62 protein-coding genes and 9 pseudogenes (1 of these 71 cut by a window edge) are annotated in these 57,118 nt (G+C 45.3%); 53 read left to right on the top strand and 18 right to left on the bottom strand.

The genetic code is table 11. The annotated features are described in order from the left end of the window. Positions 1–286, bottom strand: the beginning of a protein-coding gene (locus tag HH682_RS04215; protein WP_214236374.1) for a glycosyltransferase family 4 protein. Its footprint begins 860 nt before the window's first position; 286 of the gene's 1,146 nt are visible here — the first part of the coding sequence; its start codon is at positions 284–286; its stop codon lies beyond the left edge, outside the window. 355 nt (positions 287–641) lie between these two features. Between HH682_RS04215 and waaA the strand changes: the two genes are divergently transcribed. Continuing rightward, positions 642–1,919, top strand: coding sequence for a lipid IV(A) 3-deoxy-D-manno-octulosonic acid transferase (gene waaA, locus HH682_RS04210; RefSeq protein ID WP_214236373.1), 1,278 nt, complete (start codon positions 642–644; stop codon positions 1,917–1,919). A gap of 8 nt (positions 1,920–1,927) precedes the next feature. Then, on the top strand, positions 1,928–2,413 hold the full coding sequence (coaD, locus tag HH682_RS04205) for a pantetheine-phosphate adenylyltransferase (RefSeq protein ID WP_214236372.1): 486 nt from the start codon (positions 1,928–1,930) through the stop codon (positions 2,411–2,413). Here coaD and mutM read toward each other — a convergent pair. The 4 genes from mutM to radC all read right to left on the bottom strand — a co-directional run bounded on the left by mutM (position 2,410) and on the right by radC (position 4,615). Further along, positions 2,410–3,219, bottom strand: a complete 810-nt coding sequence (mutM, locus tag HH682_RS04200) for a bifunctional DNA-formamidopyrimidine glycosylase/DNA-(apurinic or apyrimidinic site) lyase (RefSeq protein WP_214236371.1) — start codon at positions 3,217–3,219, stop codon at positions 2,410–2,412. The genes coaD and mutM overlap by 4 nt on opposite strands. A gap of 66 nt (positions 3,220–3,285) precedes the next feature. Beyond that, entirely contained in the window at positions 3,286–3,453 is a 168-nt protein-coding gene (rpmG, locus tag HH682_RS04195) for a 50S ribosomal protein L33 (RefSeq protein WP_048913020.1), read from the bottom strand. A gap of 11 nt (positions 3,454–3,464) precedes the next feature. Next, positions 3,465–3,701 (bottom strand): 50S ribosomal protein L28, encoded by a 237-nt coding sequence (gene rpmB, locus HH682_RS04190; protein ID WP_071433085.1) that lies wholly within the window; start codon positions 3,699–3,701, stop codon positions 3,465–3,467. A gap of 260 nt (positions 3,702–3,961) precedes the next feature. Continuing rightward, the gene (gene radC, locus HH682_RS04185) at positions 3,962–4,615 is read right to left on the bottom strand and encodes a RadC family protein (RefSeq protein ID WP_214236370.1); all 654 of its coding nucleotides are present in this window, start codon (positions 4,613–4,615) and stop codon (positions 3,962–3,964) included. Between the two features lie 233 nt (positions 4,616–4,848). On the opposite strand from radC, the gene coaBC reads away from it, so the two are divergent. From coaBC to slmA, 3 genes are all read left to right on the top strand, one after another. Further along, positions 4,849–6,066, top strand: a complete 1,218-nt coding sequence (coaBC, locus tag HH682_RS04180) for a bifunctional phosphopantothenoylcysteine decarboxylase/phosphopantothenate--cysteine ligase CoaBC (RefSeq protein WP_214236369.1) — start codon at positions 4,849–4,851, stop codon at positions 6,064–6,066. Beyond that, positions 6,047–6,502, top strand: coding sequence for a dUTP diphosphatase (gene dut / locus HH682_RS04175; RefSeq protein ID WP_214236368.1), 456 nt, complete (start codon positions 6,047–6,049; stop codon positions 6,500–6,502). The genes coaBC and dut overlap by 20 nt, the downstream gene beginning before the upstream one ends. Positions 6,503–6,583: 81 nt before the next feature. Further along, positions 6,584–7,180 (top strand): nucleoid occlusion factor SlmA, encoded by a 597-nt coding sequence (slmA, locus tag HH682_RS04170; RefSeq protein WP_214236367.1) that lies wholly within the window; start codon positions 6,584–6,586, stop codon positions 7,178–7,180. Between the two features lie 40 nt (positions 7,181–7,220). Here the strand turns inward: slmA and pyrE are convergent, their stop codons facing one another. Together pyrE and rph are read right to left on the bottom strand one after the other, a co-directional pair. After that, on the bottom strand, positions 7,221–7,862 hold the full coding sequence (pyrE, locus tag HH682_RS04165) for an orotate phosphoribosyltransferase (protein ID WP_214236366.1): 642 nt from the start codon (positions 7,860–7,862) through the stop codon (positions 7,221–7,223). A 47-nt stretch (positions 7,863–7,909) separates the two neighbouring features. Next, on the bottom strand, positions 7,910–8,626 hold the full coding sequence (rph, locus tag HH682_RS04160) for a ribonuclease PH (protein ID WP_214236365.1): 717 nt from the start codon (positions 8,624–8,626) through the stop codon (positions 7,910–7,912). A gap of 149 nt (positions 8,627–8,775) precedes the next feature. Between rph and HH682_RS04155 the strand changes: the two genes are divergently transcribed. Then, a complete protein-coding gene (locus HH682_RS04155) occupies positions 8,776–9,960 on the top strand; it encodes a NupC/NupG family nucleoside CNT transporter (protein WP_214236364.1) in 1,185 nt (394 codons plus the stop codon). A gap of 33 nt (positions 9,961–9,993) precedes the next feature. Here the strand turns inward: HH682_RS04155 and HH682_RS04150 are convergent, their stop codons facing one another. Next, positions 9,994–10,422 carry a DUF3574 domain-containing protein gene (locus HH682_RS04150; RefSeq protein WP_214236363.1) on the bottom strand — a complete coding sequence of 143 codons (429 nt, stop codon included), beginning with the start codon at positions 10,420–10,422 and terminating at the stop codon, positions 9,994–9,996. A gap of 137 nt (positions 10,423–10,559) precedes the next feature. On the opposite strand from HH682_RS04150, the gene HH682_RS04145 reads away from it, so the two are divergent. From HH682_RS04145 to HH682_RS04080, 15 genes and pseudogenes are all read left to right on the top strand, one after another. Next, complete coding sequence (locus HH682_RS04145; protein WP_214236362.1) at positions 10,560–11,423, top strand: YicC/YloC family endoribonuclease; 864 nt, start codon at positions 10,560–10,562, stop codon at positions 11,421–11,423. A 190-nt stretch (positions 11,424–11,613) separates the two neighbouring features. After that, complete coding sequence (locus HH682_RS04140) at positions 11,614–12,873, top strand: tyrosine-type recombinase/integrase (protein ID WP_214236361.1); 1,260 nt, start codon at positions 11,614–11,616, stop codon at positions 12,871–12,873. A gap of 94 nt (positions 12,874–12,967) precedes the next feature. Next, on the top strand, positions 12,968–13,813 hold the full coding sequence (locus HH682_RS04135) for a hypothetical protein (RefSeq protein WP_214236360.1): 846 nt from the start codon (positions 12,968–12,970) through the stop codon (positions 13,811–13,813). Positions 13,814–13,906: 93 nt separating this feature from the next. Further along, positions 13,907–14,122, top strand: a complete 216-nt coding sequence (locus tag HH682_RS04130; protein WP_214236359.1) for a helix-turn-helix transcriptional regulator — start codon at positions 13,907–13,909, stop codon at positions 14,120–14,122. Next, entirely contained in the window at positions 14,122–14,592 is a 471-nt protein-coding gene (locus HH682_RS04125) for a hypothetical protein (RefSeq protein ID WP_214236358.1), read from the top strand. The genes HH682_RS04130 and HH682_RS04125 overlap by 1 nt, the downstream gene beginning before the upstream one ends. Before the next feature lie 15 nt (positions 14,593–14,607). Further along, positions 14,608–14,958 (top strand): annotated as a pseudogene (locus tag HH682_RS16010) (antA/AntB antirepressor family protein); the annotation flags it as partial. A 27-nt stretch (positions 14,959–14,985) separates the two neighbouring features. Continuing rightward, a pseudogene (locus HH682_RS15725) lies at positions 14,986–15,816 on the top strand (DUF927 domain-containing protein); the annotation flags it as partial. 312 nt (positions 15,817–16,128) lie between these two features. Next, positions 16,129–16,548 carry a single-stranded DNA-binding protein gene (locus HH682_RS04110; protein ID WP_214236357.1) on the top strand — a complete coding sequence of 140 codons (420 nt, stop codon included), beginning with the start codon at positions 16,129–16,131 and terminating at the stop codon, positions 16,546–16,548. A 475-nt stretch (positions 16,549–17,023) separates the two neighbouring features. Beyond that, positions 17,024–17,392, top strand: a complete 369-nt coding sequence (locus HH682_RS04105; protein ID WP_214236356.1) for a tlde1 domain-containing protein — start codon at positions 17,024–17,026, stop codon at positions 17,390–17,392. Then, complete coding sequence (locus tag HH682_RS04100; RefSeq protein ID WP_214236355.1) at positions 17,389–17,742, top strand: hypothetical protein; 354 nt, start codon at positions 17,389–17,391, stop codon at positions 17,740–17,742. Before HH682_RS04105 ends, HH682_RS04100 begins: the two co-directional genes overlap by 4 nt. Positions 17,743–18,151: 409 nt before the next feature. Further along, positions 18,152–19,012 carry a baseplate hub protein gene (locus HH682_RS04095; RefSeq protein WP_214236354.1) on the top strand — a complete coding sequence of 287 codons (861 nt, stop codon included), beginning with the start codon at positions 18,152–18,154 and terminating at the stop codon, positions 19,010–19,012. A gap of 7 nt (positions 19,013–19,019) precedes the next feature. Beyond that, a complete protein-coding gene (locus HH682_RS04090) occupies positions 19,020–19,280 on the top strand; it encodes a hypothetical protein (protein WP_214236353.1) in 261 nt (86 codons plus the stop codon). A 513-nt stretch (positions 19,281–19,793) separates the two neighbouring features. Continuing rightward, positions 19,794–20,021, top strand: a complete 228-nt coding sequence (locus HH682_RS15720) for a hypothetical protein (protein ID WP_250318547.1) — start codon at positions 19,794–19,796, stop codon at positions 20,019–20,021. Further along, entirely contained in the window at positions 20,018–20,842 is an 825-nt protein-coding gene (locus HH682_RS04085) for a hypothetical protein (protein WP_250318546.1), read from the top strand. The genes HH682_RS15720 and HH682_RS04085 overlap by 4 nt, the downstream gene beginning before the upstream one ends. Continuing rightward, positions 20,839–21,354 carry a hypothetical protein gene (locus HH682_RS04080; RefSeq protein ID WP_214236352.1) on the top strand — a complete coding sequence of 172 codons (516 nt, stop codon included), beginning with the start codon at positions 20,839–20,841 and terminating at the stop codon, positions 21,352–21,354. Before HH682_RS04085 ends, HH682_RS04080 begins: the two co-directional genes overlap by 4 nt. Here the strand turns inward: HH682_RS04080 and HH682_RS04075 are convergent. The 3 genes from HH682_RS04075 to HH682_RS04065 form a co-directional block, all read right to left on the bottom strand. After that, the gene (locus HH682_RS04075; RefSeq protein ID WP_214236485.1) at positions 21,351–21,767 is read right to left on the bottom strand and encodes a hypothetical protein; all 417 of its coding nucleotides are present in this window, start codon (positions 21,765–21,767) and stop codon (positions 21,351–21,353) included. The two genes, HH682_RS04080 and HH682_RS04075, sit on opposite strands and share 4 nt — an antisense overlap. Before the next feature lie 607 nt (positions 21,768–22,374). Next, the gene (locus HH682_RS04070) at positions 22,375–22,608 is read right to left on the bottom strand and encodes a hypothetical protein (RefSeq protein ID WP_092675423.1); all 234 of its coding nucleotides are present in this window, start codon (positions 22,606–22,608) and stop codon (positions 22,375–22,377) included. Beyond that, positions 22,608–23,090: a DUF2778 domain-containing protein gene (locus tag HH682_RS04065; RefSeq protein WP_092675426.1), complete on the bottom strand. Its 483-nt coding sequence runs from the start codon at positions 23,088–23,090 to the stop codon at positions 22,608–22,610. The genes HH682_RS04070 and HH682_RS04065 overlap by 1 nt, the downstream gene beginning before the upstream one ends. Positions 23,091–23,170: 80 nt before the next feature. Between HH682_RS04065 and HH682_RS04060 the strand changes: the two are divergent. The 12 genes and pseudogenes from HH682_RS04060 to HH682_RS04010 form a co-directional block, all read left to right on the top strand. After that, a pseudogene (locus HH682_RS04060) lies at positions 23,171–23,749 on the top strand (YPO3983 family protein); the annotation flags it as partial. Then, a pseudogene (locus tag HH682_RS04055) lies at positions 23,746–24,209 on the top strand (DUF943 family protein). The pseudogenes HH682_RS04060 and HH682_RS04055, both read left to right, overlap by 4 nt. A gap of 200 nt (positions 24,210–24,409) precedes the next feature. Then, positions 24,410–25,258 (top strand): YPO3983 family protein, encoded by an 849-nt coding sequence (locus HH682_RS04050; protein ID WP_214236351.1) that lies wholly within the window; start codon positions 24,410–24,412, stop codon positions 25,256–25,258. Further along, positions 25,242–25,721: a DUF943 family protein gene (locus HH682_RS04045; protein ID WP_214236350.1), complete on the top strand. Its 480-nt coding sequence runs from the start codon at positions 25,242–25,244 to the stop codon at positions 25,719–25,721. Before HH682_RS04050 ends, HH682_RS04045 begins: the two co-directional genes overlap by 17 nt. Before the next feature lie 286 nt (positions 25,722–26,007). Continuing rightward, entirely contained in the window at positions 26,008–26,850 is an 843-nt protein-coding gene (locus tag HH682_RS04040) for a YPO3983 family protein (protein ID WP_214236349.1), read from the top strand. After that, entirely contained in the window at positions 26,840–27,307 is a 468-nt protein-coding gene (locus HH682_RS04035; protein WP_214236348.1) for a DUF943 family protein, read from the top strand. The genes HH682_RS04040 and HH682_RS04035 overlap by 11 nt, the downstream gene beginning before the upstream one ends. Next, a pseudogene (locus tag HH682_RS15715) lies at positions 27,291–27,539 on the top strand (hypothetical protein); the annotation flags it as partial. The gene HH682_RS04035 and the pseudogene HH682_RS15715, both read left to right, overlap by 17 nt. A gap of 59 nt (positions 27,540–27,598) precedes the next feature. Further along, positions 27,599–28,087 (top strand): annotated as a pseudogene (locus HH682_RS04030) (YPO3983 family protein); the annotation flags it as partial. Then, a complete protein-coding gene (locus HH682_RS04025; protein ID WP_214236346.1) occupies positions 28,077–28,532 on the top strand; it encodes a DUF943 family protein in 456 nt (151 codons plus the stop codon). The pseudogene HH682_RS04030 and the gene HH682_RS04025, both read left to right, overlap by 11 nt. Before the next feature lie 12 nt (positions 28,533–28,544). After that, entirely contained in the window at positions 28,545–28,787 is a 243-nt protein-coding gene (locus tag HH682_RS04020) for a hypothetical protein (protein WP_214236345.1), read from the top strand. A 137-nt stretch (positions 28,788–28,924) separates the two neighbouring features. Next, positions 28,925–29,767 (top strand): YPO3983 family protein, encoded by an 843-nt coding sequence (locus HH682_RS04015; RefSeq protein WP_214236344.1) that lies wholly within the window; start codon positions 28,925–28,927, stop codon positions 29,765–29,767. Next, positions 29,757–30,221, top strand: a complete 465-nt coding sequence (locus HH682_RS04010) for a DUF943 family protein (RefSeq protein WP_214236343.1) — start codon at positions 29,757–29,759, stop codon at positions 30,219–30,221. Before HH682_RS04015 ends, HH682_RS04010 begins: the two co-directional genes overlap by 11 nt. Positions 30,222–30,303: 82 nt before the next feature. Here the strand turns inward: HH682_RS04010 and HH682_RS04005 are convergent. Beyond that, positions 30,304–30,432, bottom strand: a pseudogene (locus HH682_RS04005) (IS3 family transposase); the annotation flags it as partial. Positions 30,433–30,610: 178 nt separating this feature from the next. Between HH682_RS04005 and HH682_RS04000 the strand changes: the two are divergent. The 8 genes and pseudogenes from HH682_RS04000 (at position 30,611) to HH682_RS03965 (ending at position 38,018) form a co-directional block, all read left to right on the top strand. Then, positions 30,611–30,880 (top strand): type II toxin-antitoxin system Phd/YefM family antitoxin, encoded by a 270-nt coding sequence (locus tag HH682_RS04000; protein ID WP_214236342.1) that lies wholly within the window; start codon positions 30,611–30,613, stop codon positions 30,878–30,880. 2 nt (positions 30,881–30,882) lie between these two features. Beyond that, complete coding sequence (locus tag HH682_RS03995; RefSeq protein WP_214236341.1) at positions 30,883–31,176, top strand: type II toxin-antitoxin system RelE/ParE family toxin; 294 nt, start codon at positions 30,883–30,885, stop codon at positions 31,174–31,176. A gap of 35 nt (positions 31,177–31,211) precedes the next feature. Further along, positions 31,212–31,628, top strand: a complete 417-nt coding sequence (locus tag HH682_RS03990) for an EVE domain-containing protein (RefSeq protein ID WP_214236340.1) — start codon at positions 31,212–31,214, stop codon at positions 31,626–31,628. A 529-nt stretch (positions 31,629–32,157) separates the two neighbouring features. Next, on the top strand, positions 32,158–32,973 hold the full coding sequence (locus HH682_RS03985) for a DUF3289 family protein (RefSeq protein WP_214236339.1): 816 nt from the start codon (positions 32,158–32,160) through the stop codon (positions 32,971–32,973). Next, positions 32,970–33,449, top strand: a complete 480-nt coding sequence (locus tag HH682_RS03980; RefSeq protein ID WP_214236338.1) for a DUF943 family protein — start codon at positions 32,970–32,972, stop codon at positions 33,447–33,449. Before HH682_RS03985 ends, HH682_RS03980 begins: the two co-directional genes overlap by 4 nt. 139 nt (positions 33,450–33,588) lie before the next feature. Continuing rightward, a pseudogene (locus HH682_RS03975) lies at positions 33,589–33,836 on the top strand (DUF3289 family protein); the annotation flags it as partial. Positions 33,837–33,845: 9 nt separating this feature from the next. Further along, a pseudogene (locus HH682_RS15710) lies at positions 33,846–34,316 on the top strand (DUF943 family protein). Positions 34,317–34,709: 393 nt separating this feature from the next. After that, positions 34,710–38,018 (top strand): autotransporter outer membrane beta-barrel domain-containing protein, encoded by a 3,309-nt coding sequence (locus HH682_RS03965; protein WP_214236337.1) that lies wholly within the window; start codon positions 34,710–34,712, stop codon positions 38,016–38,018. A 172-nt stretch (positions 38,019–38,190) separates the two neighbouring features. Here HH682_RS03965 and HH682_RS03960 read toward each other — a convergent pair whose 3' ends face one another. Then, entirely contained in the window at positions 38,191–38,949 is a 759-nt protein-coding gene (locus HH682_RS03960) for an alpha/beta fold hydrolase (RefSeq protein ID WP_214236336.1), read from the bottom strand. A gap of 262 nt (positions 38,950–39,211) precedes the next feature. Here HH682_RS03960 and HH682_RS03955 point away from each other — a divergent pair, with 262 nt between their 5' ends. The 5 genes from HH682_RS03955 to tauD all read left to right on the top strand — a co-directional run bounded on the left by HH682_RS03955 (position 39,212) and on the right by tauD (position 43,111). Then, positions 39,212–39,586: an RcnB family protein gene (locus HH682_RS03955; protein WP_214236335.1), complete on the top strand. Its 375-nt coding sequence runs from the start codon at positions 39,212–39,214 to the stop codon at positions 39,584–39,586. Between the two features lie 121 nt (positions 39,587–39,707). Then, entirely contained in the window at positions 39,708–40,697 is a 990-nt protein-coding gene (gene tauA, locus HH682_RS03950; RefSeq protein ID WP_420826180.1) for a taurine ABC transporter substrate-binding protein, read from the top strand. Then, complete coding sequence (locus HH682_RS03945) at positions 40,694–41,467, top strand: ATP-binding cassette domain-containing protein (protein WP_214236333.1); 774 nt, start codon at positions 40,694–40,696, stop codon at positions 41,465–41,467. The genes tauA and HH682_RS03945 overlap by 4 nt, the downstream gene beginning before the upstream one ends. Next, positions 41,464–42,282: an ABC transporter permease subunit gene (locus HH682_RS03940; protein WP_214236332.1), complete on the top strand. Its 819-nt coding sequence runs from the start codon at positions 41,464–41,466 to the stop codon at positions 42,280–42,282. Before HH682_RS03945 ends, HH682_RS03940 begins: the two co-directional genes overlap by 4 nt. Further along, positions 42,272–43,111: a taurine dioxygenase gene (tauD, locus tag HH682_RS03935; RefSeq protein ID WP_214236331.1), complete on the top strand. Its 840-nt coding sequence runs from the start codon at positions 42,272–42,274 to the stop codon at positions 43,109–43,111. Before HH682_RS03940 ends, tauD begins: the two co-directional genes overlap by 11 nt. Positions 43,112–43,148: 37 nt before the next feature. Here the strand turns inward: tauD and HH682_RS03930 are convergent, their stop codons facing one another. After that, positions 43,149–44,288 carry a porin gene (locus tag HH682_RS03930; protein WP_214236330.1) on the bottom strand — a complete coding sequence of 380 codons (1,140 nt, stop codon included), beginning with the start codon at positions 44,286–44,288 and terminating at the stop codon, positions 43,149–43,151. A gap of 291 nt (positions 44,289–44,579) precedes the next feature. Between HH682_RS03930 and HH682_RS03925 the strand changes: the two genes are divergently transcribed. The 6 genes from HH682_RS03925 (at position 44,580) to HH682_RS03900 (ending at position 50,653) form a co-directional block, all read left to right on the top strand. Beyond that, positions 44,580–45,926, top strand: a complete 1,347-nt coding sequence (locus HH682_RS03925) for a nucleobase:cation symporter-2 family protein (protein WP_214236329.1) — start codon at positions 44,580–44,582, stop codon at positions 45,924–45,926. Continuing rightward, positions 45,919–47,271: an 8-oxoguanine deaminase gene (locus HH682_RS03920; protein ID WP_214236328.1), complete on the top strand. Its 1,353-nt coding sequence runs from the start codon at positions 45,919–45,921 to the stop codon at positions 47,269–47,271. The genes HH682_RS03925 and HH682_RS03920 overlap by 8 nt, the downstream gene beginning before the upstream one ends. Before the next feature lie 28 nt (positions 47,272–47,299). Beyond that, positions 47,300–48,565, top strand: coding sequence for a TonB-dependent receptor (locus HH682_RS03915; protein WP_214236327.1), 1,266 nt, complete (start codon positions 47,300–47,302; stop codon positions 48,563–48,565). Positions 48,566–48,722: 157 nt separating this feature from the next. Beyond that, positions 48,723–49,307: a YceI family protein gene (locus HH682_RS03910; protein WP_214236326.1), complete on the top strand. Its 585-nt coding sequence runs from the start codon at positions 48,723–48,725 to the stop codon at positions 49,305–49,307. Positions 49,308–49,427: 120 nt separating this feature from the next. After that, positions 49,428–50,081, top strand: coding sequence for a DUF421 domain-containing protein (locus tag HH682_RS03905; RefSeq protein ID WP_214236325.1), 654 nt, complete (start codon positions 49,428–49,430; stop codon positions 50,079–50,081). 38 nt (positions 50,082–50,119) lie between these two features. Then, positions 50,120–50,653, top strand: a complete 534-nt coding sequence (locus HH682_RS03900) for a lipocalin family protein (RefSeq protein WP_214236324.1) — start codon at positions 50,120–50,122, stop codon at positions 50,651–50,653. On the opposite strand, the gene HH682_RS03895 is transcribed toward HH682_RS03900, so the two are convergent. The 4 genes from HH682_RS03895 to HH682_RS03880 all read right to left on the bottom strand — a co-directional run bounded on the left by HH682_RS03895 (position 50,644) and on the right by HH682_RS03880 (position 56,379). Continuing rightward, positions 50,644–51,615, bottom strand: coding sequence for a D-cysteine desulfhydrase (locus HH682_RS03895; RefSeq protein ID WP_250318544.1), 972 nt, complete (start codon positions 51,613–51,615; stop codon positions 50,644–50,646). The two genes, HH682_RS03900 and HH682_RS03895, sit on opposite strands and share 10 nt — an antisense overlap. Before the next feature lie 14 nt (positions 51,616–51,629). After that, positions 51,630–54,407, bottom strand: coding sequence for a DNA polymerase I (gene polA, locus HH682_RS03890; protein WP_214236323.1), 2,778 nt, complete (start codon positions 54,405–54,407; stop codon positions 51,630–51,632). Positions 54,408–54,740: 333 nt separating this feature from the next. Beyond that, positions 54,741–55,367 (bottom strand): thiol:disulfide interchange protein DsbA, encoded by a 627-nt coding sequence (gene dsbA / locus HH682_RS03885; protein ID WP_214236322.1) that lies wholly within the window; start codon positions 55,365–55,367, stop codon positions 54,741–54,743. A gap of 25 nt (positions 55,368–55,392) precedes the next feature. Next, complete coding sequence (locus HH682_RS03880) at positions 55,393–56,379, bottom strand: serine/threonine protein kinase (RefSeq protein ID WP_214236321.1); 987 nt, start codon at positions 56,377–56,379, stop codon at positions 55,393–55,395. A gap of 95 nt (positions 56,380–56,474) precedes the next feature. Between HH682_RS03880 and mobA the strand changes: the two genes are divergently transcribed. Continuing rightward, positions 56,475–57,032, top strand: a complete 558-nt coding sequence (gene mobA, locus HH682_RS03875) for a molybdenum cofactor guanylyltransferase MobA (RefSeq protein WP_214236320.1) — start codon at positions 56,475–56,477, stop codon at positions 57,030–57,032. Positions 57,033–57,118 lie beyond the last annotated feature (86 nt).

Below are 57,118 nucleotides of genomic sequence, written 5' to 3'. Positions count from 1 at the left end.
AGAGATCCAAGCCAGGCATTTTATTAAATCCTACTAATAAGTCGTCCGGGTGTTTTGTCCGATAATCAGCGATCCAACGGCTAAAAAATTGGTTGCGGGCGTGGTTGGAGGCTCCCTGTTTCGGAACGATAACCACCTCAAATCCCGGACACCTTTCTCCTTGCCACTCAAACGTATACACAGTGACCTGATGCCCACGCTGCTGGCAAGCTAATGCAATACGCTTAAAGTCTCGTTGCTGCCCACCGTAAGGGAAATATTTATGTAAGCAGAAGGCTATTTTCACGTAAATGTCCTCACAAAGGGGCTTTGATATGTCTTAGTTTGAAGCGCTGCCCCCAATCATTATTTGGGGACTAAGAGGCGATCATGTTCCTTCTCACCCCGCTTTCACTTATCCAAAAGACCATTGAAAAAGATCATCAGTTGATAAGAAAGCTCAGTCAATGTAGCCGAGTTTACACTAATTAGTACAATGAGTGGGGCTATTCGAGCGGTGGTACAGACCTCGCACCGAGATAATGATAGATAGACCCGAGCAGTAAACAGATAAGTCTGAGGTTCTGGGTATAATGTGAGAACCCTTTTTTTCTGGTAATATCGACGCCTTTATTTCTTCTTTCAGGCCAACCGATAATACAATGCTGACTGCCGTTTATACCCTTTTACTTTATCTCATCCAACCGTTGATTTGGATAAGACTTTGGCACCGCGGTAAAAAACTGCCAGGATACCGCTTACGCTGGAAAGAGCGTTATGGCTACTGCAAAGGTAAAGTCGTGCCTGAAGGTATTGTTTTACACTCTGTATCGGTAGGAGAAACCCTTGCGGCTATCCCGCTAGTGAGAGCTCTGCAATATCAATACCCCACCATTCCGATTACCGTCACCACCATGACCCCTACTGGTTCAGAGCGAGCACAATCGGCTTTTGGTAAGAACGTGTCGCACGTTTATCTTCCTTACGACCTTCCAACCGCTATTAATCGCTTCTTAGATACAGCAGCTCCGCGTTTAGTTATTATTATGGAGACGGAGCTCTGGCCAAATATTATCCATACGTTACATCGTCGCCAAATTCCACTGATCATTGCCAATGCACGTTTATCCGAGCGTTCAGCCAAACGTTACCAAAAATTAGGGCGTGAGCTCGCGGAGCTTTTACAAAAAATTAGCTGTATCGCGGCACAAAACAGCGAAGATGGTGAGCGATTTATTGCGTTAGGGGCAAAACCGGAACAAGTCTCTGTGACGGGAAGTTTGAAGTTCGATATTTCAGTCACGCCTGAACTGGCAGCAAGGGCGGTAGCATTACGCCGACAATGGGCGCCTCATCGTCCGGTATGGATTGCCGCAAGTACTCATGAAGGCGAAGAGCGTATTATGTTAGAGACGCATCGTCAGTTACTCAGTCATTTCCCTAATCTGTTATTGATTTTAGTCCCTCGCCATCCAGAACGCTTTCAACCAGTGAAAGAGCTTGCACAAAAATTGGGCTTTGCACCCCTGATGCGCAGTGAAAATCAGGTCCCTAGCACCACAACGCAAGTACTGATTGGCGATACTATGGGTGAACTAATGTTACTTTACGGTATTGCCGATGTGGCATTTGTCGGTGGAAGCTTGGTGGAACGTGGTGGCCACAATCCCCTAGAACCTTCAGCCCACGCCATTCCGGTGATTATGGGACCACATATCTGGAATTTTAACGATATTTGCGGGCGACTAGAACAGGCACAAGGGTTGATCACTGTGGCGGACCAAGCTGCATTGATTCAAGAAATGACTCAGCTACTCGCAGACAGTGACTTACGTAAATATTATGGATTGCATGCGGTGGATGTCTTGCATCAAAACCAAGGTGCTCTTCAACAATTACTGCATATTGTCGAACCCTATCTTAACGCGCAATCTCATTAGGAGTGTGTATGTCAGTTGTGGCGATTTATCCGGGAACCTTCGACCCAATTACTCTTGGGCATTTGGATATCATTAAGCGCAGTGCAGCGCTTTTTGAGCAACTAATTGTTGCCGTGGCATTGAATCCAAGTAAAAAGCCGTTATTCAGTCTAGAGGAGCGTGTGACGCTCGCAGAACACGCAACGGCTTCCTTAGCCAATGTGAAGGTTATCGGTTTTAATAGCCTTCTGGCGCAGCTGGCAGAACAACACCATGCCACCGTCTTAATTAGAGGCGTTCGCTCAGTCTCCGATTTTGACTACGAGCGCCAGCTGGCACAGGCTAACCAACAGCTTAACCCACAACTCGAAACCATTTTCATGACCCCGAATGAACAGTATGCTTTCCTTTCTTCCACTATCGTTAAAGAGGTGGCTCGTCACCAAGGAAATATTAAAACCTTTGTTACAGCAGAGATCCATCAAGCGGTACTGAATAAATTCCTCGCCGACTAATGCTGGCAAGTCGGGCACCAATAGGTGCTACGTTGGGCATGTCGGCTAGACATAATTGGAGTACCACATTGTAAACACGGCTCGCCCGCACGCCCATAGACATTGAGCTGTTGAGCAAAATATCCAGGTTTACCATCACTCTGCAAAAAGTCGCGCAAGGTGGTTCCACCTTGTTCTATTGACCGTTGTAATACCGCCTTTATCGATGCGACTAACCGCTCGCTCTCGAGTTGGCTCAACCCGTTTGCAGGACGATCAGGGTGAATACCGGCTTGAAATAACGATTCACTGGCATAGATGTTCCCTACCCCAACAACCAATTTGTTATCCATCAGCCAAGGTTTGATGGCGATTTTCTTGGTGGCCGACTTTTGCATTAACCAACCCGTATTGAACGCTTCGCTGAGCGGTTCTGGCCCGAGATGGCTCAATACACGGCTCTGCGTGAGGTCGGTTTCCCACAACCATGCGCCAAAACGACGTGGGTCGGTGTAACGTAAGGTTTTGCCATTACTGAAGACCAGATCAACATGGTCGTGTTTCTCTGGCGGCGTTTCTTCGCTAAGAATACGCAAGCGACCTGACATACCAAGATGGATAATAATCCAGCCGTGCTTAAGCCCAAGTAATAGATACTTTGCTCGCCGCTCTAAGCTTAGGACCGTCTCATCACTCAACTGATAAATTTCTTCAGATACCGGCCAACGCAGCTGTGGGTGTCTCACGATAGCATACAGCAGTGTCTCACCGACGATATGCGGTGCAATTCCACGTCGGCTCGTTTCGACTTCAGGTAATTCAGGCATCGAGTACTCCCCTCTTAAAAACAAAAAACCCGACCATAGGGCCGGGTTTTTATAAGAATACTAAAATTATTTAATTTTAGCTTCTTTATACAGCACGTGCTCGCGAACAACTGGATCAAACTTCTTAAGTTCCAGTTTTTCTGGCTTAGTGCGCTTGTTCTTCGTAGTGGTATAGAAGTGACCTGTACCAGCAGAGGAAACTAGCTTGATCTTCTCACGAATACCTTTAGCCATGATTCAGTTCCTTAGTACTTCTCACCGCGGGTACGCATGTCTGCTAACACAGCATCAATACCCTTCTTATCGATTACACGCATACCTTTAGCAGATACGCGCAAAGTAACAAAACGCTTCTCACTCTCAACCCAGAAACGGTGTGAGTGTAAGTTCGGAAGAAAACGGCGTTTCGTCGCGTTCATTGCGTGGGAACGGTTGTTACCCGCTACCGGACGCTTGCCAGTTACTTGGCAGACTCGTGACATGTCATATCTCCAAAAATCAAAATCAGCTCGAGCTTTTCACTTAGGTTTTGGCCGCCTCGTCAGGCTTTTAACCTATCCAGGCGAGTTCAATGTGAACCCGCTGAGCAGGCCTAAACGCCAAACCCGAGATTCTCAAAGGTGGCGTAGTATACGCCCTGTCGGCCAAGTGCTCAAGACCCGAACAGATAAAGATCTCCTAGGATCGATGAAAAAGTATACTTTTTCGGTTAATTGTCTTTTTTTTAACCGATTTTTCAACGTTATAGCCAACCATGTTGAGCAAATGAAAAAAATTCACCACGTCCAATGACAAAATGGTCGAGGACTGAAATATTAAACAAACGACACGCTTTTTGAATTTGCTGAGTAATTTTTTTGTCGGCTTCACTCGGTTTCGACACCCCTGAGGGATGATTATGAGCCAAGATTATTGCGGCCGCATTTTGACGCAACGCCTCTTTTACCACTTCTCGAGGATGAACCTCAACGCTATTAATGGTTCCTTGGAACATTGTCTGTGCCTGCAAAACTCGATGGCGATTATCCAAAAAAACCACTTGAAACACTTCACGCTCTAAATGGGCTAGTTGGCTCACCAAATAGTAATAGGCCTCACTCGGGTCTGAAATACTTTCTTGGCAGAGCAGTTGCTCCTGGTAAAAACGTTTACCAAGTTCTGCGATGGCATATATCTGACATAACTTCGACTGCCCTATCCCTTTTATCGAGGCGTATTGTGCTTGGCTGGCACTCATTACCGCCTGTAAGCTTCCAAAATGCGACAGTAGGTAATGAGCAAAATCCAGTACAGGCATCCCTGGCCCCCCGGTACGTAAGAAAATAGCCAATAGCTCGCTATTCGTTAAGGTTGAAGCGCCACTCTCTAAGAGTTTTTCCCGTGGTTTCTCACTCATGATTAGTCCTCCACTCACCCAGTAGTCGATAAGTTAGACAATCACTGGTCATACGCCCAGTGAGAAAGACTCGATTTTCGAGTCTTATCCCAGTTTTTAATAGTGACTGATATTCTTAACAAAAAAACATTATAATCAATGAGATAGGCTAAACCCTTGGGATAATCTTGCTTTGTGATACCATACAAACCCTTTCTCCATTGACCGTTTGACCTTATACGATGGGACACCCTATGAGTAACCTGACTAATAAACGTATCCTTCTTGGTGTAAGTGGAGGGATTGCCGCCTACAAAACACCGGACTTAGTACGTCGGTTACGCGAACAAGGTGCTGAGGTGCGGGTCATGATGACCCACGCTGCCGAAGCATTCATCACAGCGTTGAGCCTACAAGCGGTAAGTGGTTATCCCGTATCGAATGATTTACTCGATCCTAACGCTGAAGCCGCAATGGGGCATATTGAGCTGGCGAAATGGGCAGATTTAGTCATCATCGCCCCAGCATCAGCGGATCTTATCGCCCGTATTGCGCAAGGAATGGCGAACGATATCGTGACCACCACTTGTTTAGCCACAGCAGCCCCCATCGCCATCGTTCCCGCAATGAATCAGCAGATGTATCGCTCAACGTTGACGGCCAGTAATTTAGCCAAACTTCGGGAACACCACTTTATGGTATGGGGCCCCGACCATGGTCATCAAGCCTGTGGCGATGTCGGCCCAGGCCGAATGTTAGATCCCTTAGTAATAGTCGAAAAAGCGATCGCGTGGCACACCGCCCAACATGATCTTGCACATCTACATATCATGATTACTGCAGGACCCACTCGTGAAGCCTTGGATCCCGTTCGATATATCAGCAATAAAAGCTCGGGAAAAATGGGATTTGCTATCGCCCGTGCCGCCGCCGCACGTGGAGCCAGAGTCACCCTAATCAGTGGACCAGTTGAATTAACTACCCCTCCGGGTACTGTTCGTAGAGACGTCGTCTCCGCCGAGGAGATGCAAAATGCAGTGATGGCAGAGATAGCCGAGCAACATATCTTTATCGGATGTGCCGCCGTAGCCGATTATCGTGCGGTAAATATTGCAGCGGAAAAAATAAAAAAAACCACAGATACAGATGAAATCACTCTGCAACTTGTTAAAAACCCTGACATTGTTGCAGGGGTTGCCGGCCTACCAGCCCCCAAACCTTTTGTGGTTGGATTTGCGGCAGAAACCCAGAATGTGGAAGAATATGCCCGACAAAAAAGAGAACGTAAAAACCTCGACTTGATTTGCGCCAATAATGTCTCGGGGACAACTCAAGGTTTCGATAGTGATAATAATGCCCTTCACCTTTTCTGGCAGGAGGGAGAAAAACAGTTACCACTGTGTAACAAGCAACTCCTTGGCCAGCAATTATTAGACGAGATAGTCAACCTCTATGAAAAAGATCGATATTAAGATTCTTGACCCACGTGTAGGAAAAGAATTCCCTTTACCTACCTACGCGACCCCTGGCTCAGCGGGCCTCGACTTACGCGCCTGTACTGATGGATCAGTGACGCTTGACGCTGGCAGTACCACGCTTATCCCGACCGGTCTCGCCATACACGTTGCCGACCCACAGCTAGCAGCCGTCATTCTGCCTCGCTCCGGTTTAGGGCATAAGCACGGTATCGTTTTAGGGAATCTTGTCGGCTTGATCGATTCTGATTACCAAGGTCAATTGATGGTGTCCGTGTGGAACCGCAGTGAACAGCCTTTTGTCATTGAAGCCGGTGATCGTATTGCACAATTAGTTTTTGTGCCGGTGGTTCAAGCAGAATTTACTCTTGTTGAAGAGTTCACGCAGACAGAACGCGGTGAAGGCGGATTCGGGCACTCTGGTCGTCAGTAATATTGCCCCTTTAGGTAAATTATCTCTGAAATAGCCCCAAGTTCGGGGTTATTCATTAGGATTTTTAGGACGGTTAAAGGCATGGCAGAGAAAAAAAACACGCGGGGCAACCGACGTGAAGAAATCTTACAAGCATTGGCTCATATGTTGGAATCCAGTGATGGCAGTCAACGCATCACTACCGCGAAATTAGCCGCGAATGTAGGGGTATCAGAAGCTGCACTTTATCGACACTTTCCTAGTAAAACAAAGATGTTCGATAGTTTGATCGAGTTTATTGAAGATAGCCTTATTACCCGAATCAACCTGATTCTTAACGATGAAAAAGAGACTTTGCTTCGACTCAAACTTATCGTTCAGCTTATTTTGGGATTTGGGGAAAGAAATCCTGGCCTGACCCGTATCATGACCGGTCATGCATTAATGTTCGAAAAGGACCGTTTGCAAGACAGAATAAATCAGCTATTTGAACGTATTGAAGTCCAATTACGCCAAGTGATGAAAGAGAAGAAAATACGCGATGGTGAAGGTTTTCACGTTGATGAAACACTGTTAGCCAGCCAACTGATTGCCTTTTGTGAAGGACTGCTGTCACGTTATGTACGCTCTGGGTTTCGCTTTAAACCGACAGCGAACTTTGAACTGCGTTGGCCGTTAGTCGCCGCACAGCTTTACTAGTGCAATGAGGATAGCGGGGAGCATAGCCCCGCTATCACTATCAAATACCGTACTGCTCGCGATACGCTTTTACCGCCTCTAAGGCTTCAGCCATTGCGGGTTTTTCTTCAAGATAGCTAATGAGATCTTTCAATGTAACGATTGAAATAACTTGGCACTGGTAATCGCGCTCCACTTCTTGAATCGCCGAAATCTCTTCACGCCCTCTCTCTTGACGATCTAAGGAGATTAAGACGCCCGCCAGCGTCGCATGATGCGCAGTAATGATTTCCATCGACTCACGAATAGCCGTGCCTGCCGTGATCACATCATCCACTAACATTACTCGACCTTCGAGTGGGCTCCCAACCAGTAACCCTCCCTCTCCATGATCTTTGGCTTCCTTGCGATTGAAACAATAAGGGAGGTCGCGTTGGTGATGGTCAGCCAGTGCCACCGCCGTGGTCGTGGCAATCGGTATACCTTTATAGGCCGGTCCAAACAGTAAGTCGAAATTTATTCCTGAATCGACTAATGCTTGTGCATAGAAACGTCCAAGCTGCGCTAAATCACGCCCCGTATTAAATAGGCCAGCATTAAAAAAGTAAGGGCTTTTACGGCCTGATTTTAAAGTAAATTCGCCGAATTTCAGTACTTGCTTACTGATGGCAAATTCGATGAACTCACGCTGCCACGCTTTCATTATCTTTTCCCCATAAAAAAGCGACCTTATGGGTCGCTTGATTTATATTATTGATTCAATGCGGCTTTCTGCGCAGTGATTAACTCGTTAATCCCTTCTTTGGCCAGCGCCAACAAGGCAAGAAGTTCTTCGTGGCTAAAGGGTTCCCCCTCAGCCGTGCCCTGAACTTCAATCATTCGGCCGTCTTCAAGCATCACGACATTCATATCGGTATCTGCTGCGGAATCCTCAACATACTCAAGGTCACAGCGCGCTTCACCATCTACGACACCAACAGAAATGGCCGCGACCATCCCTTTCATTGGGTTTTTAGCCAGTTTACCTTTGGCCACTAAGGCATTTAAGGCATCCGCTAAGGCCACACAGGCACCCGTGATAGAAGCGGTACGGGTACCGCCATCCGCTTGGATGACATCACAATCGAGGGTAATGGTATATTCGCCTAACGCTTTTAAATCCACGGCCGCACGTAATGATCGCGCGATTAGACGTTGGATTTCTAAAGTACGCCCACCTTGTTTACCTTTGGCAGCTTCACGTGGCATACGGCTATGGGTAGAGCGCGGTAACATTCCGTACTCTGCTGTCACCCACCCTTGGCCTTGTCCCTTTAAGAAACGAGGTACGCCTTCTTCAACAGTAGCGTTGCAGAGAACTTTTGTTTCCCCAAACTCGACTAATACCGACCCTTCCGCATGTTTAGTATAATGACGCGTGATGGTAACGGGACGGACTTGCTGTGCACTACGGCCTGCTGGACGCATAAATTCTCTCCGACTACGGTGAATGACGCTGCACAGTATACGGATTTCGCCAATCAGTGTCTTGTTAGCGCGAAAAATTGCCGAGATTACAGGTGAAATAATTTACTCACTATGGCTAAATATTACTCTTTCGCGAATGAAACCTTGATATGTCGACCTTATTACATTTTATCCTCGCCCTTGTCGTGATTGGGCTACTGGCGTTGCTTGTCAGCCATGATCGCCAACAAATTCGATTACGCTTTATATTACAACTCCTGGTTATTGAAGGTACGATTGGCTGGTTTTGCTTACATTCATCGGCCGGATTAGCGTTGGTCAGTACCGTCAGTGGATTTTTTGAAGCCTTACTGGGCTTTGCCGCTCAGGGGACTGATTTTGTGTTTGGGGGCCTACATCAACAAGGCTTGGCATTCGTTTTTCTTGGCGTACTCTGCCCGATTATTTTCATTTCTGCCTTGATTGGTATTTTGCAGCACTGGAAAATTTTACCGCTATTGATCCGTGTAGTGGGTACCTTGCTGTCTAAAGTCAATGGTATGGGGAAACTCGAATCTTTTAATGCCGTGAGTACCCTGATCTTAGGACAGTCCGAGAACTTCATTGCCTATAAAGGTATCCTTGCTGATATCCCGCCGAAACGGCTGTACACCATGGCGGCCACCGCGATGTCGACGGTATCGTTATCCATTGTCGGCGCCTATATGTCGATGATCGATGCGCGTTATGTCGTCACGGCATTGCTACTGAATATGTTCAGTACCTTTATTATTTTATCCATTATCAATCCGACACCTCACCATGAAGACACACCGATTTCACTGGATAAGCTTCATGAAAAACAGAGCTTTTTCGAGATGTTAGGAGAATATATCCTTGCCGGGTTCAAAGTAGCCATGATTATACTGGCGATGCTTATCGGGTTTATCGCCTTAATGAGTGCAATCAATGCATTGTTCTCAGTACTGTTTGGCTACAGTTTCCAGCAGCTGCTCGGTTACTTATTTTCCCCCCTTGCTTGGTTAGTCGGTATTCCCACACAAGATGCCTTAAAAGCGGGAAGCATAATGGCGACCAAGCTGGTATCGAATGAATTTGTCGCGATGATTGATTTGCAGAAGACGGCGGGGCAATTTACTACAAAGGGGCTCGGCATTTTATCTATCTTCTTGGTCTCCTTTGCTAACTTTGCCTCAATCGGTATTGTTGCGGGGGCCGTGAAAGGGCTCAATGAAAAGCAGGGTAATATCGTTTCACGCTATGGTTGGAAACTGGTGTATGGTTCCACCTTGGTGAGTTTACTCTCGGCAGCCTTCGCAAGCCTATTTCTCTAGGCGTTATTCAGGCGCAGAGGTTGCGCCTGAACACTAAAATGCCACACAGACCGGCTGGTCAATACGCATTACCGATTCCTGAGCAAAAAGCTGCCGATAACGGGTGCGGATGAGGTCAATAGCTTGCGACTTCTGTTTGCTTGCCGGATAAATTAATAATAAACCACGACTATTTTCGCTGACAAGCGCACCATTATTCCCCAACCACTGCCCTTTTGCTTCTGTTACCGACAACCCTTGTGGAAAGGCCGGCGTAACAACTTGGTCGACGAAGTGTTGCCACTGTTGTGTCGAAATAGATTGGCCATTAGGTCGAGTCAGCCCAAACCAGAGCTGAGTTTGCTGCATTAGGGTTCCCACCTGACAAGAGTGCGCTATGGGCATCACTTCAGGCTGCCGCTGCTGGCATCCACCCATCATCAAACCGCTGAGCAGTAATAACGGATAAACTAACGTTTTCATCTTTAACCTTTATCCTTTAAGAAAGCCCATATCTTAAGGGGGAATGGGTAATATATCTATCGACCAACATACTGCTCTGTTTTCAAGGCGGCTCGAAGGCTATACTCATCGTAAATTGACCAAAATGAGTAATCACTATGATCCGCAGTATGACCGCTTTTGCACGCCACGATATGAAAGGAGAATGGGGTAATGCCAGCTGGGAGCTACGCTCTGTCAATCAGCGTTACCTCGAAACCTATATTCGTCTCCCTGAACAATTTCGTAGTTTAGAACCGGTAATCCGCGATCGTATCCGTCAGCGTTTAACCCGTGGTAAGGTCGAATGCCAACTTCGTTTCGAACCGAACCCAGGTGCTCAAGGCGAATTATCGCTGAACAAGACGTTAGCGCAGCAAGTGATTAACGCCGCAAACTGGGTGAAGTGTCAAACCGATGAGGGATCGATTGACCCTGTCGATATTCTACGCTGGCCAGGTGTGATGAGCGCTGGTGAACAGGATTTAGATACCATCAACCAGCAGCTGTTGGTCGGGCTAGATCAAGCATTGAATGCGTTTGTTGAAGCACGTGAAACGGAAGGCGCTGCGCTTAAGCAACTGATCGAGCAACGCCTCTCAGCAGTAAGCCACGAAGTCGCCGCCGTCAGAACAGAGATGCCTGCTGTACTCGTCTGGCAGCGTGAGCGCCTCGTCAGTAAACTCGACGATGCCGCTATTCAGGTCGATAACCAGAGACTTGAACAAGAATTGATTATGCTTACACAACGTATCGATGTAGCCGAAGAGCTTGACCGGCTTGATGCTCATATTAAGGAAACCTACAATATTCTGAAGAAAAAAGAAGCCGTCGGCCGTCGCCTAGATTTTATGATGCAAGAGTTCAATCGTGAATCCAATACTCTTGCTTCCAAGTCTATCAATGCCACCATCACTACCTCGGCGATAGAGTTAAAAGTGCTGATCGAACAGATGCGCGAGCAGATTCAGAACATCGAGTAAGCTATCACAAAGAATCACCCACCCGCACCAAATCCTCATAAGCCGCGCATTGTCGCGGTTTTTTATTATCAACAGCTATCATAAAGACGCAACAAAGCGCACGTTTTCCGTGTACATAGAGGTGTGCATAATGGTATTTATGTACATCGATTTATGTACACACTCCTATTCAATGTTCAGGTATTCGCAAATGCCAAAATTAACAGATATGCAGATCCGCGCATGGATTAAGGCTGGAGAGCGTTTCGAGGGGAAAGCGGACGGTAACGGCTTATATCTCTGCTTCCCCAAAAACTACACCGCACCATTCTGGCGGTTCCGCTATAAATTCAGCGGCAAATCACGCTCAATGATGATTGCGTCTTATAGCGAGCTTTCACTATCGAAAGCCCGTGATATGGCGAAAGAATTATCTGCACGGGTATCTTTGGGCTATGACGTTGCCGGAGAGAAGCAGGAGAGGAAGGCCGATGCTATCAAAAAGATGGAAGCCGAGAAGAACGCCAAGAAGTTTCACCAACTCGCAGCCGAGTATTTTGAGAGCCAAATACTAGGGCGTTGGAAGCATCCCGATATTCTCAGACGCAGAATCGACAAAGATATAAACCCGAATATCGGCAGTATGAAGGTAGAAGACGTTAAACCCCGCCATATTGATGACATGCTAAAAGGTATTGTGAAGCGTGGTGCGCCTACCATAGCAACGGATGTTCTACGCTGGACGCGCAGAATCTTTGATTACGGGATTAAGCGCGAGTATCTAGAAGTAAACCCATGTTCAGCGTTTGAGGTGTCTGATGCTGGCGGAAAAGAGGTTAGCCGTGATAGATGGCTGAACCGTGATGAACTAATCCGCTTATTCCAAGGGATGCGAACTGCCAAAGGCTTTAGCCGCCAGAATGAACTCACCTTTAAGCTATTACTGGCCTTATGTGTCCGTAAAATGGAGTTATGCGCGGCAAGGTGGGAAGAATTCGACTTAGATAACGCAGTCTGGCACTTACCAGAGGAGCGTAGCAAGAACGGTGACGCAATAGACATTCCACTAGCACCCGTAGCCGTTGAATGGCTTAGAGAGCTTCATACTTTTTCGTGTAACAGTAAGTTCGTCTTACCCGCCCGTAAGATGCAAAACAGGATGATCCCACATATTCAGGAATCAACTTTACCCGTAGCACTGGCAAAGGTTCGGGCAGAGCTTCCTGATGTTCCAAACTTCACGATACACGACTTTAGACGGACAGCGAGAACACACCTTGCGGCGTTAGGTGTAGATCCGGTTGTGGCTGAAAGATGTCTTAATCACCGTATTAAAGGCGTAGAGGGTATCTATAACCGACACCAATATTTTAACGAACGCAGAGCAGCATTAACGCAATGGGCTGACTTGCTGGTGGCATTGGAAGCTGGTACAGAATACAACGTAACGCCGATTAGAAAGGCGCAGTAACGGAATAGATTGAGCCTAGCCTGACGGGGCGAAAAGCGGCAAACCTTACCGCCTGACTCAATCCCTTTTAAGGTTTAACGTTATAGGTGACGTTATGGCTCTACCGTTAAGAAAATACTATCCATTGAGTAAAGCAGCACTAGAGCTAAATTGCGGCGTAGATGACTTATTACATTTTGCAGCAATCGGAGTTTTACAATTATGTGTTCATATAAACATAAAGAGAGACAAAGGTGATACTGCATACGTTAGTGCTTCACTTAGTGACGATTTATTCGAGCAGTTAAATTGTGGCTGGAATGAACGAGGCCTTACGTACATAACGGATATGAACAATATCGAGGAAAGTTCATCGTACCGTTCATTTATGTTACATGAAGCAGATGACAACGATGATCCTGACGGTCTTATAGAAAATGCTAGAGGTTGGTTTGGTATAAATCATACGGAATTATCATCCCCAGAATTTGAAATTACTCAGGCTGCAAATGTAGTTTCTTTAACCATGCTAAGGGAACATTTCAATTTGAAGCATGATAAAAATACGCCTAACACAGAGGGATACAGTCCTAGCATTATTTTTTTTGACAGAGAAAGATTGTTCTCCATAGATGACTTCGCCATAACAAGGTCTGAACTTGAGCTTTTAAGAAATGGGGGTATGCCAATATTAAATTCTATGTTCGGCAATGAGCTTATAACTCAAGAAAAGATAAGTAAAAAAGTTGGCATGAAAACTATCAATAGCCAAGGGGCATTTATAAAGTCATTACTCTATTTGATGTACTCAGATCAGGATATGCTGGATAGTCGAAGGAAATTCATTGATGACCCTGAAAGTGAGATTGTCAAAGATTTCGACAGTAAACGCCTGAAACTGCCAGCAGGTAAAACTATTGAAGCATGGTTAAAAACATGCGATTTACCGATTAGGGATTAGGGAATATTCCAGCCGGATTTTGGAATATTCCAACCCAGTTAACCCATAAAAAGCATAATCCCCTAACACCAACTATCACAGGAAATTAGGGGCATGACCGTACAACAAGCCGCACAAACAGCAATTCCCACAACCGGCTACATACGCCGCTTTCGCTTACCCGCCTTGCTAGGCGTATCTATGCCGACTATTGACCGTTGGATTAAGAACGGCACATTGCCGCGCCCTGTAAAGCTGACAGAGAGCGTCACCGCCTTTGATGCGGTAGAGATTAACAACTGGCTGGCAAAGCGGAAGGGGGCGATTTAATGGACATAAAAAAAGCCACCTTGTCACAGATGGCTCATTCAGATATTCGCGGAGATGATTCTACATTTATCACTACGATTATCAAGCCAGCTTTGAAAGTAGAAGCGTCATGTAGTGTAATTCTTCGCAACCCGCAAGGACTAACCGCACTCGATACAAACGCACGTTCAGTTTCCGACTTTGACCAAAACGGAACAGGTTCAAAATTCTTCACCACCTGTCTGCATAGCGATATATCGAAACTCCGCAACCAGTACCGCTTAGATATTGTGGGCGAGAGTGAGAAATATATTTCGCGTCATGGCTACTCTACGCACTTCACACGCTACCGACTCGCAGACCGTAGCGCAGCAGAACGAGCGTTAAAGCTCATTAATATCTGGCGTTCACAGCGCGGAGAGGAAGCAATCACCGAAGCCGAGGCACAGCGTTTAATTAACCAGTACCCAGAGAAAGCAGCAGCCAACTAACCGGAGATTACCAAAATGAAAAAAAGCGAATTAAGTTTCGAGGTATCCCCACGCCCTGAGCACGTTGCGGGGGTATTTAAGCCAGAGCTTAACGGCGAGCCTCAAAGTGTATTTAGCGACCTGATACCTGTTATTTCCGGTCAAATCGGCGGGCGTGATTCCAATATTGTAAGCGCGAAAGCACTTCACGCAGCATTAGGCGTAGGTAATGACTTTTCAACATGGATTAAAGGACGCATTGAGGAATTCGAGTTTGTACTAGGTGACGACTTTGTGATTTTTGATTCCTCAGAATTCAGGAACCAAAGTACAGATTTTAACCACTCTGGCGGTGGTTGGGTTACAAAGCGCGGAGGTGATCGGCGCAGCAAAGACTATGGCCTAACAATCAACATGGCTAAAGAACTGGCAATGGTTGAGCGCACCGAGCAAGGCCGAGCCGTCCGCAAATACTTTATCCAATGTGAAGAAGCATTATCACGCACCGCGCCAGCTATCGCGGCTAACTATCGCCAACACTTGAAGGCCAGAATCAAAGCCGCAAGCAACTTCAAGCCAATGTGTGAAGCCCTCGACTTATCACGCGCAGAACATGGCAAAGCAACCCTACCCCGTCATTACAGTAATGAGAGCAACATGATTACCCGCATTGCTTTAGGTGGCCTGACCGCTAATCAATGGGCTTTGTCGAACGGACACCCGAAAGAAAAAGCGCGTGATTATATGACCACTGACCAGCTTGAACACTTAGCCAATGAAGCCGCCGCCCATAATGACGGATTAATGCCGCTGGACGAAGTAGGTCAAGGCGCAGACCCGGTAAGCGTTTCACAATCTGCCTATGCCCTATTTAATGGCGTGGGTAAGTTACAAGGGGCTAAGGAAGGCGGGAACCGTGACTTAAAACGCTGGCGCACAATGGCGATTAGTACCGGGGAAATGGACATGGAAACCTTTATCGCCACCAGCGGCAGAAAGACCAAGGCCGGGCAACTGGTGCGACTGCTCAACATCCCCATGAGTAAATCCGTACGGTTTCACGAATACCAGACCGGAAAGCAACACGCTGACGCGCTCAAAGATGCCTATAAAAATCATTATGGTGCTGCGGGGCGCAAGTGGATTAAATGGCTAGCCTCAAACCAGAGCCAAGCCGTTGAGACTATCCGCGAATGTGAAGAACGCTGGCGAAACATGATACCCGCTGATTATGGGGAACAGGTTATCAAAGAAAGTCGCCCCGAGTAGATGGCAGACAAATAAACGTGGTTGTTCTGAGCTTCATGCCAGAGGAGAGCGAAAACACAGAATAGTTTTTTTCATGTGCGTAGTTTTTATGTTGGTTCAGTTAGTTCAGTTGGTTCATTTATTTATTAGCATTGATTTATAAGGATTTTACTCCTGAGAGTGAACCAACACTGAACCAACAATTGCCCATTTTGAACCAACATTGAACGCATAGAATTATGTATGGCTGGCAGTGAACGAACAATTGAACCCGTGACACAACGTAGAATTTAAAGGAAAGGTGAATTTATGACCGCACAAATCTCAGCACATGGGCGTATCGTGGCAGAGGTCACCACGCGCACCACAGCAAACGGTAAAGAAATGGCAATGGCACGACTCGCGGTTAATCTGCCATGTAATAACGCAGACGAAGGACAAACGACCTATTGGCTAGGCATTGTGGCGTTCGGTAAACAGGCCGAGGCACTAGCGAAGCACTCAAAGGGCGACATGATAAGCGTGTCCGGTAATATGCAGTTGAACCAATGGACAGGGCAAGACGGCGTTAAGAAAGAACAGGCTCAGGTGATTGCTGATTCCGTTATCAGTGCTAAGACCGTGCGACCGTCCGGCAAAAAGGCCACCAGCAACCCGGCAACGAAACCACAAAGCAACGTTCCGCCTGAGTATGAGAACTACCCTTTTAACGATGAACCGGAGTTTTAACCATGACCGACAACAACGAAGCCAAACGCCCTGTATTATCGTTAAAGCGCAAATCAGCAACGAAGCCAGCCGAAGCCGTGCAAACGCCACAGAAGCCCGTACAGGCGGCAGGATAGAGGAAAAACACAATGAAGAGGAACTGAAGCCGTTCTAATTCCAGCCTATTCTGTTAATAGCCGGTAGAAATTTTGCGTAGCCCTGAGAAAGCAGTATCAGCAAATTGGAGGCGTTAGGATTTTCTTTTTATTTTATAAATTGAATTGCTATTTTCAGATAAAAAATTGTTTTAGCGCAATTTATATTAATTTTTTTTGATTAGGATTTAATGTAGTGGTGCTAATTAGTTGGCGGACAATCATTGTCGGCTTCAAAGACAATAGGTGTCACATCATCTTAGAGAGTTATCATAAACGAGTTCTCTCCAAAGAAATTCGATATAAAAATTTAATATTTTATCGCTAGGAAGGAGCAAGTTATGACATGGGTATTCCAGCAAAGTACAGGAAAGCTTAAAAGAGATGGCAATTTTGTATACCAAGGATATGCAGGAAAGGGCGATGGCAAGGTTAACCCTAACATGGAAAGGGTTCCAAATATCGGCCCGCTACCCAAGGGAAAATATACTATAATAGGCCATCCATTTCGTCACCCTCACACTGGCTCATATTCAATTAGACTACAACCAGATTCGCATAATAAAATGTTTGGCCGTTCAGGATTTTTAATTCACGGAGACAGTAAAAAGCACCCAGGAGAAGCTTCTAATGGGTGTATTATTATGCCATTGTTAATCAGGCAGAAAATTTGGACTAGTGGAGATCGAAACCTTGAGGTGGTCAAGTGAGAAAACAACTGAAATCAGCATTATTCTTTTTAGCTCTAACGCCTTTATTTGCATCTGCAAAAAATTCATCTAATGACTGCCACTCATGGCCAATGAATATGGCGGAAGTTTGGCTTAAGAACTCGGGATTCATTAAAATACCTGATATTAATGAGTCAAGGACAGAAGTGAAGCTGTTATCTTCAGAGAAAAAGCCTCATAACCTGTATACAAATATATTCAAGTTTGTTTTTTATACTAAAGACCATAAAAAATTTGAAGTGATTACTCAAAATGATGCTTCTGATGATGAGTGCTCAATAACCGAAGTGAACAGCTACCTAGTGTCACATAGCTCTATAAATTACTAACTCTTTTCGAGAAAGATTAATAAATTTAGTTAGGTAGCGCTATCTTAACATCGTCTAACGCATATTATTCAAAAGCCCCCATAAACATACTGGGGGCTTAAGAAATAAAATTGACCTAGTTACCCTTTTAATATTAAGACACAATTATTTCCTACAGCAGCACCGCATGGGGATAGCCAAACTCAACGGGCATGCATTTATAATCAAGTCATAAACCCACCAAGGCCGCAGTCTAGCAGCTTATTACTTTGATTTAACTATTCGATCCTCACTATCAAATGATCGTTTCATAAATCGGCATAAACATATTAATCATTTCAATAATTACAATTATAATGTCTGTATAAATAACCAACACAGCAAACAATCACCATGACTAAATCAGAACTAAAACCCGTGTTACTGAGTCGTGAGCAAATCGAAGCCCTGCACCCGCATTCGCGTTATCGCTGGCTACAAGGGAAATCCTGACCAATTCGGCAACTACCCTGACGAGAACATCGGCCTGATTTTTAATGGCGACATCCGATTCTCTATCGCAGGGCAAGATAACATTACTGATTCGTGGATACGCTTACAGTGCCTCGATAGTTGGGAAGGTCATATGAAAGCAGCAGTGAGTACAACTATTGCGGCTGGATGGACGTTTAACGATGTTTTCCGCGTTGCCATGAACAGCTACGCACCCTATGGAATTACCGCGGGAGAGGTTACCACCTTTCCTGACACGGTATTCCCCCGTGCTAAAACGCTTCACGCCTCAACCAATGAAATCATCAATGACCTTGCTCGGCAATGTGACGCGCACTGGTGGTACGAAGATAACAAGGTACATATCGTCAAAGAGTCGAAGCCCATCGATAACCTAGTGGTGCTAAACGCTGATACTGGCCTTATCGGCAGGCCGCAGCAGACGATGGGGGCTGGCGTTAACGTACGCTGCCTGATTAACCCGAACATCAAACTAGGTGGCCTTATTCGATTAGACCAGGGTTCGGTATATCGCACGGCGCTAACGACTGAACAGATTGCCAACTCACAGGGCGGAGCGATTACGCAAACAGAATCAGGCGGGAATATCTACGTTAATGGCATCACCGGGGCGCAGCCGGCCGCAATAAATACCGATGGCGATTACTTCGTGGGCAGTATCGACTACACAGGCGATACACGGGGGCAGAACTGGTATATGGATCTGCTTTGTCTGGCTAAAAATGCGAATGCTCTTGATTCGCAATCGACAATCGCTCTGGTTACTCAACCTCAATAGGCTAACGATGAAGAAACTACTCGCACTACTCATACTTGCACCACTTACCGCCAGTGCCTTTCAGTGCGGGGGCTTTAACGTTCATCTCGACCGCTATCAATCAAGCATCAGCGGCGACCGAGTGAAGGTACTAGGCCAACAGTTCAATGGTGCGCCCCGTGATTACGATAATTCAATCATTACGCTGTTACCCGACTCAATCACAGTGACCGACCGGATGTATAAGATACCAGCGAAACGACGCTTTTTCCTTAGCAGATTCCGCTAATGGTTCGCAGTTCGCGCTCAGGTTCGCAGCTCTAGTTCGCATTTACAGCGCGAATCTTTAAGATGGTACGCAGTGAGGTACGCAGCATTAGTACGCATTTTCAGTGCGTACCACACACCATATAAACGAGGCCAGCCATGACAATTAACCAACAATCAAGATGGGGTGGAAAGCGCAAAGGCTCAGACGCACCGATGGGGAATACTAACGCTGTGAAGCACGGAGAGAGGAGCAGACAGGCTTTCTTCCCGTTAGTAGTGCCAGAGCACTTCACTGCCAGAGATAGCAACAGAGCGCATAATCTAATACTGGCGAAACGATGGGCTGAACTGTATGCCATTAACCCACCCCCACGCACTGAACACTATCGGGAAATGAAGCTGCAAGATACGCTTCACTTGTAATACAAAACAAATACTGTATATTTATACAGTTAAAATGTTTAAATGATCAGTAACATGATTCTAACTAAAAGTATTACATGAATGTTTTTAATTTATTGGATTAGTTTTCATGCTGGAAGAGCAAGCAATAATAACATTTTATAAGATCGATAAGGCTGGTTATTACGCACACAACAGTAAAGAGCCATCGTTCGGAAATATTAGTGAAATTTTAGTAGATTTAGAGTCATGGGCTGGTTCTAAGGAGCTTAAGCAAACAAAAACATATGAAGCTAACGAAGATAGATACCCATGTTATCTTGTTGATGCAAAAAAATTGGTAATGACTGGGGATTGATCTTATGGAATCAAATACCATCAAATGGTCAACAAATCCCGTCTATTAGTGAAACTTCCAAATTTGGGGTAGACCCATCTGTAATCTTGAATCCATTACAGGAAGGGAGCATACCGGGATACGCAACATATTTTTGGTTTTTAACTGACAGAAATCTATTAGCAACAGTAAAACTTCATAACAAATTAACCTCCCAAGGATCTCTACAGCATTACATCCATTGTTTTCTTAAAGGGTCATCTGAACATGTCGTAGCCAAAGCAGTTACAAAGGAAGATGGTAAAGTAGAAGTTTGTATTAGTGGATACAAAAAAGATGTAGCCGACGAACATGAAGTCCAAAAGCACTACAACCCTGGATTTACTACCAGTTTAGTTAGGAACAGGGGGAAGCATGATATTATTAGGCAAAATGCCAACAATATAAAAAAAATTGAAAGAGTAATTGAGCTAGATGTAAGTAAACCTGAGCAGCTAGGGCTATGGCAGAAAATGTTACAATTTAGTCGCTTAGGGGGTAATAACAGTCAATATGCAGATACTAGCACTAAAGTTAGGTATACCTTGTCTCCACATGTAACCTTGGAAGATTTAAACGCTATGATTGATGACTGGGAATCAGATCCTAACGAAGTTAACGATTATGGTTTTTATCTTGGTGGGGAATCAAACCGACCTTATTGGCTGAGTAAGTCTCTGGCTCGTACTGAGTTCGGACTGAATATTGAGCGAGAAAATGTAGAATTTGTCCAGCTCAACTCCCTACTTAACTCATTGGTTAGTAAGAAAGTCGAGATACTAAAAGGCGCAGGTATAATATGAAAATTAGAGTTCTCATTGGGAGTTTTTGCCTAGCAATAATTTTATTATCAGGCTATCTAGGGCGAAATATCGCCTTTAATTCCCAATGGCCTCTGTTTGAAGCCTTAAGAACCACAGCCTCGATTATCTTTGCTGTTGTAGGTGCATGGTTCGCAATAATCTATCCTGATAGACTAAAAAAGTCTTTCCGCGGAGGGGCGTCAGATAATAGTGGACCAGGTATACATCGCCTTTTTACGCCGATTGTCCATTCAACAGCTATTCTAGCCACTGTTTTAGTAACTGGTATTGTGGCCCCCTTACTTCAGCAATTCGATTGGATACTCGAACATAGAAATATTTTCAGAGGTATATCCTATGGGCTTCTAGTTCTATTGACTTTGTGGCAACTACTTACCGTGTTATTTAGTTTGATAGGCCCCGATATGATTAAGAGGCATATATCGCGTCAAGATAGGGCCGAAGAAGCAGCTCAGGCTATTTTACCTAAAAAAAAGGAAAAGAATGACTAGTCTCGTTTATTTCGGACACTAATTAATTTCTTCCACGCACTATATATATCCTTGTTCCACGCCTTACCCGCCCTAGTCTGATAACCTGCCTCGTTAATCCTTTGAGCAATCACACGTCCATTGTCAAGACCCTGCTTTATGGTATCTGCCACCACTTGAAGTACAGCCGCCTCATTGTATGGATGTGGAGGGATGCCCTGCTTGCCACTAATCAACGCAGCAGCAGCCGTTTCCATGCGCTCGACTAGGGCAATCATCCGGTGATCGGGATTATTATCTGGTTGGCTGAGTTTATGGCGTATAGCGTCAACGAGCCACGCAGTTTTATCGTTGCCGGACTCACTCACAGCATTGGTAAATGATTCGACCAGTTCAGCGGGAACGCGGAAAGTAACGGACAGTGATTTGCTCATAATAACCACCAGCAAAGGGAGATAATGAGTAATTTTACCACTGTAAGACGATGTAAGACAGTAAATAAGCCGTGATAATGTTGGTTCACTCATATTCAATGTTGGTTCAAAACGCATTTTGGTTGGTTCACTTTTTGAGAAAAATACTAATTAAAACAAACGTCTTTACAAATTGAACCAACTGAACCAACTGAACTAACGTGTTTTTCTATATTTATAATAAAGCGTGAGTGAGCAGTGATGATTTCAAAACCGGATTAAAGAGAGGTGAAGCTATTTTCGTAGCTTCGGTGATGGCCTACGAAACTATCGTAAGTACATACGAAAGACCTACCGACAAATCAGGCGGCAGTTTTACCTTTAATGGGTATTTACATTTACTTGATCACCCTTTCGCATTTTACTTGATCAGGCATTGGCAAATTATTTGGACACCTCCAACAGAAGTTCCGATGGTGATTGCAGAAGTCTGACACTACGCCCATACAATCAAACCTTTTGCAGGGTAAGACAAACAAGAAAAAAGCTAGACGATGGTCGCTACGCTCCCCGTGATTGTTATATACCCACCACGGGGGCATTAGGTTTTTTATGGTTGAATAATAGCTTACGAGTTTCGACGAATACACAGAACACAAATGAGCATGGATATGATCAGCGCAATCCAAAATGTAAAATCAAAGAGTAAATCAGTTGTCTCTTCCACTCCTACTGTATTTAACCACGATGCCAGATAATCAGTGACGTTTGGCCACAACAGAGAAATTAGTTTGCCAATGACAAAAAACATCACCACCGACAACACGAGAAAACCCAATATACGCTTAATCCATTTGAGCATTAATCAACCCTTATTGTGCCGTAAGCCATTAGAAGCGAACCAGGAACATTTATCATACTGGTTTTAAGAAGACGATTGCGAAGATAGTCAAAATCAGTAATATGGCTGAGCGTAATACAGCCTTCACTAAGTCCACGCGGACCAATTGGATGTAACCTAAAATTACCTCGCCGCACACCTTCAATAAATGTATAGTCGTCGATCTTACCGTCTCGGCGATACAGAGAAAACCACTGACTACGATCTGTGCCATAGGCATACTTCAGAGCAGCTTCACGAATTGAACTCAAACGCCCACCTGACTGACGCCCGATGATGTAATACGTTCCCTGCGGAATAGGTCCAATATCAGGAACGCTTGTTAGGCTAGCATTATTGCGACCTTGCCTCTGACCAGAAAAAGCAGGGAACCTACCAACGCCGCTACATGTAAGCAAAGACGTTGGCATGCCGTTGTTGGTGAAAAAACACGTTATTGCCATAACTATCCCTTGTATTTAAATTCCAAAAGTCACATATATTTACCATAAAGCCTTCTTGGGCGAACCGCTCATATGAGCCTGAATTCCGCGATTTATCGCGCCTGTTCTCGATTTATGGCCCGTACAAACACCTGATCGAAAAGATGATCACCCATATGCAGAACGACAACGGTACGCCGTTTCGGGATATGCTGCTGGATAGTGCTTTGAAGGAGCAAATTCTCAGTGATAATTCGACAGAAAACAGTACGCGCTTGCGGTTAGAGAAAGCATTTAATACTTTTATAGACTGGGAAAATAAATGTTATCCAGCAAAAGAAAAAGACAAATTAATAAAAGTCATTCTGGACAGTAAATTGCCTAAATTCGACAGATTCCAGGATAATATTAACGGGATGGGTATTACGGTTCATGATACCTGGGCAACACACATCACTATGAAATCGCTACAGGTTGATAATGACCGCTACCGAGCGGTGGTGCATTACAAAATCCAGGATCACTTTGGCCTTGATATTGACGATATTTCAAAATTCAAGTTCAACCAGTTTCGCTTTTTTCGTATCTGGTTTGTTCTACAGCGATACAATCAGTTTGGTTTTAAGCCCTTTATGACCAACATGAAAGCTACCATAGAAATTACTGGAGACCGCAAGTGAGAATAAAAAATAGGAAAACTATTGCCTTGCTCACCTTGGCTGTCTGCGTATTGCTTGGTTACTGGCTTTGGCTATCACTGCGTCCGGTGGAGATTGTCGCAGTACATAAAGATGGAGAGTTTAGCTCTGTCTTGGTAAGAAACTTCCCGTTTACTGATAGGGGGAAAATTAGCTGGTGGCTGAAAAATAAGGGCATGTTGAAAGAAAAATATAATATTCCGCAACCTGAAAAAATGGTTTTTTCTCTATAGTCTTCTGGGATTTTGCAAATGGCTACAAAGAGCGAGATAAATACGACAGGCGGTGCTTTGAGGATATGCAACCACCGTTAAATTGCATTGATAAGAACAGAATTTTTTCCATATGGAATACCCAAAATAACAATATTTCATTCGGTGTTGACGACGGCGAATATACCATGAATGAAAACGGTGTAATAGTAAGAAATGAATCAAAGTAACAGCATAACTTTGACCGTAATGTAGTAAAATCCCCAAGAGGCTATCTCGACGGATAGAAAAGCGGCAACGCCTATCCCCCCTACCCGTAATCGGTATAAAATGACGGGCAGAGGCTATACGGCGTTTACACTCCCGCCAGTCACCGCGTATTATTTGCTGTGAAGACCACAACGGACGATTACACAAGGAATGTATACTTATGTCCGCACTACATTTTCCCTGCACGATATTCAAAACCCAAAACCGGATGGACGATTACGGCGCTAAAGATATGCGCTGTGGCGATCTGACCGAAGCACAGTTAAAAACACTGTTTCATCTGCCGGATGTATCCACCAGAACCAACCCTTACACCCTGACGAAAATTACTCCATTCACTCAGCCACAGTCTATGTTTTATGGCTCCCGTGGAGAAGGGGAAAAGATCACTCGGCAGCAATGCGCCAGTATCTTGTTTGATGAATTCCGCGATTTATCGCGCCTGTTCTCGATTTATGGCCCGTACAAACATCTGATCGAAAAGATGATCACACATATGCAGAACGACAACGGTACGCCGTTTCGGGATATGCTGCTGGATAGTGCTTTGAAGGAGCAAATTCTCAATGACAGGACTGAGAACAGTACGTTGTCAAAAATAAAAAATGCTTTAATCGAGAATATTGATTGGATAAACAATACCTATCCAACAGATAACAAAGGGAAAATAAGAGGGGCGATACTTGATGGTAAATTGCCTAAATTCGACCGATTTCAGGATAATATTAACGGGATGGGTATTACAGTTCACGATACATGGGCAACCCACATCATCTTAAAATCACTGCATATTAGCAACGATAGCTATCGGGCAGTGGTAAATTACAAAGTACAGGATCACTTCGGCTTAGATGTTGAGGATATTGCCAAGCTAAAATATAACGTCTTTCGTTTTTTCCGTATCTGGTTTGTGTTGCAACGGTGCAATACGTTTGCTTTTAAACCCTTTATGACCAATATGGAAGCCACCGTAGAAATTACAGGAAACCGTAATGACAGCAAAAAGTAAAAAAACGTTTTACGCGCTGCTATTAGTTGCGCTGGGAATTTTAGGTTATTGCTTTTGGTTGTCGCTGCGTCCGATTGATATTGTTGCAGTTCATCATAGAGAGTATGGATTCAGTTCTATTTTAGTAAGAAACTTCCCTTTTACCGATAAAGGTAAAATCGGTTGGTGGCTAAAAAACAAGGATATGTTGAAAAGAAAATATGATATTCCTAAACCTGAGAAAGATGGTTCTTTTACTATTACTTTCTGGCTATTTGGTGAGGGATATAAAGAAACTGATGGTTATGACAGGCTATGCTTTAATGATATACGGCCACCGCTAAACTGTATTGATAAAGATGCTGTTTTCTCTATCAGTAACAGCAAGAATTTGGGTACGATCTTTACAACATATGATGGAAAATATCAGCTACAAAAAAACGGCGATATAGTTAAGTTTACAGATGAATTCGAGTTTAAATAACCCCCCAGCCCGTAATGTAGTAAAATCCCAACAGGCTATCTCGACGGAGAGAAAAGCGGCAACGGCTTACCGCCTGCCTCAACCCCTTTCAGTAAGGCGATTGCGTGGATGGCGAACGCACTTGCTAATGCTCTAGGCGTTAACGTTGCCACTAATGACTGCCAGACCTACCCGTAATCGGTAAAAATGACGGGCAGAGGCTATACGGCGTTTACACTCCCGCCAGTCACCGCGTATTATTTGCTATGAAGACCACAACGGACGATTACACAAGGAATGTATACTTATGTCCGCACTACATTTTCCCTGCACGATATTCAAAACCCAAAACCGAATGGACGACTACAGCGCTAAAGATATGCGCTGCGGCGATTTATCAGAATCACAGTTAAAAACGCATTTTCATTTGCTGGATGTTTCCACCAGAGCCAACCCTTACACCCTGACGAGAATTACTCCATTCACTCAGCCACAGTCTATGTTTTATGGCTCCCGTGGAGAAGGGGAAAAGATCACTCGGCAGCAATGCGCCAGTATCTTGTTTGATGAATTCCGCGATTTATCGCGCCTGTTCTCGATTTATGGCCCGTACAAACATCTGATCGAAAAGATGATCACCCATATGCAGAACGGCAACAGTACACCCTTCCGTGATGTGTCTCTGGATAGGGCATTGAAAGAGCAGATTCTTAATGACAAAACTGAAATCAGTACATTACTGCGAATAAAAGAGGTAATTAAAAACTATATTGATTGGGGAACAAACACCTATCCATTAGAAAAGAAAGACGAATTACGTAAAGCGATATCTGGTGGCAAACTACCTAAATTTGACAGGTTCCAGGATAATTATAACGGCATGGGCATTACCGTTCATGACACTTGGGCAACGCATATCACAATTAAATCACTGTATATTGAAAATGACCGATACAGGGTAGTGGTGCATTACAAAATTCAGGATCATTTTGGTCTGGATAGTGATGATATTCTGAATACAAAATTCAGCCAGTTCCATTTCTTTCGTATCTGGTTTGTTCTACAGCGCTACAATCAGTTTGGCTTCAAGCCCTTTATGACCAATATGGAAGCCACTGTAGAGATTACCGGGGGCCGTAGTGAAAGCTAACCTGAGAAAAACTCTGTTGGTTCTTGTTGTCGCTGGCGGTGCGATAATGGGCTATTTTTTGTGGCTGACCACTCGCCCGGTAGAAATTATTGCGGTTCATGAGGACGGTAACTACTGCTCTGTTTTAGTAAAAAACTTCCCTATTACGGACAAAGGTAAAATAGACTGGTGGTTGAGAAATAAAGACATACTCAAAAGCCGCTATGATATTCCAAAACCCGCTACCTATGGCGGATATGATGTTACTTTTTGGAAATTTGGTGATGGATATAAAGAAGACAAATACGACAGACTATGTTTCGATGATATGAAAACAAAAATGAACTGCATCGATAAAGAACCAATATTTACTATCAAACGATTTAACTATGAAAGAGAGATATTTATCACTTATGAAGGGCGCTATAAATTGAAAGATAACGGTAAAATAATAAAACTTAAAGGAGGAGGCCCTTAAACGCTGGGACTACTATGGTAAAATCGGTAATTGGAAGAATGAGACGTTTCAGCCTCTGCTGTTCCCTGATCCGGAAAAGTTCCCGCACTCTCGCCCCCGTAAAGGAGTGTTACTGCCGTTTATGCGAACGGTAGTCACCTATAACGATTTTTTGTCCGGAAACGTGATTCTGCCGCGGCATGATGGGACGATTGTGATACTTGGTACTAGCAATGGCAGGATGGGATTATGAGGAAAACTATCGTCGCCCTAATTAGTGTGGTTGGCGAACGTACTTGCTAATGCTCTAGGCCCTTCCGTGATGTGTCTCTGGATAGGGCATTGAAAGAGCAGATTATCAGGGATACATCCAGCGAAAACAGCTCGCGTCTTTTATTAAAGAAAGCATTTAAAGATAATATAAACTGGGAAAACAATACCTATCCAGCAGAAATGAAGGATGAATTACGCAAAGCAATAGCATTCGGGAAACTCCCAAAATTTGACCGCTTCCGGGATAACTTTAACGGCATGGGCATCACCGTTCATGATACCTGGGCAACACATATCACGATTAAATCGTTAAATATTGATAATGACCGCTACCGGGCGGTGGTGCATTACCAGGTACAGGATCACTTTGGCCTTGATAGTGACGATATACTGAAAACAAAATTTAATCAGTTCCATTTCTTCCGCATCTGGTTTGTACTCCAGCGCTACAATCAGTTTGGCTTTAAACCATTTATGACCAATATGGAAGCCACTGTAGAGATTACCGGGGGCCGTTATGAAATCTAAAAATAAAAAAGTTATTTGTGCGTTATTACTGGTTATCTGCGCCCTGCTGAGTTACTTCCTCTGGTTGTCGTTACGTCCCGTGGAGATCATAGCTATTCACCAAAGACGTAACTATAGCGATGTTTTGGTGAAAAATTTCCCATTAACCGAACAGGGGAAAATCAATTGGTGGTTGAAAAACAAGAAAATGCTCAAGGACATGTATAACATCCCCAAACCTGCCCAAGATGGTTTTTTTACCGTCATTTTTTGGTATTTTGGTGAGGGATATAAAGAAACTGATGGGTATGACAGACTCTGTTTTGATGATATGAAACCACCAATAAATTGCATTGATAAAGATTCGCTCATTATGGTGAACAACAGTAAGAATACGGGGCTTTATTTCATTTTAGATAGTGGAACATATCATATAAATGACAGCGGTAAGATGGTAAAAAAATAAGTCAGATTAAGTTTGTCGCCCTCGCGTACGTTGCTGGTCTGGAGTTATGGCTATGGCAGAGGGCTTAATCCGATTACTTCCATGACCTGCAACGCTATCAGCAATTCATCCCGCCAAGTTTCGCAGCGTACAGACGTGCGGATTGACAATATCGAGATCCAGACACAGGCGACCGATGCGAAAGGCATTGCACAGGAGATCCCCGGCAGTCTGAAAGATGCCACATGGCATTTTGACGATGGACCAAAGGCTTAAAGCATCCACTATGCCCCCTGCCCGGAATCTGCAAAAAATTACGGGCGGGGGCTGTACAACGTTTACACTCTGACCTTTCACCGCGTATTATTCCCTGTGAAGACCTCCACGGACAATTACACAAGGAATGTTTCACAATGACCGCACTACAGCTCCCCTACACCATATTTAAAACCCAAAAACGGATGGACGACTACGGCGCGAGTGATATGCGCTGCGGCGATCTGACCGAAGCGCAGTTAAAAACACATTTTCATTTGCTGGATGTTTCCACCAGAGCCAACCCTTACACCCTGACGAGAATTACTCCATTCACTCAGCCACAGTCAATGTTTCATGGCTCTCGTGGAGAAGGGGAAAAGATCACCCAGCGGCAATGCGCCAATATCTTGTTTGATGAGTTCCGCGATTTATCGCGCCTGTTCTCGATGTATGGCCCGTACAAACACCTGATCGAAAAGATGATTACTCACATGCAGAACGGCAACGGTACACCCTTCCGTGATGTGTCTCTGGACCAGGCCTTGAAAGAACATATTCTTAATGACAAGACGAGAAACAGTACCCGCCTTTGGTTAAAAGATGTATTTAAAAACCGCATTGACTGGAAAAATCAATACTTCCCAGCAGATAAAAAAGATAAGCTGAGAATGGCGATCATGAAAGGAAAACTGCCAAAATTCGACAGACTCCAGGATAACTTTAACGGCATGGGAATAACCGTTCATGATACCTGGGCAACGCATATCACGATAAAATCGCTAAATATTGATAATGACCACTACCGGGCAGTAATGCATTACAAGGTACAGGATCACTTTGGTCTTGATGTTGACGATATTTCAAAATTCAAGTTCAACCAGTTCCGCTTTTTCCGTATCTGGTTTGTGCTCCAGCGATATAATCAGTTTGGATTTAAACCATTTATGACGAATATGGAATCCACTATCGAGATTACTGGTGGGCGCAATGAAATATAAAAATAAAAAACTCTTTGGCCTGTTTTTATTCGCTGGGTGCGTGCTGCTCAGTTATTGGCTTTGGCTATCACTGCGCCCGGTAGAGATTGTCGCCATTCACCAGGAAAATAATTATAGTGATATTTTGGTTAAAAACTTCCCTTTTACCGATAAAGGGAAAATAGACTGGTGGCTGAAAAATAAGGATATGTTTAAGGAAAAATATGGCATTCCTAAACCAGATTCAGATGGTTCTTTTACAGTCAGCTTTTGGGATTTTGGCGATGGATACGTAGAAACTGATGGTTATGACAGGCTATGTTTTAGTGATATGGAACCACCACTACATTGTATTAATAAAAACTCCCTTATGTTTGTTAAGAACGGTAAAAATACGGGAATGTCTTTTTGGGTCGATGGCGGAATATATCGAGTTAAAGAAAACGGTAAGATGGTAAAAAGCGATTATGATTAACCGTATCGCGTCGTTTTCGCCAGTACCGGTAACTGCTGCGTTGTATTCCCAGAGCGGAACACCGGCTGATGTCCACTTCCCATTATTTGAGACACACCTGATTAGAGTTTTCTAGCTGTTTCCGGTATATCTCAGGGGGAAGATGCCCCAGACTTTCATGTGACCGATTCAGATTATAATCTTGCTGCCAGAACCAAGCCATTTCTTTTACACACCAAGCATATTACCCAGGGCGGGCAGGTATTCAGCTAGCCCTGCTCTGTTACGCCTTGATCCTTTTTCCTACTTTACGGATCATTCTGGATCTTGTTAGCTTTGCCTGATACTGGTGATTGGCTATCTTTCTGGCTATAATGACTATTCGAGCCATTTTAGACGGAAGGTGATTTATGGAAGTAATTCCCGCTCAACTAGCTAAAAATCAGTTCGGTGATCTGCTTATGAAAGTTCAGCGTGAGCCGGTAGAGATTAGTAAGCATGGTAAGCGTGTGGCGGTGGTCATTTCTCCTGAAGAGTATGATCAGTTTGCACAGCTTAAGTTACAGAGTTTAAAAGCCATTTTGGCTGAATCTATTGCACAAGCTGATCGTGGAGAGCTGCACAGTATTGATGATGTGTTTGCTCCCTTTACGGTCGATGAACTTGAAGGTAAAGCTTAGGGATGAGCGTTAAATTTACCAAGAAGGCCAGGGAGCATATTCGCGCCATAAAACTGTATTCCTTACGCCGGTGGGGAGTTAGCGTAGTAGAGGCTTACGCTAATTCCTTGCGTGTGACTATGACAGATATTCTTGATCGGCACCCATCCCCCGGACGTGATCGTAGTGAGGATCTTCATTTTGGTGTGCGGAGTTTCCCTGTTGAGAGCCATATTATCTATTACCGCGAGGTTCCAGATGGTATTGAGGTGTTGGCTGTATTACACCAGACACAAGATCCACATAACCACCTGTAATTGGGCTTCAAACCCCTTAAAGGAGAAGAAGGTGCATGAAACATTGGATAGCGGTTATCTCGCGGGCTCATGCCCGCATTGCTGCCGATTTTGAATTCCTTCAGGTTTGCCACGGAAAAGCAGGTCCTTTGCGCCAAACGAGAGCCGGGGATGAAGTTTTTATTTATTGCCCTCGTAGTGAAATCAATGCGGGGGAAATCCTAAAAACGGTCGAGTTCCAGTGCGTATTTAATAATGATGATGTATATCAGGTTGAGCAGTTCCCCGGTTTCAAACCGTTTCGTAAGGATGTGACTTTCAATAGAAAGTTTCAGCCAGTCGTATTGAAAGAAGTGATTGGACTTGAACTCACCGCAAACCCTCATTGGGGGATGCTGGCCCGCAGAGGTTTCTTTGAGATCAGTGAGCATGATGCTGAATTACTCAGATTAGGCATGAGGGGATTGGGATGAGTCGGTTTTCGACCATTATTGTGGTGTTTGACAACGTCACCTAGGAGGATTTTTTTCGCCGCCTCGAATGGTCGCATCTTGTAAAAGCCTGGTCAAAAACTATCGCCTGGCATCAGCTCTCTGTGAACAAGGTTTTGCTTGAACTGGACGGACTGGACGGTATCGATAATTTGACCATTACCCATAGGCGAAGGGGCAACCGTATAAACCCTCAGGCCTTGACCTGAACTAAGATAGTCGCTGAAATCGCCCCTTAAGCCACGGAGCGTCCAAACCAACTTCTGTGTGTAGGTTATGTAAAACTATGCGGGGATGATGATTTACCAACTTGGCGTTTTGAGAAAAAAAATGAGATTCACTTTCCATTTCAAGCCGTTTAGAATTTAACGAAGGTGCTAAATGTTATGAAGCACTAATTTATGAATTAGTCTGTAATAACAAGGAGATAAGTTTACAGACATGACGATATTTAAAGATTTGGACCTACTTTTACAAGAATGAATTCAATTAATATAATAAGGAAGTTATTATGTCAGCCTTGATGTTCCCAGCCACACTTTACCAGACTAAACATCAGTTCAATGACCGCAGCTCTGACGATATGCAATGTGGCGACCTTACTGAAAAACAACTTAGAAGCGATTTAGGCCTTGATGATGTTTCTGATGTTGTCGATCCGTGGACAGGAGAGGAAGTGTCAATATTTAGTTCATTCCGTAAATCCCAACAAAAATCAAAAACGGAAATTGCTCAAATTCTTTTCGATGAGTTTCTTCGGGTTTCCTTGCCTACATATTACTTAGGGCAACATAATTTATTCAATAATCTTGTAAAGCATTTTTATCATGGCAATGGAAAAAGTTACTCCAGCCCTTTTCTTGATAGTGCATATAAAAGTTTAATATTAAACCAACAATCATCGCCATTATCTTCGCTCAAAATAATCCAGACGATGCTCGACAAGCTTGCCATTGATGTAAAAAATGGCTTATCTGATGCTGACAAAGATTCAATAACTCAAGCAATTGGAAATTCAATACTTCCTAAATTCAACCTATGGGCAGATAGCTTCAATGGATTAGGAATGTCGATACATGACATATATGCTACAAAAATACAGCTCACTAAAATTGATATAACTGAGAGTGGGTATGTAGCAAAAATAACTTTTACAGCACAGGATCATTTTGGTCTCGACATAACTGACATTATGAATATGAAGTTTCACTATTTCAGGGCATTTCGCATCTGGTTTTTGCTCCAAAGATGGGAAAAATTTGCCTTTAAACCTTTTTTTACAAACATGAAAGCCGAATTTGAGATCAGTAGTCGGAGGAATGGATGAGAGTCAGTAAAATTATAATATTTATATTTTCAGCTACTATACTTGCATTTTTTTATTTGATGTTTTTCAACTCTCCTAAGGTCCTTGCCGTTCACGGTTCTGGTTCTAATAAAGAATTTTTAGTTAAAAACATTCCTTTCAGTGATGGTAGTAAAATTAATTGGTGGGATAACAATGGAGCCAAAACCCTTTCATCCCTTGAAACTTACTATGTTTCAATCTGGAATTTTAATGGGAAGTATCAAAAGCTTGCTCCTAAGAATTCAGGTATTTTCCCGGACCATGATACTGGTTATTTACTTTGCTTCGACGACATGAATACAGAAGAAAATTGTATTGATAAGTCTAATGGGATCATGGAAATAACCAAAACAAAGGATGGCTATACCTATTACCGGATCGCAAACGAATCTTACTATCGGAAACCTTCTGGTGAACTTGTCAAAGGTGAAAGATCTAAGACAACCATTCAATGATAGATGTAACCGTAACAGTTGCAAGCTGACCAGCTTGCAACTGTTATAAATAGGCTATCTCGACGGAGAGAAAAGCGGCAACGCCTTACCGCCATGCTTAAATAGCCTATTTCGGTGTCCTGATTTTGTGATCCACTACACCGTCCATGATACCTGGGCAACGCACATCACCATAAAATCGTTACAGGTTGATAATGACCGCTACCGGGCGGTTGTACATTACAAATGTACAAGATCACTTTGGCCTTGATGTTGATCATATTTCAAAATTCAAGTTCCAACCAGTTCCGCTTTTTACGCATCTGGTTTGTGCTACAGCGATATAACCAGTTTGGTTTCAAGCCATTTATGACCAATATGGAAGCAACCGTAGAAATCACTAGGGGGGGTTATCCAATGACAGTAAAAAATAAAAAGATCTTGATTCTGTTTTTCCTGACTGTTTGTGGGTTACTGGATTTAGCTATGTTTACGTCCTGTAGAGATTGTCGCGGTTCATCAGGAAAATAACTATAGCGATGTTTTAGTTAGAAGCTTCCCAGCGACAGATAAGGGAAAAATAAGCTGGTGTCTGGAAAATAAAAATATGCTGAAAGAAAAATATAGCATTCCAAATACCTGACTCAGATGGTTTGTTCACTGTCATTTTTTGGTATTTTGGTGACGGATAAAAAGAAGAATGGAAATATGACAGGCTGTGTTTTGACGAGATGAAACCACCTAAAATTGTATAGAAAAAACAGAGTGTTCTCTGTTAGTGACAGTAAAAACATGGGACTTTCTTTTACTACCCATGATGAAATATATCGCATGATGAAAAACGGGAAGATAGTAAAAGACGTTGAAAGCGGGTCTGATAACGATTAGCTCCCAACGCTGAACATTTCCAATATTCCGGCGCATTAGAATATTCCAGATCCATGCGTCTTAGCCTTGCGATTACCTTCTCACTGAATAGCAGGTCATTGCATGAAGTATCAATAGTTCACCGTTCTCACCCGCGGAAACGACCGCGCCCGATATGTTGCGCACTATCTATTTTGGTGTGCATATCAGCACCTTATGGCGTTATGCAAAGCGCTCTGACTTCCCCAAACCACACAGGCTAACGGATGGCGTATCACAGAGCAAAGTCACCTATTGTTATAAATTAACAGGTCATATCGATAGTTATTATATTTGTTTATAATTTGTTCAGTTCAGGTGTGAGTTTATATCGACGGACCTAGAAAAATTATTTTTTACACAGGGACGGTTGATATGAACAGGTTTTTTATGACGGCTGCATTAACGGGTTTATTAGCCAGCAATCATTCGTATGCTGGAGAAAGCTATCTGGTCTATAACCCTCAAAATATTGCTATATTTCAAGTGCGTTTCTTTAATGTTGGCGACGGCCCCTTTATGCCGCATTGGCCGAGAGCTTATGAGTCAACCTGGGATCTGGGTCAGCACCAGAAAGAAAAAATACTTGATGCCGTGCGTTACTGGGCTGAAGTTATCACCCCCAGACCGGGACAATTGCCCGCCATTATCAATGTCGGTACGTTTGACGTTAATAATGCTGAGGGATCCAGCGACTCAGTAAACAATGGTGTTATCAGTCAGACGCAACTGCAGGGAGCTTTAAACGGCATTGATACCGGAGAGTTGTCCTTCGGTTCCCATGCCCAGTTCATCATGGGCAAACTGGATTTCGACGACGTTCCCTATGTGCCTGCGCAATTGCCGCGCACAGGAAAGGCTGATCTGGTCAGCACCGCTGTTCATGAGCTGGCCCATGGCCTGGGAATATCCAATATGGTTAGCCTTCTGCAAGAAGGTGGCACATTCACGCCCACTTTCGATACTGGGCCTTTTGGCACCTGGACCAGGCATCTGCGCGACGATCATGGCAATCCTGCCCGGCCAGGGCAAGCAATACTGTGTAATGGATACAATAACCCATGGGATCCGCAAGGTTTTGATGTACGGCGCGATAAAGGCTATTTCACCGGCAGGCACGTAGATGAAGTGCTTGCAGGCGCCATGCCTGGCGTGCCCGTGAAAATGTTGGGAGACGACGGTTCGGTCGATGTTAACTACATGAGCCATATCGAGCTGAAAAACAGCATGATGAGCCACCAGAACTACCGTAATTACACAACTTTTATGGAAGCGGAACTGGCGTTGTTGCAGGACATGGGGTATCAGATTGATCGACGTAACTTTTTCGGTTTTTCGCTATATGGCAATGGGCAGACTCTCATTAACCGCAATGGCTATTTTCTGCGTAATCCGCAGGGGGAGGGCTATCTGGCAGGGCAATATAACACCGCAACGCTGGGGGTTGGCCTGCATACGTATGGCAGCAATAACCGTATCTTTCAGCAAGCGGATCTGTTGACACAAGGGACTGGCGGCGCGGGTATCCGTATTGATGGGCAAAATAACACTCTGAGCATCGACCCCGGAACACGGGTCTACGCCGATGGTTTGAATGGCCGCGGGGTGATGTTTGCCTACGGTAAACAGCATAACCTTATTCAACGCGGCGACGTTCAGGCACTGGGAGTCAATGGTGTTGCGATCAGTTTTGATTTTGGCAATAACCTCCTGGGTAACGAAGACGACTATCGTGGATCCTGGATCCGTATGGTGGGCGGGTATAACCACGCATTATTACCCGAGTTGCAGGGAGCTCTGGTAGATAATGCCGACATTAGCGGAAGGGTTGCCGGTAAAGGCGCGGCGATTTATATTTCGCAAAATGCGCTGGTCGGTAATATAAATATATTACATGGCGCCCGGCTGGAAGGTGATATTTACTCGGGCTACGCCCAGCGGGATGCCTACGGCCAACAACGGTTGACGCAGCTTACCTTCGGTCGGAAGGCCAATATGCATGGGCAGGCGACGGATGGTGCTGATTCTAATTTCAGCTTTACTTACCGTGGAAATATTGAAGGTATCAATAATCTAGCACTGAACGCGCTCGGAGGGAAAACCTCGCTTAATGGCGACTTTCAGATTTACAGCATGACTATCGCGCCGGGTGCCATACTCTCCGGCAACGGCAGCTACACCCTGAACGAGGAAGGACGCTTTGTAAATAACGGGATCCTCGCGCCGGGCAATTCACTTGGGCAAATCAATATAACAGGCGCTTATCAACAGGGGGATACCGGACAGCTGCTGTTGGAAGTCGACGGGCGCGGTAGGCATGATACTCTGCAAGTGGGCGGTCACGCACAATTCAACGGTCAACTGACATTTGCGCCACAGCCGGACTGGTATGCGGCAAACTGGCGGCTGGATTCGCAAGATTTGCTCAAAACAGATTCGTACAGCGGCGAATTCAGTGCGGTGAACAGCTTGCTCCGCTCACCCACGCTGGCGCTGCAGGCAACGCCTCAGGGGGAGAATGGCTGGCAGCTCTCGATGCTGCGCGCTGCCAACGCGTACAGCCGGTATGCGCAGGACGATAATGCGCGGCAGGTGGGGCAGGCGCTGGATAAAATTGTGACGGAAGCCAATTCGGATATACAACCGTTGTATCGTACTCTCGATTTCTCAGCCACTGATGGCGGGAGTATCAGCAATGCCTTGCCGCAACTTTCTGCGGAAGCTTACAGCGCCATGGTCGCGAGTTCCCTTCACCGTGAACAGCAGATAACGCGGATCATCGGCGGGCCTAATCCTGTCGTTACGCCGAAACAATTGGCGGAAGGCGAATGGCGCAGCTTTGCCATACCTTTTGGCGGCGGCTTCTGGCAACAGCGCCAGGGGGGGAGTGTCGGGTACGACGCCAGCAGTTATGGCATGGTGTTCGGCGCCGAAAAACAAAACGATCAGGATCGCAACTGGATTTATGGCTTTCATGGTGCGGTCAGCGGCCAATCGGTGACGGTGAAATCACCACAAACCGCGAATGGGAAAACCACTGCTTTCGATCTGGGTATTCATGCTCGTTACGGCGTTGAAAGGTCCGAAGGGATGTATTTATTCGGCAATGGCCGATTCGGCATTGAAAACAGCTGGCTGGATAGAAACATTCATGTAGAAACTTACGGAGCAAGCCACCATGCCACCTGGACTGGATTGTCAGGCTCTATTACGGCCGGCGGGGGCTATCGTTGGGCGCTGAATGATAATGTGAACGCCGGACCGGTCACTTCATTAAATTACACCACATTACATCGCCCTGGCGTGAAGGAAAGCGGCAATGACGGCAGCCGACTGAAGCTAGGTTCGGAGACCTTCGATGCGCTGCGATCGAGTATCGGGGTGAATGGTAACTGGAATTTGCCGCTCGCTTCAGGGGCGTCGATCGCAGTTGAGTTGCAGCTTACCTGGGATCATGAACTGATGGATGGCAATGTAGTGCAACAAGCCTCTTTCGCCCACTATCGCAGCACAGGTTTTAGTTCCAGGAATCAGGTAACTGGCCGTGACACACTGGGGGTTAAGGCTGGAATGAGCTCTAAAATCAACACTGATGTCGAATTGGGCATCGAGATTGAAAGCCAATTGTTTCGTTCTGGCTATGACTCGATCGCAGGTAATCTTTCAGCTACCTGGCGTTTCTGATATCTGAGGATGAGAAAATAATACGGCTGGCCGTAATTAAATCCACCACTTCCCCGGCTTTGCCGGGGAATTCCGAAAGGTTTGTCCTTTAAGGCAGCCGCGCGAATCTGTTTTGTGTTCAAGTAAGTCTTAAAGTTTCTTTGTCCTCTCTCACCGCTAAACCTCTTACTTATCACGAATATTTTTTAATAAACTCCCCAATTATCGTCGCTAGCTTCTCTGTTGCTTCGAGCGGCAGTAAGTGGCCGCAGCCCTCAAGGATCTGATACTCATGGGGTAAAAACTGGTGAAGAGTGGAGGACAGTTGCTGCTCAAGCCGTGGGACATTGTCATCCTCTTCCCCTAAAAGCAACAACGCTGGAAGCGTTACATCATCATAACGATGTGTAAAATCTTCTTGGCTTGCGGTCTTTGCCCAGTAAGGGAAGGCTGCTGGATTCGCCCTCAGCACATCATCAATAGTGCGTTTTAACGCGTCATCAGTGAGCGTTTTCTGATGTGACCCGGCCACAAATTTACTGGCATGTTCTCGCGTTGCCTGCCACTCATATTGCATCGCAAACTGTTGATCGGTCATGGGTTGAGGGCATAAAGGTGAAGGAGCAGTTAATATGATACCAGCCACCTCTTTCGGTGTTTGAAGCGCCATCACGGCAACAAGCTTTCCGGTCATGGAGTGCCCCACTAACCATGGCTGACTCACGCCCAATTCATTCAGCGTTTTCCTGACAGCCTCTGCTTGAACGGAAATGGATGCCGGTGAACATTGAGCCGAGTCACCAAAACCTGGCATATCTAACGAGATACAATAAAAGTGCTGTGATAAGGCTTCCATAACAGGAAGCCAAGTATACACGGACCCGCCAAGATAGTGCATAAAGACCAAGGGGGGATGTTGTGGATTACCTTTTTGAATTGATGTCAATGTCATCCTAACCTCTGTGTAGTGGGTTTCTTTACTGTTAAGCGTAAACCCTCTTTCACTCCCTACCTGATGTTCTTACAACAAAATGTGTCGTTTCTTCTCAACTCCCTAGGAATCGTTAAAATTGACATGCTTTGTCATACTCTTTGTAGTAATCCTAGCAGTTATCCTAAATCGCCTGACACGACATCACCTACACTAGGCAACATCAATTGAAGTTCGGCATCATTGACGTTATCAATCCGCTTGGGATGACTTTGGCGTTATTATGAAATTATTCGCTAACTGGAAAACACTTTCTCTGCTATCGCTTTCAGCATTAATAGTGAGCCAGTCTGTCTTGACCGATGGCCCAGGTAGAGGACCGGATGATCGCTACAACGGAGGCCCTTCTCACGGAGAATATCGTCGTCACGATGACGGCCCACGTCATTTTTCATATCGCGGCCATGATTTTGATCGCGGTCGCCCTGTGCCTGATGCTTTTCGCGGTCCTGATTATCGAGTAGATGATTGGCGCGACCGAGGCCTTCCGTCACCGCCACATGGCCAACATTGGGCCTATGTTGATGGTAACTACTTACTGGTCGCGGCAACGACTGGAATTATCACCTCCATTATTCTTAACAGTATGCACCCATAATTGATCAGCACCTCAAGAACCTTGCCTGAGGTGCTTAAGCTAATTTAGCCCTTTCTATATGCCTAATTTGTAGTTTGGCTGCTTACTTTATTCGATTAGATTTCTAAAAAACGAATAAGGAATATCTATGAAAGGTCTACTCTCGAGTTTACTCATCGCTGCAACACTCCCTCTTACCGCTATCGCTGCCCCTATAGTCATTGGCTACCAAACTGGGGTCGATCCTTCGAAAGTCGCGCAAGCTGATGGGGTCTTTGATAAAGCCATTGGCCAACCCCTAGATTGGCGGCGTTTCAACAGTGGCCCCGACGTTGTGGCAGCGTTAGCATCCGGCTCCATTCAGATCGGTAATTTAGGTTCCAGTCCTTTCGCCGCAGCCACCTCACGAAAACTCCCTATTGTCACTTTTCTGGTGTCGACCCAAATTCACAGTGCTGAAGCCTTAGTCGTACGTAATGCTAGCCATATCAACGATTATCACGACTTAAAAGGAAAAACCTTGGCGACGCCTTTCGTGTCGACCTCTCACTACAGCTTACTCGCGGCGCTGAAGCATTGGGGTCTCAAACCTGGAGACGTGAAGATTGTTAACCTCAATCCTCCTGAGATCGCGGCAGCTTGGAAAAGAGGCGATATTGATGGAGCTTTTGTCTGGTCACCCGCTCTTAGTCAGATTGAAAAAGACGGCAAAGTGCTGACTGACGCAAAACAGGTGGGTGAATGGGGAAATCCTACTTTCGAAGTGTGGGTAGCGCGTAAAGACTTTGCTGAACAACATCCTGAAGTATTAGCAAACTATGCACATGTCGTACTGGATAGTTTGTACCATTATGCCCAACATCCTGAGGACTATAGCGCCACCAGCGAAAACGCGCAAAAAATTGCTAAATTAGTTGGGGTATCCGCACAAGATATTCCAGGATTACTGTCCGGAAGCCTCTACCCGACCTACCCGCAACAACTCAGTCCACAATTTCTTGGTGGAGGAACCGCGACCGCAACCAAGGCGACGGCAAAGTTTTTGGTCGAACAACAACGTATTCCTGCGGTGTTAACTGACTACAGCCCCTTCATCAGCACAAAGTACGTTGAATTGAGCCATAAACCATGAGTCAGTTACAGATAGCTCAAGGAAAGTTAACCTTTAATCATGGCGAAGCACGGCGCCCCATCTTCGATAATATTGATATGTCGCTCAATAAAGGGGAAAGCTTAGTCTTACTGGGGCCTTCTGGCTGCGGTAAATCAACCCTGTTGAACGTTTTTGCCGGCTTCCAAGCCTTAGACCAAGGCCAAGTTATTCTTGATAACCAACCTATCACCGCCCCCTCCGGGCAGCGTGCCGTTGTGTTTCAAGATGATGCGTTATTACCTTGGTTGAATACCGAACATAACGTTGAGATAGGTCTTAAGATCCAAGGTTTCTCAAAAGAGCATCGCCATAAAGTCGCGCATGACTATCTGGAACTGGTGGGGTTAGGTGCCTATGCTAAGCAGCCGATTCAAAAACTTTCCGGTGGGCAACGGCAACGTTTAGGGCTAGCTCGCGCCCTCGCCGTCAAACCTGACTTTCTTCTGCTAGATGAACCTTTTGGCGCACTCGATGCGCTGACTCGCGAAAAAATGCAAGCGCTACTGCTCACCATTTGGAAAGAGACGGAGGTAGGTATTCTGCTGATTACCCATAGTGTTGATGAAGCGCTACTACTAGCAACGGATTTATACCTGCTACAAGGCCCTCCCACTCAGGTAATTGAGCATGTGCAGCCCCCTTTTGCCCATCGTTTCCTCAACGGCGAGACCGTCAGGTCACTAAAAGCAGACACGAGATTCACTGAGGACCGACAATCCTTATTGGACCAATTATTGGAGGTTGCATGAGGTCACTTCGTAGTGCCTCTTATTCTCAACGAGGTAATTGGCAGTTAACTCATCATTTATGGCTTATTTCAAGCTTAACGGTACTCGCGATTGTTGGCGTTTGGTTTGCGGCCTCTCAATTCGGTTGGATAAATAATCTTTTTTTCCCCTCTCCTACTGAGTTATTGCTCGCGTTTAAGCAGTTATGGCAACAAGGCTACCTGGACATAACCTTGGGTCAGCATATTACGGCGAGCCTACTTCGCGTGTTACTCGCATTGGCCATCGCCTTAGTCACCGCAATACCTCTCGGTATTATTATGGGGCTCACCCCGGTGGTTCGCGCAATTTTTACCCCGATCTTAGACTTTTATCGGCCTATTCCCCCACTCGCTTATTTACCCTTAATCGTTATTTGGTTGGGAATTGGTGAAGTTTCTAAAATCTTACTGATTTTTCTCGCGATTTTCGCACCATTGACTATCAGTACAGCAGAGGCCGTGCGTCGTATCGACCCGCATCGAGTCCAAGCGGTGCGCTGCTTAGGCGCGTCGTCTTGTCAGGTGATGCGCTGGGTTATTTTACCCAGTATTATCCCTGAATTACTTACCGGAATTAGAATCGCCTTAGGGGTTGGCTGGTCGACCTTAGTGGCGGCAGAACTCATCGCCGCCAATCGTGGATTAGGGTTTATGGTGCAATCTGCCGCACAGTTTTTATCGACCGATATTGTGGTAGCAGGGATCCTATTGATTGCGATGGTGGCACTGCTCATCGAGTTGCTGCTTAGACAGTTACAGAGAAGATTCGCCCGTTGGAGCCTTTATGACTATTAATGCAACCCCCCTCACCCCTGCGCTTGGCGCTAAAGTCGAGGGCATTGATTTGGCCCGACTGACCGCCGAGAACCAGCTCGATGTGTATTCATTATTACTTCAATACCAAGTGCTTTTCTTTCGTGGTCAACACCTTACCCCCGCCGATCAGGCTAGTCTTGCCGGGCGATTCGGTGACTTACATATCCACCCGATTTATCCAAAAGTCGAGCACCAACCGGAAATATTAATACTGGATACCGCCCTGAATGATTTAAGGGATAACGCTCTTTGGCATACCGATGTGACCTTTATCGAGACTCCCCCATTAGGTTCAATTCTTAATGCCATACAAGTCCCTGAATATGGTGGTGATACGCTGTGGGCCAGTAGCAGTGCGGCCTATGAGGCCCTCTCTCCTCCTATACAACAGCTAATAGACGGTCTTTATGCCGAGCACGATATTCAGCTCTCCTTCCCTGATGAACGTTTTAGCTCGACCGCTAAGGCGCAACAGCAGTTAGCAAAGGCGCGCCAAGATCATCCTCCAGTTGTCCACCCAGTGGTACGAGCGCATCCCGATACTGGCAAAAAGGGACTTTTTGTGACACCTGGCTTTACCCGTCGGATTCTTGGCGTGAGTGCAATGGAAAGCCGCGCATTACTCGATCTACTTTTTACACACAGCACCCGTCCCGAGTATTGTGTGCGTTGGCATTGGCAAGCGAGTGATGTGGTATTTTGGGATAATCGTATTACTCAACATTACGCGTGCGATGACTATCATCCACAACGACGTATTATGCACCGTGCAACGATTTTGGGGGATAAGCCAAAAGGCCCTAAATGAAGAAGCCCCTTCGTTTTTGGAATGAAGGGGCTGGTCATTAGAAGTCGTAGCGTAAGCGTACGAGGTTCATATCACCTTCTTTATCAGTGGTTGACGCAAAGACATGCTCATAGTCGACACGGAAACCGTACTCAGCAAATAACGCAACCCCTACGCCATTGTCGATACGTTTGTAATGACGACCATTGACGTATTCAAGACGGTCACCCATAACATAAGGCATCACCGCTTTAACACCCATTTGCTGAATCGGGAACTTATAGCCCGCAAAGTATTCCACGCCCCAGGCATCACCCGCAAAGTAGTGATTCGCATTTTTAAGCTTGGTCTTCAGGAAGTTTTGGTAGTAACCACCGCCTGCAGCAATCGTCCAGTTACCTGGCGTCCAGCCAAGGGAGGTTCCCACGATATTTTGATTATAATCTTTGCTTTGCCCATGGGCATGGTCATAGACGGTCGCTTTAGTATAGTTCCAAGCCGTTCCCCACGAGAGATCTTTGGTGATGTGGTAATCGACACCTACTGAGCCGCCACCTTTACGTTTGTAGCGCATCTTGTCGCTGGTCAGTAAAGGATCGTCGCCAAATAGATATGAAGCATAGACATCGACATCGCCCACTCGACCTTTATATTTCAGCATTTTACGAGAACGGTATGACCCATCATAATCACCGTTAACGCCGTTACCCGGTGCCTGAGCTAACATATCGTCATCCCAAATATCGGTTTTTGCCCCGACCGCATCGTAATAGACGCTGTTCTGTTGCCCGAAGGTCAGTTGGCCATATTGCTGGCTTTTTAATCCAGTAAACCATTGACGGCGGGTAGTATTGGTCGCGCCGGAGGCGTAATGGTTATCCCAGTTAAACACCTTAGGAATATTAACACCGAGCTCATAGTAGTTAACCCAGTTAATATCTTGAGTCAGTGCGTAATCCACACTGAAACGAAAACGTGTGCCACCATCAAAACCGTTGCGTTTATATGATTTATCTTTGCCACCGGTCTGGTGATTAAACTGAGGACGGATACTTCCCCCCACTTTAACATTTAAGCGGCTGAGTGGGTCACTCGCCTGTGGGTCTTGTTTTAGAAGAGTAATTTCTGCTTGGCTGACAGCGGGAAGTCCCAGTAAACACAACGCCAAGATCGAGGGCGAAAATAAACGCGTTTTCATTAATATAATTATCCTGTAATTAAACACTGCAATAATCGAGCAAGGTAATTATCCTTACGCTTTATGACAAAAATATGAATTTCTTGGAAAAGTGTTAAAAATTAAGCACCAAAATGGTGCGTAATGACCTAATAAGCCTCAGAAAGTAATAAACTGAATCAAAAATTACTTACCGAAAAGTGTTCTTATCCTCGCAATAAGCCTCACCGCCCTGTCTTGCCTTCATTTCGCACGCTGTAATAAGTGGAATAGTTTTTGCTGAGATCAGGAAAAAACAGTGGATGCGAGCCGATGCAAAAAACAAATGATGAACCGCTACTTTATGGTCTAAACGATCGTTTACCTTTCATACCCGCTGTATGTACTGCCGTCCAGCATATGTTGGCGAGTATTGTTGGGATTGTGACACCGCCCTTAATTATTGGCAGTTCACTTGGCCTCACGCAGTGGCTTCCTTATTTAATCAGTATGTCATTATTTGCTTCAGGTGTTGGAACGGTGATCCAAGCAGTACGTTTTCGTAATATCGGGGCGGGGATGATCTGTCTACAAGGTACCAGCTTTGCGTTCTTAGGCGTTATTATCGCAGGGGGGCTAGGGCTTAAGCAGCAAGGTGCCACATCAGAACAAATCCTAGCCATGATTTTTGGCTGTACCTTGGTTTCGGCCATGATTCCACTGATCGTCAGTCAATTTATGCATACCTTCTCGCGGTTATTAACCCCGCTGGTAACCGGTATCGTTATTGTGCTGATCGGTATCAGTTTAATTAAGGTCAGTATTACCGATTGGGGGGGTGGGGTTGGTGCAGCAGATTTTGCAGCCCCGCATCATCTCGGGTTAGGGCTGTTTACGCTCTTAATCATTGTGCTGATGAACTGTAGCCGCCGCCCTTGGTGTAAACTTTCCAGTATTATTGTAGGCATTGTTGCGGGAACCCTTCTCGCATCAATCTTAGGTAAATTCCATCCGCAGTTTAGTACCGGCCTACTCCCTTCTGTTCCTATCCCGTTTCGTTTCGGCTTGAACTTTTCGTGGTCTGTTTTTATTCCTATCGCTTTGGTGTCACTGATTTCAATAATCGAAACAGTGGGCGACCTTACCGCAAACTGCATGCTCTCAAAACAACCTGTGGTCGGCCCTGATTTTCAGAAAAGGATACGTGGCGGAATCCTTGGTGATGGCGTTAGCTGCTTAGTGGCGGCAATATTTTCCTCATTCCCTAATACAACCTTTGCTCAGAACAATGGGGTGATCCAAATGACGCAAGTCGCCAGCCGCTATGCGGGAATATGGATCGGCGCGTTATTTATTGTTCTGGGGCTATTCCCACAATTTAGCCAGTTACTTGAACAACTGCCCAAACCTGTGCTCGGTGGCGCGACATTAGTCATGTTCGGCAGTGTCGTGGCAGCGGGCATTCGTATCATGACACGAGAAAGCTTAGATAGCCGCAGTATGCTGATTATTGCCCTTGCTTTCGGGGTTGGATTAGGGATTGAGTCGAAACCAGATTTTCTCCAAGCGATGCCTCAGTTCTTCCAAACTCTGTTTCAAAATGCGGTAACCAGCGGCGGCTCACTGGCTATTTTACTCAATTTACTGTTACCCACCTCGAAGGATAGAAACGATGTCTGACCGTCTATGGATTAAACAACCCTTAGCCTGTTTTGATGGGACCGAACAAATTGAAACCAATGGCATCGTCATTGAAGGGGGGAAAATTGTTGAGGTTCTCGCTGCTGAGCAACTGCCGTCACGCCCTTACGATACAATTTTTGATGCGCGTCAGCACGTGGTATTGCCTGGGCTGATCAATACCCACCATCATTTCTATCAAACCTTGACCCGAGCTTGGGGCCCGGTTATCAACCAACCTCTTTTCCCTTGGTTAAAAACGCTCTATCCGGTTTGGGCCAAATTAACGCCGCAAGCGTTACGTCTTGGGAGTGAGGTGGCCTTAGCCGAACTCCTACTTTCTGGATGCACCACCACCAGCGATCATCACTATCTTTTTCCAGTGGGAATGGAAGAAGCGATTGATATCCAAGTCGCTGCGGTGAACCACCTCGGTATGCGGGCAACATTGAGTCGCGGATCAATGAGTTTGGGAGAAAAGTCCGGTGGATTACCACCAGAACACACCGTACAAGCGGCCGAGGTTATTTTACAAGATAGCCAGCGGCTAATTGAGCGTTACCACGATATGCAAGACGGGGCGATGATTAACATTGCCCTTGCGCCCTGCTCACCTTTTTCAGTGACGCCTGAAATCATGAAGCAAAGTGCGAAACTGGCTGAAGAAAAGAACGTCCGCTTACATACCCATTTGGCAGAAACATTAGATGAAGAGGCATTTTGCCTAAAGCTTTTTGGCTTGCGTACCGTTGATTATTTAGATTCTGTGGGATGGTTGAGCCATCGTACCTGGCTTGCTCATGGTATTCACTTCAACGATGAAGAAATTTACCGTTTAGGCAAAGAAGGCGTTGCCATTAGCCATTGCCCAGTTTCTAATATGCGGCTTGCTTCTGGCATCTGCCGAACACAGGAGCTGCTACAAGCCGGAGCCACCATCAGTTTAGGGGTGGATGGATCTGCCTCGAATGATGCATCAAATATGATGTACGAAGCACGACAAGCACTTTATTTACAACGGTTGCGATACGGCACGCAAACGATTACGCCAGAATTAGTATTAGGTTGGGCAACACGAGGCGGTGCGAAAACGTTAGGGCGGGAAGATATAGGGGAAATTAAAGTCGGTAAACAAGCCGATTTAGCACTATTCACATTAGAAGATATACGTTTTAGCGGTAGCCACGATCCGCTAGCCGCTTTGCTGCTCTGTGGCGCTGAGCGTGCTGATCGCGTCATGATAGCGGGGAATTGGCGAGTCATAGAGGGGGTAATAGTCGATTTAGACCTCCCGAGACTCCTTAACCATCACCGCAAAGCCGCTAAACATTTGATCAATTTATAATAATTTTTTTATTTAGGTACGGAATAACATGCATACACACTCATCATCAGCTCATCGCACTCGCGGTATCACCCGTTATTTAGTATTGACCGCGTTTATGCCCGTTCTTGGCTACGCCGCCACCGCAGACAATAGCTCAGCCCCGACGCTCGAAGAGGCCATAACTCAAGGTAAAGTCAGCGGTAGTCTACGTTCAATGTACTACTCGACCCATAATGCCTATTTTGCTCAGGGTTTGAATCAAGACACTATCAGTTACGGTGGTTTTCTAAAATATGAGACGGCGCCGCTCGATGGCTTTAACCTCGGGATCAGTGGAATATTTGTGCGCGGTATCAATCATGGCGCAGCCAGTCAGACCGTCAGTGAACTCGGCGATAACCAAACCAATATCGGTGAAGCATGGTTGCAGTGGCGTAGTGATGATTTACGGATCACCGCAGGTAATCAACAACTCGATATTCCCTTCTTAGGAAATTACGACTGGCGTATAACGCCGATGATTTATCAAGCGATTGATGCCGAATATGGCCAGGGCGAAGATTTTATCCGGGCAACCAAAGTATTCCGCTACAAGTCTTGGGGTTCGGATCGTCAACAACGTTATACCGCTTATGGCTCTGACGAAAAAACTCATGGTATGTGGTCATTGGGCGCCGGACATCATTGGGATTTTAACGATGTTCACCTGAACGGCGTCGCATGGTACGAAAATTATAACGATTACAGTGATATTTTCTATACCGAAGGTCATGCCCAATGGAACCAAGCGCCCTTACAGCCAGATTTCGGTATCCAGTATCTTCGCGGTACCGGTAACGGGAAAGATTTAGCTGGACCAGTGAACAGCCAAAGCATTGGCTGGCAACTTTCTGTAAACCTGCTGAGTAATCTAAACTGGAAATTCGGCTACGACTATCTGGCGAACAATGCCAGTGGTCATCAATATCCTCTTGTGACCCCTTATGCACATAACGCCTCTTCCGGTCCTTATTTTGCCCAACCTTTCTTCACCAGTACTCAAGACTTAGGGAATGGTAATGCTTGGGCCACCAGCTTGAATTATAGCGCGACGGAGCAAGTGACCGTTGGAACCCGCTACTCATGGATGGATCTTAAACCGTCAAACAGTAGTGGGAGCTTACGCCAGTCTGAGTACTTAATTTATGGTATTTATAGCTTTAGCGGTGCACTGAAAGGCCTTAGCTTGACCGATTTTGTCGGCGTGCAGACTTCACCACTGTATAAGAAAGATTTCTGGCAAAACCGCGTTACACTGCAATACGATTTCTAAAACTTCGGGTGCCTATCCAGGCACTCATACTCTTTTTGTTATATCTGTCCTAATTTTGAACAATTTATTTGAACAAAGAGAACAAAACTCTTAACTATCTGTTATCTGATAAATAAGTCATGCTTAATTAACTCACTCTACATAGGATAGAAAAATAATGAAAAAAATGCGCTCTCTTCTCTTACCTATCATTGCGGCCGGCACTTTATATAGTACTGCATCCCAAGCAGCGACAGTCGACTACCAATTGGATGCTGCCCATACGTCCATCGTTGTCAGTTGGGACCACTTCGGTTTTTCTCATCCTACCGCTGATATCCCTGGGGCAACTGGGGTGATTAAATTCGATCCACAGCATCCGGCTACCTCATCCGTACAAGTCTCTATTCCGGTGAGTAATATCGATACCCATGTCCCGGCCTTAACCAAAGAGTTCCAAGGCGGGGATTATTTTGATACCACGAAATATTCCACGGCAACCTTCACCAGTACTAAAGTGATCCCTCGCGGTGAGCACAAGTATGATGTCCAAGGGAATTTAACGCTAAAAGGTGTCACAAAACCGGTAACGCTTCATGCCACGCTCAATAAGATCGGTGAGCATGCCATGGTAAAGAAGCAAGCGGTAGGCTTTGATGCTAGCGGTACATTACAACGTTCAGCCTTCGGTATTGATAAATATGTTCCTGCGGTGAGCGATGCGATTAGCCTGAGCATTTCGACAGAAGCCTACGCTAAGTAGCGTTATCCCCATTCCCAATAAGATCATTTTATTGGGAATAATTTCTTTGTATCTCTTCTCTGGTCGAGAATTTGTATTATCCTTAATGTCATTCATTGATAATATTAGTAAGGATAATTTGTGGGATATTACGAGTTCACTTTCCTCAAATTACTGATTGGATTCTGCGTACTTATTGCTCACCTCAATCTTACCGGTAAGACCCAACTTTCACAGATGACCCCGATCGATTTTATCGGAAACTTCGTGCTGGGGGGAATCATCGGGGGGGTGATCTACAGTGATACCATCCCCCTGCAACAGTATGTCATTTTACTCCTTCTGGGTGTGTTACTCATTAGCGCATTAAATTTTGCGAGTAAGCACATCTCGGCAATACGTACTATTACCATTGGCGACCCGATTCCCATCATGAAGAACGGTAATTTCATTCTTGAAAATGTTTTAAAAAGTCGAAACAAACTCGATATCGTAAGCCTAACCTCACAACTTCACTCCCTAGGCATCAATTCTTTTGAAGAAGTGCGTTACGCACAAGTCGAGCCCGGCGGACAACTGAGCGTCATCACTAAAGAAGCGACAATGTTTTCGGTATTGGTAATTAAAACCGGTGAAATTCGCCAACATGGCCTAGAAATTATCGAAAAAGATGAGGAGTGGCTAACGTCTAAACTCGAGCAAAAATCAATATCTGTGGAAGATGTATTTTTAGGCGAGTTTTGGAAAAGCGAATTAGTCCTCCATCTGTACAACGGGACTAAAGAAATACTTTAACGACACTCAATGATTACGGTAGAAAGAAGGCAATAGAGATGAAATATAAACTGCTATTACCCCTCATTGGTTTGGGTTCTCTCGCATTATTGTCGGCCTGTCAAAATTTGACGCCACCCGCAGGCGTTAAACCGGTCACACAGTTTGATATCGAGAAATACCAAGGTAAGTGGTTTGAAGTGGCAAGGCTTGAGAATCGATTTGAAAAGGGCTTAACCCACGTCACGGCGACCTATCATTTACAAGATGACGGTACCGTCACCGTTATTAACCGTGGGTTTAACCCTAAAAAAGGTCAATGGTCCGAGAGTATCGGCAAGGCCCGCTTTACCGGTAGCAACCACCTTGCGGCATTAAAAGTCTCGTTTTTCGGGCCTTTTTATGCAAGCTACAACGTGATTGCTTTGGATGACGATTATCAAACCGCTTTGGTCTGCGGGCCAGATAGAAGTTACCTATGGATACTCTCCCGCCAGCCCCACTTAACGCCTGACTCGCGTCAAACGTTATTAATGAAGGCCAAACAGGCGGGATTTGCTATCGACCAATTACTCTGGACCGGTCAAGAGTAGGCAAAGAGCGCGGGGGAACCCCCCGTATGGATAAATAGCAGTGGGCCAGCTTGTGAAAAACGCTGGCTACTGATACCGGTTAACAACCCTGCCATCGCTTTGGCTGTATAAACGGGGTCAAGGAAGATCCCTTCCAGCTGTGCCAGTAAATTCAATGCATCGTTACCCGTATCATTGGTGTATCCGTAACCGGGTGCATAGAAGTCATCCCAAAGTTCTATAGGCTGTTTTAATGTTACGCCAAGCATCTCGGCAATAGATTGGCGCAGTGCTTCGACAATAGGCTGTTGCTGAGCGCTACTGCGCGAAACCGTGACACCAACCAAGGAAACGTGCGGCAGATAATGTTCTAAGCCCACCGAAAGTCCGGCATGGGTTCCACCACTGCCTGATGCAACTACCACCGCAGCTAAATCTGGGATATCGGTAACTTGATGCAAAATTTCTTGCGCACAGCCGATATACCCCAAGCTTCCAAGGGTGTTCGACCCTCCCACTGGAACAATGTAGGGACGAAAACCTTGCGCTTGCAATAACTCTGCTTGCGTGACGAGCTGTTCAGCGAGAGATAGCCCGACTTGTGCAGGGATAACATTCACCCCCAATAGGTCTAATAATAAGCGGTTACCATTTTGCTGATAACTGTCACTCGCTTCCTCTAAAGGATTTTCTAATATCGCCATACATTTTAGGCCAAGTTTCGCTGCAACTGCGGCAGTCTGCCTAACATGATTTGACTGAATAGCCCCCGCAGTGAGCAAAACATCGGCTCCTTCTTGTAGGGCTTCTGCTGCAAGATACTCTAATTTGCGCAGTTTATTCCCCCCCAATCCTAGGGGGGTGAGGTCATCACGTTTAATATAAATATCTCGCTCCGCGTAGTCGGAAAGCCGCGGTAAGTACTCAATCGGTGTCGGCGCGCCAACCAGTTCTATTTTCGGGTAATTATCGATCAACATCATTTTTATCTTCTCGCTTAATGCGCCTGATCCCAGTTATCACCAAGACCCGTATCGACTTGCAGAGGCACCGCTAGCGTGACGCAATTTTCCATGATCTCACGGACTTTTTGAGTCGCGGTCTCCACTAAATCTTGATGAACTTCAAATACTAATTCATCGTGTACTTGCATGATCATCTTGATACGATTCGGATCTTGAGTGGCCAACCAGAGATCAACACCGATCATCGCACGCTTGATAATATCCGCCGCCGTCCCTTGCATTGGCGCATTGATTGCTGCACGCTCCGCGGCTTTACGACGAATCGCATTACTTGATTTGATATCCGGTAAATAGAGTCGGCGACCTTCAATGGTTTCAACGTATCCTTTTTCAGCCGCACTTTGCCGAGTGGTTTCCATATAGGTCAACACACCCGGGTAGCGCTCAAAGTAGAGATCCATATACTTTTTCGCTTCACCGGGGGCAATACCTAATTGGCGCGATAACCCGAACGAACTCATACCATAAATCAGACCAAAGTTAATCGCTTTAGCACTGCGGCGCTGCTCTCCGGTGACCTTGTCTAAGGGGGTACCAAAGACTTCTGAGGCAGTGGCCCTGTGTATATCCTCACCTTGTGCAAAGGCCTCTAATAAGCCTTTATCTTGAGAGAGATGCGCCATAATCCGAAGTTCGATTTGCGAATAGTCAGCTGCCAAAATTTTATGATCAGGCGCGGCAATAAACGCCTGACGAATACGACGTCCCTCGTCATTACGCACCGGTATATTCTGTAGATTAGGATCGGTCGAAGAAAGCCGCCCCGTCGCCGTGACCGCCTGATGATAAGAGGTGTGTAAGCGCCCAGTGACTGGACTAATCATTAGAGGAAGCTTATCAGTATACGTCGACTTTAACTTCGAGAGACCACGATGCTCAAGAATCACTTTAGGTAAGGGGTAATCTAGCGCTAGCTCTGCCAGCACCTCTTCACTGGTTGAAGGTGCGCCACCAGGGGTTTTCTTCGTCGGCTTAATTCCTTGCTTTTCAAATAGAATCGTCTGTAACTGTTTAGGTGAGGAGAGGTTAAAACTTTCTCCTGCCAGCTCGTGGGCTTTTTTCTCCAGCTCCTCAAGACGTTGAGCAAGTTCTTGAGAGTGTGCCGAAAGAATCAGTGGCTCAATCAGTACACCATTACGTTCGATTTTCGAGATGACTGGGACGAGTGGCATCTCAATCTCGCTGAATATTTTTTTAGGACCAGCTTCTTTTTCTAATAATGGCCAAATTTTCTCATGCAGTTGTAGCGTCACATCCGCATCTTCGGCAGCGTAATGGGCTGCCTGTTCAAGTGATATTTGATTAAAGGTTAACTGTTTTTTCCCTTTACCCGCAATTTCCTCAAACGTGATCGTCTTATGGCCTAACCAACGCTGCGAGAGGCTATCCATATCGTGCTTACCTGCCACACTGTTATAAAGATAAGATTCCAGCATCGTATCAAAGCGAATCCCTTTTAACTCAATCCCATAGTTGAGTAACACACCACGGTCGTACTTCAGGTTCTGACCCACTTTTGCCAAATTTTCATCTTCTAACAATGGCTTAAATTGAGCTAGCACTTCATCACGGTTCAATTGCTCAGGCGCATCTAAATAGTCATGAGCAAGGGGTAAATAGGCGGCTTGACCGGCAGCTGTCGCAAAGGATAGACCGACAATTTCTGCCGAGTAGGAATCAAGAGAAGTCGTTTCTAAATCAAACGAGAAAAGCTCACTGCTTTCAAGTTTCACAAGCCATTGATCAAGCTGGGCCTGTTCAAAAATCGTTTGGTAATGATCAGAGCATAAACTGACTTCAGCAACTGCAACAACGTCCACAGGTGCGCTATTTTTCGCACTTGATACCGGCTTGCCGCTTAACCAGCTATTGTTCTCCACATCACTTAACCAGCGCTTAAATTCAAAACGTGCAAACAGCTCAAGGAGAAGCTTTTGGTCTAAGGGAGCGACATTTAATTGCTCACAGGTGAGGTCTAGCTCAACGTCGGTTTTTATCGTGGCGAGCTGATAAGAGAGCATAGCCATTTCTTTATTCTCAGCCAGTTTTTTCCCCATCGTTTTCGCACCGCGAAAACTTAAGCTGGCAACCTTATCGAGATCGTCATAGAGGGTGTTTAAGCCACCCAACCCTTGCAATAAAGCCTGAGCAGTTTTTTCACCGACACCCGGCACACCAGGGATGTTATCGGACGAGTCACCCATCAGGGCTAAATAATCGATGATTAGTTCAGGTGGGACACCGTATTTTTCTTTAACTTCTTCAGGCCCAAGAACGGTGTTATTCATGGTATTGATTAGCGTGATATGGGAACTTACTAGCTGTGCCATATCCTTATCGCCGGTGCTAATCAGCACATCACGTCCTTCGCGCTCCGCTTGCCGAGCGAGCGTCCCGATAACATCATCAGCCTCGACGCCCGAAACCGCGAGCAGAGGTAAACCCATCGCTTTAACCATTTGATGCAGCGGTGTTATTTGTGACCGTAGATCATCCGGCATCGGTGGACGATGAGATTTATATTCAGCAAACAGCTCATCACGAAAGGTTTTCCCTTTGGCATCAAAGACTACCGCAACATGGCTGGGTTGATATTGCAGTAATAAGCTTCGCAACATGTTCAGTACGCCATACATCGCCCCAGTCGGTTCCCCAGCAGCATTGGTGAGCGGGGGAAATGCATGAAATGCACGGTAGAGATAAGAAGAACCATCTATTAGGATCAGCGGGTTTTGTGCGATTTGAGCCATAGGTATTAATTTCTGAGTTGAGCCGTGGATGAGCGATAGCATGCCACAGAATAGAATAAATGTTGAACATGTCAGCGACTGGCATGATCACATAAAGAAAATGGAGCCTAAGATCCTGTGGATAACTCTGTGGATCTATTTATTGCGTTAATTACAGATTGATCGAAATATACAATCGATCTATAGAAAAGTCATTTAAAACAATATGTTAAATTATAACTTTGCTTTTTGCTTACATTGTCACAGCGTTATACTTCTGTGAATAAAATGATCGAGTTTTTAATTCGAAACAGAATAAACCTCTGAACACCCTAGTATTCAGAGGTCTTAGGCTTATTTATTCAGTAAAAACTTTGTGACGTTAACATAGTCAGCCGAGAAGTTAGGTAATGAGCTGGTATCAAGTCCTGCATTATTGATCTGGTATTTACCGTTAATAAAGAGTGCAGGCACACCGCTGAGATTAAAATCAGTGGCCGCTTTTTCTTGCTGACTGACTAGTGCTTTAACCGCAAAACTGTTCCACGCTGAGTCATAGGCTTCAGAAGTGATGCCGGCCGCTTTGATGAAGGCCTCTTTTAAGCTCTGTTGGTCTTTGATCGTCTGAGATTTTTGCAGGCCTTCAAAGATAGGATCCATCACTTTATCTTCAACGCCAAGCGCCATAGCGACTGCCCAAGCATGAGTAAAGATTGGACCGTAATCGCCACCCAAGAAGTCAACGTGATAACGGGTTAATTTCACATTTGCAGGCAGACCTTGTTCAACTGCTTGGTTGATTTTGTAGGTATTTTCGAACTCATAGCAATGTGGGCAGAAAAACGAGAAAAATTCGACGACTTTTGGCGCGCCATTAACTGGTTTTTCAATTACTTGATACTGCTTACCTTCCGTAAAAGTTGCTGCCGAAGCGCCAAAGGCAAGCATCGCCCCAAAAAGAGCAAATAATACTTTTTTCATTTTTTACTTATCTCCAAATTATCATTCAAAATTGAGGCATAATCAGTGATGGGGGCGATTGCAATAACGCGATCTGCGCTTTGATTTCTGCAATCTGCCGATACCAGAAATCGGCCTCTTCAAACCAAGGAAAAGCTTTAGGAAAAGCAGGATCTTGCCAACGTCTGACTACCCACGCTAGATAATATACCATGCGCATCACACGTAAAGGCTCAATCAGTGACAATTCATTAATGTTGAACTCGGTCAGCTCTGTATAGCATTCTAGCAGAATATCCCATTGGACTCGTTGCTCATTCAGGTCGCCGCTAACTAACATCCAAAGATCTTGTACGGCAGGGCCATTACGCGCATCGTCTAAATCGACAAACAGCGGTCCATCTCGCCAAAGAATATTACCGGGATGGCAATCACCGTGTAAGCGTAAAGATTCCCAGTCCGTATGCCATACTTGGGTTAATTGTGCCCCTAACTCAGTCATAACAGTGATGAAATCCGCTCTTAATGCCGCAGGAATCAATGGCGTTTCCTGCAACAAAGCAAGAGGTTGATGAAAATATTCATCGAGGCCAAAGGTTGGCCGATAGTGAAATTGACGTTGCCGTCCGACCTGATGGATACGCGCTAACGTTTGGGCCGCTCGTTCAAGATGATCGTAATTATCAATCTCATACTGTCGCCCTCCCATACTGGGAAAAAGCGCGAATCTTATTCCTTCTGTTTGCTGCAGTGTCGTGCCTTGAAAGCTTAGCGGAGCAGCAACAGCAATATTGGCATCAGCAAGTTCTTGCGTGAACTGATGTTCTTCTTGCAGTTGATCGACCGACCAACGCTGTGGACGGTAAAACTTAGCAACGTAACGTTTACGGTCTTCGTCACTAAATTGCCAGACACGGTTTTCATAGCTATTGAGCGGGGTTAACCCGGAGTCAACGCGTATCCCCGTATTCCATAACGAGTCTAATACAGTTTCGGGATCGAGAGTTTGGAAATCGAAGCTCGGTTGGATCATAATCTCTGCAATAATATAAAAAGCTGAGCAGCAGGATAACATCAACACTGCTTAGCAGTCCGATTATTTGAGCTATTTATTGAGAGGGACTCACTGTGATTAGTGGCATTATTTTGGCGGGCGGCGCTGGACGTCGTATGAAAGGGAAAGATAAGGGGCTTGTGCTATGGCACAAGAAAGCGTTGATCGACCATGTTATCGAAAATTTTTCTCCCCAAGTCACCTGCCTAGTCGTCAATGCTAATCGAAATATCGCTCTTTACCAACAACGTGGTTTTCCTGTGATCCAGGATAAGGCGCTGCAATTGCTTGGGCCCTTAGCCGGTATTGACGTCGGTTTAGAAGCAATACAAACAGAGTGGCTTGCAGTGGCCCCTTGTGACAGTCCTTTGTTTCCGAGTGATTATGTGCAACGACTTTACGACTTTGCACAGTGTAATAAGCTAGCGCTGACTTGGGTTCACCAAAATGGCCAAGATCATCCGCTTTTTTGCCTTATTCACCGAGAGTTGCAGGAGGCATTGAACGATTTTCTTTACCAGCAGGGAAGACGAAAGGTATTAGATTTTTTTAATAGTCACGGTAGAGCCATGATATTTAGCGAGGATGTTCCTCACTTTGCTAACTTTAATGATGAAGAGTCGTTAAAGTAATTATTAAGACAATGCAAAAAGGCCATCCGTAAGGATGGCCTTTTTGTCTTATTGGATGCCTGGCAGTTCCCTACTCTCGCATGGGG

The organism is Rosenbergiella gaditana (genome assembly GCF_018494065.1).
Classification (GTDB): Bacteria; Pseudomonadota; Gammaproteobacteria; order Enterobacterales; family Enterobacteriaceae; genus Rosenbergiella; species Rosenbergiella gaditana.
This window is presented reverse-complemented; position numbering and strand designations above follow the sequence as displayed.

Coding starts and splice junctions, on each gene's coding strand:
- HH682_RS03925 (WP_214236329.1), top strand. CDS start 44,580: ATGCAAAAAACAAATGATGAACCGCTACTTTATGGTCTAAACGATCGT.
- HH682_RS04080 (WP_214236352.1), top strand. CDS start 20,839: ATGAAAATTAGAGTTCTCATTGGGAGTTTTTGCCTAGCAATAATTTTA.
- HH682_RS04125 (WP_214236358.1), top strand. CDS start 14,122: ATGGACATAAAAAAAGCCACCTTGTCACAGATGGCTCATTCAGATATT.
- coaBC (WP_214236369.1), top strand. CDS start 4,849: ATGAGTAACCTGACTAATAAACGTATCCTTCTTGGTGTAAGTGGAGGG.
- HH682_RS04045 (WP_214236350.1), top strand. CDS start 25,242: ATGACAGCAAAAAGTAAAAAAACGTTTTACGCGCTGCTATTAGTTGCG.
- HH682_RS04150 (WP_214236363.1), bottom strand. CDS start 10,422: ATGAAAACGTTAGTTTATCCGTTATTACTGCTCAGCGGTTTGATGATG.
- dut (WP_214236368.1), top strand. CDS start 6,047: ATGAAAAAGATCGATATTAAGATTCTTGACCCACGTGTAGGAAAAGAA.
- HH682_RS04105 (WP_214236356.1), top strand. CDS start 17,024: ATGACATGGGTATTCCAGCAAAGTACAGGAAAGCTTAAAAGAGATGGC.
- HH682_RS03955 (WP_214236335.1), top strand. CDS start 39,212: ATGAAATTATTCGCTAACTGGAAAACACTTTCTCTGCTATCGCTTTCA.
- HH682_RS04135 (WP_214236360.1), top strand. CDS start 12,968: ATGGCTCTACCGTTAAGAAAATACTATCCATTGAGTAAAGCAGCACTA.
- HH682_RS04130 (WP_214236359.1), top strand. CDS start 13,907: ATGACCGTACAACAAGCCGCACAAACAGCAATTCCCACAACCGGCTAC.
- mutM (WP_214236371.1), bottom strand. CDS start 3,219: ATGCCTGAATTACCTGAAGTCGAAACGAGCCGACGTGGAATTGCACCG.
- HH682_RS04065 (WP_092675426.1), bottom strand. CDS start 23,090: ATGGCAATAACGTGTTTTTTCACCAACAACGGCATGCCAACGTCTTTG.
- HH682_RS03945 (WP_214236333.1), top strand. CDS start 40,694: ATGAGTCAGTTACAGATAGCTCAAGGAAAGTTAACCTTTAATCATGGC.
- rpmB (WP_071433085.1), bottom strand. CDS start 3,701: ATGTCACGAGTCTGCCAAGTAACTGGCAAGCGTCCGGTAGCGGGTAAC.
- HH682_RS03940 (WP_214236332.1), top strand. CDS start 41,464: ATGAGGTCACTTCGTAGTGCCTCTTATTCTCAACGAGGTAATTGGCAG.
- HH682_RS04145 (WP_214236362.1), top strand. CDS start 10,560: ATGATCCGCAGTATGACCGCTTTTGCACGCCACGATATGAAAGGAGAA.
- slmA (WP_214236367.1), top strand. CDS start 6,584: ATGGCAGAGAAAAAAAACACGCGGGGCAACCGACGTGAAGAAATCTTA.
- HH682_RS04140 (WP_214236361.1), top strand. CDS start 11,614: ATGCCAAAATTAACAGATATGCAGATCCGCGCATGGATTAAGGCTGGA.
- HH682_RS04075 (WP_214236485.1), bottom strand. CDS start 21,767: ATGAGCAAATCACTGTCCGTTACTTTCCGCGTTCCCGCTGAACTGGTC.
- HH682_RS04015 (WP_214236344.1), top strand. CDS start 28,925: ATGACCGCACTACAGCTCCCCTACACCATATTTAAAACCCAAAAACGG.
- HH682_RS03985 (WP_214236339.1), top strand. CDS start 32,158: ATGTCAGCCTTGATGTTCCCAGCCACACTTTACCAGACTAAACATCAG.
- HH682_RS04050 (WP_214236351.1), top strand. CDS start 24,410: ATGTCCGCACTACATTTTCCCTGCACGATATTCAAAACCCAAAACCGG.
- pyrE (WP_214236366.1), bottom strand. CDS start 7,862: ATGAAAGCGTGGCAGCGTGAGTTCATCGAATTTGCCATCAGTAAGCAA.
- HH682_RS03910 (WP_214236326.1), top strand. CDS start 48,723: ATGAAAAAAATGCGCTCTCTTCTCTTACCTATCATTGCGGCCGGCACT.
- HH682_RS03995 (WP_214236341.1), top strand. CDS start 30,883: ATGAGCGTTAAATTTACCAAGAAGGCCAGGGAGCATATTCGCGCCATA.
- HH682_RS03915 (WP_214236327.1), top strand. CDS start 47,300: ATGCATACACACTCATCATCAGCTCATCGCACTCGCGGTATCACCCGT.
- HH682_RS03990 (WP_214236340.1), top strand. CDS start 31,212: ATGAAACATTGGATAGCGGTTATCTCGCGGGCTCATGCCCGCATTGCT.
- HH682_RS03965 (WP_214236337.1), top strand. CDS start 34,710: ATGAACAGGTTTTTTATGACGGCTGCATTAACGGGTTTATTAGCCAGC.
- HH682_RS04040 (WP_214236349.1), top strand. CDS start 26,008: ATGTCCGCACTACATTTTCCCTGCACGATATTCAAAACCCAAAACCGA.
- HH682_RS03980 (WP_214236338.1), top strand. CDS start 32,970: ATGAGAGTCAGTAAAATTATAATATTTATATTTTCAGCTACTATACTT.
- HH682_RS04110 (WP_214236357.1), top strand. CDS start 16,129: ATGACCGCACAAATCTCAGCACATGGGCGTATCGTGGCAGAGGTCACC.
- HH682_RS04155 (WP_214236364.1), top strand. CDS start 8,776: ATGTCGACCTTATTACATTTTATCCTCGCCCTTGTCGTGATTGGGCTA.
- HH682_RS03960 (WP_214236336.1), bottom strand. CDS start 38,949: ATGACATTGACATCAATTCAAAAAGGTAATCCACAACATCCCCCCTTG.
- HH682_RS03880 (WP_214236321.1), bottom strand. CDS start 56,379: ATGATCCAACCGAGCTTCGATTTCCAAACTCTCGATCCCGAAACTGTA.
- waaA (WP_214236373.1), top strand. CDS start 642: ATGCTGACTGCCGTTTATACCCTTTTACTTTATCTCATCCAACCGTTG.
- rph (WP_214236365.1), bottom strand. CDS start 8,626: ATGCGTCCAGCAGGCCGTAGTGCACAGCAAGTCCGTCCCGTTACCATC.
- coaD (WP_214236372.1), top strand. CDS start 1,928: ATGTCAGTTGTGGCGATTTATCCGGGAACCTTCGACCCAATTACTCTT.
- HH682_RS15720 (WP_250318547.1), top strand. CDS start 19,794: ATGCTGGAAGAGCAAGCAATAATAACATTTTATAAGATCGATAAGGCT.
- HH682_RS04025 (WP_214236346.1), top strand. CDS start 28,077: ATGAAATCTAAAAATAAAAAAGTTATTTGTGCGTTATTACTGGTTATC.
- polA (WP_214236323.1), bottom strand. CDS start 54,407: ATGGCTCAAATCGCACAAAACCCGCTGATCCTAATAGATGGTTCTTCT.
- HH682_RS03930 (WP_214236330.1), bottom strand. CDS start 44,288: ATGAAAACGCGTTTATTTTCGCCCTCGATCTTGGCGTTGTGTTTACTG.
- HH682_RS04090 (WP_214236353.1), top strand. CDS start 19,020: ATGAAGAAACTACTCGCACTACTCATACTTGCACCACTTACCGCCAGT.
- rpmG (WP_048913020.1), bottom strand. CDS start 3,453: ATGGCTAAAGGTATTCGTGAGAAGATCAAGCTAGTTTCCTCTGCTGGT.
- dsbA (WP_214236322.1), bottom strand. CDS start 55,367: ATGAAAAAAGTATTATTTGCTCTTTTTGGGGCGATGCTTGCCTTTGGC.
- HH682_RS04000 (WP_214236342.1), top strand. CDS start 30,611: ATGGAAGTAATTCCCGCTCAACTAGCTAAAAATCAGTTCGGTGATCTG.
- tauD (WP_214236331.1), top strand. CDS start 42,272: ATGACTATTAATGCAACCCCCCTCACCCCTGCGCTTGGCGCTAAAGTC.
- radC (WP_214236370.1), bottom strand. CDS start 4,615: ATGAGTGAGAAACCACGGGAAAAACTCTTAGAGAGTGGCGCTTCAACC.
- HH682_RS03895 (WP_250318544.1), bottom strand. CDS start 51,615: ATGATGTTGATCGATAATTACCCGAAAATAGAACTGGTTGGCGCGCCG.
- HH682_RS04010 (WP_214236343.1), top strand. CDS start 29,757: ATGAAATATAAAAATAAAAAACTCTTTGGCCTGTTTTTATTCGCTGGG.
- HH682_RS04070 (WP_092675423.1), bottom strand. CDS start 22,608: ATGCTCAAATGGATTAAGCGTATATTGGGTTTTCTCGTGTTGTCGGTG.
- HH682_RS03920 (WP_214236328.1), top strand. CDS start 45,919: ATGTCTGACCGTCTATGGATTAAACAACCCTTAGCCTGTTTTGATGGG.
- HH682_RS03900 (WP_214236324.1), top strand. CDS start 50,120: ATGAAATATAAACTGCTATTACCCCTCATTGGTTTGGGTTCTCTCGCA.